Below are 55,502 nucleotides of genomic sequence, written 5' to 3'. Positions count from 1 at the left end.
AGGCTTCACGGCCGAAGAGATCGAGGACAGTATCGAAGACGGCAAGATCAGCGTCACCTGCGAATTCTGCTCGACGCACTACGAGTTCGATCCGGGCGAGTTCCTGCCGAAAAACTGACCGATCCGGCGGTCAGACCCGCATCGAAGCCGTCATTTCATGGATGACGGTGACGGCGATCAGAACAACGACGAACCCGCCGATAATCAGCCATAACGGCCATGGCTTTGGCGATTTCTTGGCAAACAGGCCGACAATCAGTCCGGGGACCAGCGCAAGGCCGAACAATCGGCTGGCGGCGTCGGAGGCGCTGGTGAAACTCGGTAGGGTATAGCCGAGGAAATAGGCGCCGATCGCCAGTACGAAGACGATAGCGGAGCAGGTTAGGGCCTTCAGATAGGGCGCGTTGGTGCGTTCGGTTTCGGCCATCAGTTCAAGGTCCGCAATTGATCGGGAAGGTCGAGCGAGAAGGCCGGAATTTCGATATCGAAGCGCTCGCCTGACGTCGTCTGCATTGAATAGCGCCCGACCATGACCCCTGATGTCGTCGTCAGCGGACAGCCGGATGAATATTGGAAGGAGTCGCCCGGATCGAGAATAGGTTGCTCGCCGATGACGCCCGGTCCGCGGACCTCCTCGACATGGCCGTTGCCATCGGTGATCCTCCAGTAGCGGGCGCGCAATTGCACCGTCAGGTCCGAGTCATTGGCAATGGTTATCCGGTAGCCCCAGACATAGCGATTTTCCTCCGGGTTGGATTGCTCCTCCAGATAGAACGGCTCGACCGTCACTTCGATATCGCGCGTTGTCGCCTTGTACATGCCTGCTCTCGATTTCACTCCTTGATATCGCCACTCACGGCCGATGCGTCAACCATTACTGGTCACGGATCGAACTAAAACCTTCGTTGGTCACGGTTCCTTTGGTAGGATCGGGGATGCAAAAGGAGCCAGTCATGATGACCCTGGAAGCCTTCGCCGCCATGGCGCACTCATTTCCGGAAAGCACGCAGAGCAGCCACTTTGGCACGACCGATTTCCGTGTGAGCAACAAAATCTTCGCCACCTTGCGTCCGGAAAAACAGCGCGGGGTTCTGATGCTGACGCGCGACGACCAAGCCATGATGCGCGAGACCTCTGCAGACATGTTCGAACCGGTGCCGGGCGGCTGGGGCGAGAAAGGTGCGACCTTTGTCATCCTCGCCATGGCCGAGCCCGATGTCGTGCGCCATGCCATGGCGATGGCATGGCGGAAGGCCGCGCCAAAATCAGTGTCGGCGCGCCACCAGCTATAGCCGGCCCTAGCGCGAGGCGTTCAGTGCCGCATCGAGATCATCGATGAGATCATCGACGTCTTCGAGCCCGACGGACAGCCGCAGCAGTCCATCGGATATGCCGAGCTCGGCACGGGCCTCGTCCGTCAGGTTCTTGTGCGTCGTCGTTGTCGGGTGGGTGATAAGGCTCTTCGAATCGCCGAGATTGTTGGAGATCTGGATGATATCGAGTGCATTTTCGACCGCAAACGTAGCCTTCTTGCCGCCCTTGACCTCGAAGGCGATCAGCGTCGAGCCACCGCTCATCTGCTTGGCGACTATATCGGCCTGCGGGTGATCGGCGCGGCCGGGATAAAGCACTTTCGAGACGGCCTGATGTCCGGCAAGGAAGTCGGCAATCTTCGCCGCATTGTTCGTCTGCTGGTGTACGCGCACTGCAAGCGTTTCGAGCCCTTTGAGCATTACCCAGGAATTGAACGGGCTAAGCCCGGGGCCCGTGTGGCGGAAATATTCGTGCAGGTTTTCGTCGATCCACTGCTTGTCGGAAAGGATCATGCCGCCGAGGCAGCGGCCGTGGCCGTCAATATGCTTGGTCGTCGAATAGATGACGATGTGGGCGCCGAGTTCAAGCGGCTTTTGAAAGAGCGGCGTTGCGAAAACATTGTCGACGATCAGCTTGGCGCCAACAGAGTTCGCGACCCTGGCGACGGCGGCAATATCGATGACTTCGAGCGTCGGATTCGTCGGGCTTTCGAGGAACATCACCTTGGTGTTGGGGCGAACTGCCTTTTCCCAATTCTCGATCCTGGAGCCGTCGATCAGCGTGAAGTCAACGCCATAGCGCGGCAGCATGGTCTCGATGATGTAGCGACAGGAGCCGAACATCGCCCGCGCGGCAAGCACGTGGTCACCGGCTCGCACTTGGCAGAGGATTGCGGCAGCAACGGCGGCCATCCCCGAAGCGGTTGCGCGCGCATCTTCCGCGCCTTCGAGGGCGCACATGCGCTTTTCGAACATGTCGGTCGTGGGATTGGCATAGCGTGAATAGATGAATCCGGGCTCTTCGCCCTTGAAACGCGCCTCGGCCGCTTCTGCGGACGGGTAAACGAAACCTTGCGTCAGGAACAAGGCTTCGGAGGTTTCCCCGAAGCCGGAACGCAGGGTGCCGGCATGGACGAGCTGGGTGGCGGGACGCAGTTTGCGGGTGGTATCCTTGGTCATCGCTGTCTCAATCTGCCAGAAAACTGGCCAATAAAAAACCGGCCTTGCGGGAATCGCAAAAAGGCCGGACGAGACCGGGCCTCTTTTAGCAAATTATTTTACGTGGCTGCAAGCCGGCCGGCCAAATCACCACGGGATAAAAGTGCTTTAATCCTCTTGGCCGCTTGCGTCAATCGGGTGAGGCGCTAAAGCTTTTCGTCTCTTTGTATGGATGGTCGACATGGCGAGACGAGAAGCGGGCATATTGGCCGATAGCGGCATCAGGGCGCTATTTGAGGCGCGAGCACTCAAGACCGAGCGCGAATTTGACGTCGACCAGATCCAGCCGGCGAGCCTCGATCTGCGCCTCGGCAAGCGGGCCTACCGCGTACGCGCGAGCTTCATGCCGGGCCCAGGCACGCCGGTCATCGACAAGCTCGACCGCCTGAAACTGCACGAAATCGATCTGACCGAGGGCGCGGTCCTCGAGACCGGCTGCGTCTATATCGTTCCGCTCCTGGAAAGCCTGGCCCTTCCTGCCGAGGTTTCAGCCTCAGCCAATCCGAAGAGTTCGACCGGGCGCCTCGATATCTTCACACGGGTCATCGTCGATGGCGCGCAGGAGTTCGACAAGGTTCCGGCCGGCTATCATGGCCCGCTTTACCTTGAAGTCAGCCCGCGCACCTTCCCGATCGTCGCCCGCACCGGCTCGCGCCTGTCGCAGATCCGCTTCCGGACGGGGCGTGCGCAACTCGAGGAAACAGAGCTTGCGGAACTTCACGCCGCCGAGACGCTCGTCGCCTCCGAGACCCCCAATATTTCCGGCGGCGGCATCGCCCTTTCAATCGACCTCACCGGCGACCAGAATGGCCTTGTCGGCTATCGCGGCAAGCATCATACCAGCGTCGTCGATGTCGACCGACGCGGCGTCCACGATCTTTTCGACTTCTGGGAGCCGATCCATGATCGCGGCGCCCGGGAACTCGTGCTCGATCCCGATGAGTTCTATATCCTCGTCTCGCGCGAAGCGGTCCACGTGCCGCCGCTTTACGCGGCCGAGATGACGCCGTTCGACCCGCTGGTGGGCGAATTCCGCGTGCACTATGCCGGCTTCTTCGATCCGGGCTTCGGCCATACGGCAGCGGGCGGCACCGGCAGCCGCGCCGTGCTCGAAGTGCGCAGCCATGAAGTGCCGTTCATTCTCGAACACGGACAGATCGTCGGACGCCTGATCTACGAGCACATGCTGGAGCGCCCGCGCGCACTCTACGGCACTGATCTCGGCTCCAACTACCAGGCGCAGGGCCTGAAGCTTTCAAAGCACTTCCGCTGACGGCGGAGCCGCTCGCGACCCCTTGACAAAGACCGCTGTCAGCGGTCACTGATAGTGAAATGCGGGTGTAGCTCAATGGTAGAGCAGCAGCTTCCCAAGCTGAATACGAGGGTTCGATTCCCTTCACCCGCTCCATCAATCTTCAATGACTTAACTGATATTTTACGATGCCGTTTTTACGCTGGTAGCCGACCACAAGACACCTCATCGAGGCAGTGAGTAACTGTTCTGAACCCTGTTCAATGATCGGCCTTAAAGGAAATCAAGCGGTCGAAAGGCATTGGACGGGAGATAAGCCAGCCTTGTCCACAACAGTGAGGGCTCGCAGATGCAAAAAAGCTATACTGCGCCTCAGTTTCTATCCCCTCGACGACAACTCCAAGTCCTAGTGAATTTGCCATTCCGAGGATTTGCGGCACGATCGAGACCTTCACAGACTCTGTGCCGACGCTGTTCGTAAAGGCTCGATCCAGCTTTATGACATTGACCTTGAGTTCCTGGAGGTGTGCGAGGCTGGAATAGCCGGTGCCAAAATCATCGAGGTAAACAGGATGACCCAGTTGTTGCAGCCGTGCGATGGCTGGAACGGCGATGTCCAGGTGTGCCGTGGAACGTTCGGTCAATTCCAGTCCGATTTGATTTCGATGAATGCCAAACAGGCTAATGGTCTGGTCGAGTGTCGCGTAGAAGTTGGGATCGCTCAGATCCGACGCGACGATGTTGACTGTGATGACGAAATCCCGATGCTCGCTGAGCAAAAACTTGGCAGTCCTGCCTACCTCCTTGAGCACATAGGTGGTAATCTCGCCGGCCGTTCCATGAGCCTCCGCTTCGGCCACAAAAATGTCGGGTGGAATGTTGTTGCCCTGACGATCTGTCCACCGCACCAGCGCCTCAGCGGAAACCATGCGCCCTGACCGTAGGTCCACAATGGGTTGAAACATCAAAGATAATTCATTCGAGCGCAACGCATCCTTCAATCGCGCTGCCAAGGGCTTTTGCGTTCGGTAGAGCAGGAAACCCACCAGAGTTAAAAATCCACCGAGCAGAAATCCGAGAGCACCAAAGCCAAGAATGAACGTTGATTGCCGCGCTATGGCTTCGCGCTTGTTTAACGCCGCCACACTGCAAAGAAAGTATACCTTCGAACAATCAATATGGATGATATCCGTAGCAGTGTCAGTAGAAGTATCCTTACGCGCCACCAAGATACTCTCATCGACCACGGGCTGGCCCCATGATCGCAATACATGGCCCTTCTCGGGATCGATGATGGCGACGGAGTAGCGATAGGGGTAACGAACCAAGTCCAAAAATGCGGAAGGATCGGTCACCACATTTGCATTGCCGGCCTCGATCACCAAGGCAGTAACCCCATCTGCCAATCGGAGCGATGCGTTCCCCCAAATTTTGTGACCGTCCTCAGTAATGATATCCGGTGGCGGGTTGACGAAGGGCGGCGTTACGACGCCCAGATAGCTCGAGCACATAAGCTTCTGATCGTTCACCCTCCCGACATCCTTAATATAGCGTGCGGTGAAAGCGATTCTTCTCATATTATCGAGGTCAGTTGACCCGCATGGCTCACCTTCAACATGGTTTGCTTCGGCAAGCGCGTTGTTTGTCTCAAGGGCGATCCCCTCAGCCCTCTTGAGCAAATTGCCGGCATATTCGGCGACATCGGATTGGGCGAGGGAAAGCGCGATACTTCGCGCTCCCATCATCGCGAGTGCGGTTGTCGCAGCGCCCGCAAGCAAGCACGCGGTGATGGCTGATTTGTCAAGAAGTCGAACTATGTACTTCATGCCCATCCGATCACAGTGCTGAGCAATCTTGTGAACACTCTACCACGCCAGCCATTTAGCTTGCCGCCGTAGAGAGACATATCTACTCGGTCAGGACCGAGATAGATTAATACGCCTATCACTTCCCAGTAACCAGCAGTTCCCAACGTCTCCTCAGGAGGGGGCTCAACACTTCACTGAGCGTTCTCCTGGATGCCGCCGCCACTGGCCCGCTAATACAAGGGTCCGATTCTCGTCATCCGCTCCAAAAATCCTGAATGGCCGGTCAGTCGCGCGCCGCAGTCGAATTGCGCACCACCAGCGAAGCTTCCAGCAATTCGTCGTCGATGGGAAGCGGGCTGGTGCCGGTCGTGAGCGCCACGGCGCGCGCGGCAATCTGTTCGACAGGCTGGCGGATCGTCGTCAGGCGCGGCGTGATGAGTTCGGCTAGCGGAATGTCGTCGAAGCCGACGACGGAAATATCCTGCGGCACTTTCAGGTCGAGATCGTTGGCGGCGCGCATCAGACCGATCGCCTGCTGGTCGCTGGCCGTTGCAATGGCGGTTGGACGCTCGCCCGGTGCCCGGTCGAGCAGCATGCGGCCCAGTGTTTCGCCGGATGCATAGTCGAAATAGCCTTCGAGAATTTCCGGCGTCACCCCCTCGGCGGCAAGGGCGCCGATGAAGCCGTTGCGCCGCTCGCGTGAAACGGGCGCTTCGGGAGGGCCGGCAATATAGGCAATGCGCCGGTGGCCAAGGGCAAGAAGATGCCGTGCGGCAAGGCCGGCGCCGGCGGCATGATCGACAGAGATCAACGGATAGCCCGCAAAGCGCCGGTCCACCGCAACGGTTGCCACATTGCTCTTCCAGCCCTCGGAAGCGCCAAACTGGGTCGGAACCACGATTAGCCCGGTTGGATAGCTCTTCAACAGGCTTTCGATCTGGTTGAGCTCGATCCTGGGGTCTTCATTGGTGATCGACAGCAGCACCGAAAACCCCGAACGTGACGCGATCGCCTCGACGTGCTTGGCAAGTTCGGCAAAGAACGGGTTGGTGATATCCGGGATGACCAGGCCGATCATATCGGTGCGGCTGCGGCGCAGGCCACGCGCAACGCCGCTCGGCCGAAAGTTGAGTTCGCGAATGGCTTCAGTCACCTTCTCGCGCAGGGCCGTGCCAACGGTCTCGTTATTGGCAAGAACGCGCGATACCGTGCCGACCGAAACATTGGCGCGTGCCGCAACGTCCTTGATGTTCACCACTTTCGCGTGCGTCTTATGTTTGGTCCTGTCGGGCGCGTCGGGTGCACTCATGCTTTGGTCAGTCTTTCGCGGTATTTGTCGAGTATCACAGCGAGGATTATCACAAATCCGGTTATCATCTGTCGCATAAAATCACTGAGGCCAAGCAGAATAAGCCCATTGGCGAGAACGCCGATAATGCAGGCGCCAAGCAGCGTTCCGACGACGCTGCCGCGCCCGCCGCTGAGGCTCGTCCCGCCGATGATGACGGCTGCAATTGCATTGAGTTCGAAGCCGATGCCGATGATCGGGCTCGCGATATTGAGGCGGGCCATATAGATGATCGCGCCGATGCCAACCAGCGCTCCGCAGATCGTGAAAGCGGCAATCTTGTAGAAGAAGATGTTGTGGCCGGCGAGCCGTGCCGCCTCTTCATTGTTGCCGATACCATGACGAGCTTGATATCGGTCTTGACCCAACCCTCGAGCGGCTTGCCGCTCTTGAGCACGCCGAGCGCTTTGTCGACGGCGTTAGCAGCCATTTCCTGGCCGAACCGATCGACGGTGGCGAGCATCTTCTTTTCCTTCAGAAGCGCGTTTCACCGGATTCTCAGCAAAACAATTTCTGTACGGAAATGGGCCATATTGCTTCAAGCTTGTCAATATGAAACGTTTCATTGCTGCAGCGCGTCAATTTTATGAGCCAAGTGAGAGGAGTTGCATAGAAGACGGGTTGCACGACCGCATCGCAATCGCAAAACAGTTTCTACCGTCTTCATCGCTACAGCGCCATGTTTGCGTGACAAGCGGTTGCCGCGACACGCGATGCAGAGCATGGGTTATTCACCACCTTGAACGCTATTCCGTATCGCCGTATGTCATTGCCAGCGCAGACAAGTATGGACCGGAGAAAACATGTCGGATGGAGTGAACCGTTTCCTGGGCGATACGCCCGCCCGTGTTCTCATAAAGCTCATCATCGTTTCGCTTGTCGTGGGTGTGGTCATGAGCGCATTCGACTGGTCTCCGATGGATATTCTCTACGGCATCGAGAATTTCTTCCGCCGCATCTGGAATCTGGGCTTCGGCGCGATCGAACGCTTCGCAGGCTATTTCCTGCTTGGCGCAGTCGTCGTCATTCCGTGCTTCATCCTGTTGCGGCTTTTGAGCTATCGTCGCTAAAACTGCCAAACATTGTGGTTGAGCCTTTCGGGGCGCGAAGGAGCCACATTTCACCGATATCGGCTAAACCCGTCGTGAGGAAAGCTCCATGGACGAAACAAAATCGCTAATGCCGCGTCGTCATTTTCTCGGCCTTACCGCCGCCGGCGCTGCGCTTCTGCCGCTTGCCGCGTGCCAATCGACGTCACCGCAACCCCGGTTGACCGGCAAGCGCGCGGGCGTTTCGGCTTCAGGCAGCGCCAATCTGCGGGCAATAAGGTCGTCAAGGGGGCTCGGGCCCCTCGCTCCGTCTTCGGCATTGGAGCAGGCGGCCTTGCAGCAGGCGGGCTATATGGCGAGCGCCGGACGCATGAGCCATACGACGAGCTGGAACCGGGACTTTGCTTCGCGCATACGCGGCGCGGGCATTCACGGTCCCGCTGCGGAAAATATCGCCAGGGGCCGGATGGATATGGACCAGGTCTTTGCGCAGTGGATGAATTCACCGCCCCACCGCCGCAATATGCTCGACCCGCAATTCAGCCATTTCGGACTTGCCTACGCTGAATCGGGTGCAGAGAGGTATTGGGCGCTGGTCCTCGGGGTGTAGTCCACGGGCGCTGGAATGCATCATCCTTGATATGACTGGTAAACGCAGCGAACCAGTGGCATAGAGCTTGGATAGCCTTTCAGGCTTGCAATCTCGGTGCCCTCATGAATATCGATGTGCCTTCGTCTGCCGGTTCCAAGGTCGTCCGCCCCTTCGAGGTGACGAACCGGTTGATGCTTGCAATCACGATTCCGGTCATGCTCGCGTCGTTGACGACGCCGCTGCTTGGTCTCGTCGATACTGCTGTCATTGGCCAGGTCGGCAATCCGCATCTGCTTGGCGGCCTTGCCATTGGCGCCCTGGTCTTCGACTTCCTGTTCTCGACGATGAACTTCCTGCGCGCTGGCACGACAGGCCTTGTTGCGCAGGCCATGGGCCGCCACGACGATGTCGAGCAGCAGGCGGTATTCTGGCGGGCTCTCGGCATTGCCGTTGTCGCCGGCTTGATCTTCATCGCGGCCACACCGCTGATCCTGCAGGCGACCGTCAGCTTTATGAATCCCGATCCGGCTGTCAGCGAGGCCATGTCGACCTATGTGTCGATCCGTCTCCTGTCGTCGCCCATGGCACTCGGCAACTTCGTCGTATTGGGACTGCTGCTCGGGCAGGGCAAGGCCATGCAGGGCCTTTATCTGCAATTGCTGCTGAATGGCGTCAATGTCGTGATGACCATCTGGCTCGGTCTTATCATGGGTTGGGGCGTCACGGGCATCGCCTGGGGGACGGTTCTTGGCGAGACGTCGGCGTTGATCGTCGGCCTTTCGATGATCTACATGCAGTTCCGAAGCATTGCCAATCCATCGCGCAAACGCGTTCTGGATGCGCATGAAATCCGCCGCATGTTCGCGGTCAATCGCGACATCATGCTGCGCTCGTTCTTCCTGCTGATCGCCTACGCCTATTTCACCCGGGCGGGCACCCAGGCCGGTGCGGTAACGCTGGCGACCAATGCGGTGCTGATGAATTTCCTTCTGATTTCAGGCTATCTGATCGACGGCGTCACCACCGCAGCCGAACAAATCTCCGGTCGTGCCGTCGGCGCGAATTACCGACCCGCCTTCGACCGGGGCGTAAAGCTCTCATTCCTGTGGGGAATGATCCTTGCATCGGTCATGGCACTCTTTTTCCTGATCTTTGGCGACAGTATCGTCGCCTTCCTGATCAAGTCAGAAGAGGTTCAATCGATGGCAGCTATCTATATGCCCTGGGCCGCCCTTGCGCCGGTCACCGGCCTTCTCGCCTTCCACATGGATGGTGTCTTCATCGGGGCGACTTGGTCGCGCGATATGCGCAACATGATGATTCTGTCGCTCGCGGGCTATTTTGGCGCCTACTACGTCTTGCCGATGTACCTCGGCAATCACGGCCTCTGGCTGGCGCTCCACCTCTTCCTTGGCCTGCGCGGCATCTCGCTTCTGTCGATTCTGCCGAGCCGGGCGCGCCTGCAGTTTGCCGAGTAAGATAGAAATAGCGACACGCTCTAGGCCGGCAGAGGTTCGCCTGCCCATTCATTGACGTCGCAATCGCGCAGTGCAGCGATGGTGGTGATGCGGTCACGCTTCAATCTTGCCGAAAGGTCCTTGACGATGTCCCCGGCAAGTCCTGGCCCTGCATAAATCATGCTCGTATAAAGCTGAACGAGATCCGCGCCGGCACGTATTTTCGCAATCGCCGTCGCCGCGCTGTCAACACCGCCAACGCCGATCAACGGCAAATCGGACCCGACGCGCTGGCGCATCTTGGCAAGGACGATCGTCGAGCGATTGAACAGTGGAGCGCCAGAAAGTCCTCCAGTCTCGCGCGCATTTTTCGTCCCTTCGAGGCCGCTTCGCGATAGCGTAGTATTCGAAATTATCAAGCCGTCGAGCGGGTGAAGCGCGATCTCGGCGGCGATATCGTCGAGGCTCGCCTCTGGAAGATCGGGGGCGATCTTCAGAAAGACGGGGCGGTGCACGCCCTTTTGCGCATCGCGCGTTTCGAGCACCTTGCCAAGCAATTCGCGCAAGCTTTCGCGCGCCTGCAGATCGCGCAGTCCCGGCGTGTTCGGCGAGGAGATGTTGACGGTGAAATAGCTGGCGACTGACTGAAACTTGCGGATCCCGGCAACGTAGTCGGCGATCCGGTCCGTCGAATCCTTGTTGGCGCCTATGTTCACGCCGACAATGCCGGCATGCTTGCGCCGTTCGGTAAGCCGCTGGAAAGCCGGGTCGTGGCCCTCATTGTTGAATCCGAGGCGGTTTATCACCGCGCGGTCTTCGATAAGGCGGAAAATCCGCGGCTTGGGATTGCCGGATTGCGGCAATGGCGTCAGCGTTCCAACCTCGGCAAACCCGAATCCGAGCTTCAACAGGGCATCCGGAACTTCGGCATTCTTGTCATAGCCTGCTGCCATACCGAGAGGATTGGGAAAGCTGAGACCTGCCACGGTGACCCGCAGTGCCGGATCGTTCAAAGGCGCGCAACCGGGGACGATGCCGCTTTTCAACGCTTTGATCGAAAGCCCGTGTGCATCTTCCGGATCGAACGAGAACAGGACCTTCCTGCCGATCGCCTGGAACAGCCTGTTCATTGTTGCATCTCCGGAAATTGATGCCCGTCAGGCCCGAGGGGCAGGGGCTTTACCCATTCGACCGCCTCGAGCGGCAGCGATGCATAAAGGTGCGGAAAGAGTTCGCCTCCGCGCGACACCTCGTATTTGAGCGCATCGCCCAGCCGGTCGGTCGCAACCGCAATGAGCACAAGGTCGTCCTGGCCGGCGAAATGCTTTGTCGCGGTCTCCACGGCCTGGGCGGCTGTCGAGAAATGAATGAAACCGTCCGTATGATCGATGGGCGCGCCGTCAAAGACACCCCTTGCTTCGGCGGCCTGCCAAAGGGTGCGCGGCGCAATCTTGTATATCAGGTGAGTCATGGAAATTCTTAGTAGTCGCAAAACCCGTCCGCGCAAAGTGCGGAGTCGAACGTTTGAGCGAATTCTGTGCCTGGTTCAGATTTTCGGCGTATTATTGCGATAGGTTTGCAGGATGCAAACATGGAGGTCCGTCATGGCACCCTTTCGCACAATGCTCATTGTTCTTGCACTCGCTCCGCTGGTTGGCCAGCCGGCACGTGCCGAGGAGAGCCCGGGCTATACGCTGGAGAAGACTGCCGACGGCTTCGTGCGCATGAACAACAAGACGGGTGAGATGTCGATCTGCCAACAGCAAGCCGCACAACTCGTGTGCAAGGTCGCTGCGGAGGAACGTACGGCCTATGAAGAGGACATAGCCGATCTGAAGGGCCGCGTCGCCAAACTCGAGGATACAGTGGCCGCCATGGGCAAGATTCCGCCGATTGTGCGCGACGCGCTGCCTTCCGACGAGCAGTTCGAAAAGAGCCTCGGCTACATGGAAAAATTCATGCGCCGTTTCATGGGTATCGCCAAGGAGTTCGGCTACAGCCCCGAAGACAACAAGCCGGCGCCGGACACCTTGGAAAAAACCTGAATCATCCTGACAACCATCTGTCAGGAGTGGCCGGTTTTTGGCAGGTGCCGTTCTTGATATGTTCAAGCTTTTGTCGGACACTACCCGCTCACAACTATTCTTCCGGGAGCGATGAGATGACTGCAGTGCCAACACTGATTGGAGAGGTATCGATCAGGCTCTTTGTACGTCATGGTGACCAGCAGAAGGCGCTCGATTTCTATGAGAACGTCTTCGGCGCCAAAACTGTCGGACGGCCTTATCTGCACAATGGCGAACTTATCGCTGCGGAAATCCGCATGGGCGCATCGTTCCTCATGATCGTTGGCGCCAACCCGAAGCGCGATGCCGACGCATCCCTCGGCGGTCCGCGCTCGGTCCATGCCATCGGAGCGACGCCGGTCATGCTCGATATTCATGTCGATGATGTGGACCGCGTGCTGCACCATGCCCTCGCCGAGGGTGGCAGGATACGCAACGCCGCCGAAACGCTCGATGGCGGTGATCGGGCTGGCGTGCTCGTTGATCCGTTCGGGCATTTGTGGGTGCTGAAATCGCGGCAGAAGCACCTTGCCGCGTAAAGTGCCGGCCCCATGGCGGGGCCGGCCGTCGTTATCTAGCCAGCAAACCGCTTCGTCGCGTGGATGAGTTCGTGGACGATGCCGGGCTCGCTGACGGCATGGCCTGCATCCTCGACAATACGCAGATCCGCTTCCGGCCAGACCTTTTTCAGGTGCCAGGCGTTGAGCAGCGGCGTGCACATGTCATAGCGCCCATGCACGATGACGCCCGGAATATCGCGGATCAGATGTGCGTTGCGCAGCAAATGGTCGTCCGTTTCGAAAAAGCCGCGATTCTGGAAATAGTGGCATTCGATCCGGGCGAAAGCTATGGCAAAATGATCGTTGGAAAACGCTTCTTCACGCGCAGGATCCGGAAGCAGCGATAGCGCCGATCCCTCCCAGCGCGCCCATAGTTTGGCTGCCTGCAACTGGACGGCCGGGTCGGCATCGGTCAGGCGCCGGTAGTAGGCTGCGATCATGTCGTCGCGCTCGTCTTCCGGTATATGCGCCTGGTAGGCCTCGAAACGATCGGGATAGATTATGCTTGCGCCGTTCGAATAGAACCATTCGATCTCGAAACGGCGGATCATGAAAATACCGCGCAATATCAATTCGCTGACGCGGTCCGGATGTGTCTGCGCATAAGCGAGGCCGAGCGTCGAACCCCACGAACCGCCGAAGACCTGCCATTTGTCGATGTTAAAATGATTGCGGATCTTCTCCATGTCGGCAACGAGATCCCATGTCGTGTTCTCGTTGAGCTCCGCATGCGGCGTCGATTTTCCGCAGCCGCGCTGGTCAAACAGAATGATGCGATATTTTTCCGGATCATGCAGGCGCCGCATCGTCGGATTGATGCCGCCACCGGGTCCGCCGTGTACCATGATCACCGGTTTGCCATTCGGATTCCCGCATTCCTCCACATGAATCGTGTGAAGCTCGGAGACCTGCAGCATTTCCTCCGATGTCGGTTGAAGTTCTGGATAAAGAATGTTTGTGATCATGCGTCCCACTTTCAAGAATTTCATCCCCACAGCAAATAATTGCGCGGGAATGCGGTTTTGCCAAGGCATTTCAACCGGATCGCCTCACCTAGGCGGATAACAAAACTTTGGCGTGTACCGAATTGCTCTTGATATATCAGTCGTTTCAGATTTAGTCGTTAGCATTACGGCTTTTGGATTAAGACTGCTGCAATTTCAGCAACAAGGATTTTTTAAATCATGAACTACCGATTTCTTATTGTGGATGATCACCCTCTCTTCAGGGGAGCCTTGCGTTTGGCGCTTACTTCGCCAAGAAACAATACCGACATTATTGAAGCTGGCGATATCGAGACTGCAAAATCTCTTATCCAGGAAGAAGCCGATCTCGATCTTCTTCTGCTTGACCTTTCGTTGAACGGTGTCGGTGGGCTCACCGGCTTTGTCGCGCTGCGCTCCCTGCAGGCATCGCTTCCGATCGCCATCATCTCGGCAACCGACGATCCGGTTACCATCCGGGCGGCCCTCGAACTCGGCGCATCGGGTTTCATTTCCAAGTCGTCGGGACCGGACGTTATCAAGGAAGCAGTGCAGACGATCCTTGACGGGGGTATCTGGTCGCCGCTGGCCGATGGTGACGACGACGTGCTTGATCCGGAGATGATCGAACTTATTCGCTGCATCCGCAAACTTACGCCGCAGCAGGCACGTGTATTGAGTATGATGGCTGATGGCATGCTCAACAAGCAGATCGCCCATGAACTGAACGTTTCGGAAGCGACGATCAAGGCACACGTCTCCGCCGTTCTATACAAGCTCGGCGTCGAGAGCCGCACGCAAGCCGTGATCCGGCTGGCACGCTTCAAAGAAGAGTCGATGCCCAGCCAGTCTCTTATGTAATCAAGTCGTTATTCCGCTGCGATTGCCTGGCGGAAATGCGAAAGCAACGCCCGCAGCGCTGCGGGTCGGACAGGCTTTTGGATGACGGCGATGTCCTCGGCGTTGGCTTGATCGCGGGTGGCATTCGAGCGATCTGCCGTAACCAGTGCCGCTGGTATATGGCGCTGGAAGTGTTCGCGTGTGTAGGCGACCATTTCTAGTCCGTTTTCATCGCCCAGATTGTAGTCCGCCAAAATGACGTCGGGAACGCCTGGATTGTCCTGGCAATAGGCTTTCAGCGCCCCGCCGCTATCCAGCATGACGACATAACAACCCCATGTTGCCAGCAATTCCTGCATGCCGGCAAGCGAGTGCGGGTTGTCATCGATGCACAGCACGGACAATCCCGACAGGGGTGCCGCAGGCCGAATGGTCCGGACATTTTCCGCAGCCGGAGGCGCGGCCGCCTTCGAGACCGGAATTGTCACCGAGAACATCGATCCCTTGTTCGGCGTCGATTGCACTTGCACTGAAAGGTCGAGGATTTTCGCGATGCGCTCGACGATGGAAAGCCCGAGGCCAAGCCCGTCCGAAATCTTCATGCCTTCGGCGAGGCGGGAAAACTCGCGGAATATGTTTTCGAGTTGCGACTTGGGAATGCCGATGCCGGTGTCGAACACCTGCAGTTCAATCCTGTCGCCGCGCCGACGGGCGCCGACAAGCACCTTGCCGCTGCGACAATATTTGATCGCATTCGAGACAAGGTTCTGAACGAGGCGGCGCAGAAGATTGCGGTCGGTCGCCACGACCACCGAACTCATGACCACGTCCAGCGTCAGGCCCCTTGCATGCGCCGTCGGCGAAAAATCGCGGACGATCTGTTCAAGCAAAGAATCAAGGCGGAAGACGGATACAACCGGTTTGAGCGCGCCCGTATCAAGGCGCGAAATGTCGAGCAGGGCGTTGATGATGACCTCGACAGCCTCAAGCGACGAGTCGACATTGCTGACGAGCTGCTTTTCGCGCGAATTGCCGAGGCGCTCCATCAGCGAGGAGGAGTATAGCCGCGCCGCGTTCAAGGGCTGCAGAATGTCGTGGCCGGCATCGGCAAGGAAACGCGTCTTGCTGATATTGGCTTCTTCGGCCCGCTGCTGTGCCTTGGCGAGTTGCTGGTTGGCGAGCGTGAGCTCGTTGGTGCGGTTGCGTACACGCTGTTCCAGAGACTCATTTGTCTGCCGCAAGAGATGGTCGGCATTTACCGCTTGTGTGACATCAGTCAACGTCGTGACGATGCCACCGTCCGGAATGGAGTTCGAGCGGATTTCGATTATTTGGCCGGTATCCGTCAGCGTGATGCGCCACGGCGCGGTCGATTTTGCAAGATCGTTGAGAAGCGCCGGGTCGGCGCTTCCGAGATCGCCGCGCTCGTAGAGATAATGAACGATGCTGCGAAACGGGGTGCCCATGCGTTGTAGGTCCCTTGGCAGATTGAGCAATACGCGGAACTGCGCGTTCCAGCAGCTCAGCCGATATTGCGGGTCGAACACGCAAATCCCCTGATCCATCTGATCGAGCGCCGTTTGCAGCAGATATCGGTTTTGTGCCAGTGCATCGGTTGCATGCTCGAGGAGGATCTGGGCGCGGCGTTGTGCGGGACCTGTCGGCCCCATGGCGAGCGACAGGATCATGCGGGCCGAGGGCGAGCCGACAATGCCGGAGAGCAGTTGTTCAGCGAAATGTACCGTTTTGAAATCTGCTCCATCCTCGTCGTCGAGCAGAATGCCCTCACGCTTGTGAAAGGACACGAAAGCCAATTCAGCTTGCTCATTGCCGATATATCTTGAGACAGTCGCCTTGAGCTGCCCGACGGTGATGGAGGGCTGAAGTGTTCCGACCGGCGTCGACAGCGGGGCTTTATCCGTGATGAATACCGAAGCCTGAATGCGCTCAAGCGGCGTGGCGCTGCGTGATAGTGAGCCGGCGATATAGCAAACAATATTGGCGGCAAGGCTGAAGAAAAGGCCTTGCACGTAGCTTGCCGCCTCGACGCCGAAAAGCGCCTGCGGCTTGAGCGCTGCAATCCCAAGCGGACCGTCGGTCAAGAGCCCGGAGCCTGGATCGATCAGCGTCGGGATGACCATCGTATAAAGCCAGACGCTGAATCCCGCGATCATGCCCCAGTTTGCGCCGCGCGCCGTCCCCCGGTGCCAAACGAGGGCGCCGACGAATGGCGGCACCAGCTGGATGACCGCGACAGCCGAGATCAGCGCGAGTTCGGAAAAGTCCATCTTCCAGGATACGAAATACTGATAGGCCCAGGCTATCCCGAGAATGGCGACGAGGGACCAGCGCCTGATCCGGGGAATGACCTTGGTATAGTCCTTTGGCTCGGCTGGATTGCCGGCAGCCGGGCGCAACAGCAGCGGCAGCATCAAATCGTTGGTGATCATGATCGACAGTAATATCGATGGCGCAATGATCATCGTCGTTGCAGCCGGAACGCCACCAAGAAACGCAATCCCGGCGAGCATCTTCTGCCCGGCAACGATCGGCACGCAAATGAAGTAAAAGTCCGACGCAGCTTCGGGCGGCAGGGAAATCGTCCCGGCCACGGCAATGGGGATAACAAAGACGCCGCCGATCAGCAAGAGGAGCGGTGTGAACCAGCGCGCAAGACGCATTTCTCCGCCACCCCGGTGCTCGACGATCGTCAGATAGAACTGGTTGGGTAAAAGCAGCACCGTCGATGCGCCGATCAGCATTAGGGCAAAAAGGTTGGCAACGGAAATGCCGGTGGTGAGAAGCGGAATGTCCTGCTTCTGGGCCATCGCCTTTGCGAAGAGTTCCGTGGGTGATCCGAACAGGAACGTCGCGGTAGCAATGCCGACAAGCAGGAAGACACAGAGCTTGATCGTGGTAGCTACGGCAACCGCCTTGATGAAACCATCGTAGCGGTCCTTCTGCTGCGGACCGCGAGCAGCCACGAAAACGGTGTAGACGGCGATCCCAAGCTGGACCAGGGCAATGATCATGTGGTGGTGATCTGCGCCTTCGTTCATATGGTTGGAATAAATATCGATCATCTGGTGGATCGCGGCAAACTGCAACGCAATGTATGGGATGAGCCCGATCGTCGTGATCCCAGTAACCAGCGCTGCGACGGAAAAGCTCTTGCCGTACCGTGCGCCGACAAAATCGGAAATCGATTTGATGCCTTCCGATTTGGCGAGCTGGCTCACTTTGCCGAGAACTGGAAATCCCAACGTGAACATGAGACCAATGCCGAGGAAGAGCCCGACAAATTCGATCCCGTTCTTGGCGGCGTAACTGGCGCTGCCGTAGTAGAGCCAGGACGTGCCGCTTGCAGCAAGGCAGATCGAGTAGACAAAGGGCCGCGGCAGACGAAAACGGCTGGGAAGCCGGTTCGCGCGCCTTACCACAATCGACTGGAACGCGAGGTAAAGCACAATGATAAGGACTGCAATATACAAGCCCGACATGGGCTTCACCTTCCGTTACTTTGCTTCGGCACGCTCCGCGTTCAGGCATTTTCGGCTTGCCCGCCGATTGCCCATGCCGTTAATACTGGTAGAAGAAATCGAACGCTCTATCAATAATTTCAAAACTTCTGTTACAGTTTTCAGGTTATGGCAAATGCGATGACCGTTGGTTTGGATTAACACATAATACTGGAGAGTGGTACATCATGCTGAAAGAATTCAAAGAATTCGCCTTGAAAGGAAACATGGTTGATCTCGCCATAGGTGTGATCATCGGTGCTGCCTTCGGCCGACTGGTCGAGTCGATCGTCGCCGATATTTTCATGCCGATCATAGGTCTGCTCACGCGCGGCACCGACTTTACCAACCTGTATCTCCAGCTTTCGGGCGACGCGCAGCCGACCCTCGCGGCGGCCCGGCAGGCTGGCGCGACCATCGCTTACGGAAATTTCATCACTCTGCTCATCAACTTCCTGATCGTTGCCTGGGTTTTGTTTATGGTGGTCAAGGCAATGAACCGCTTCAAGAAGAAGGAAGCCGCCAAGCCTGCCGAACCGTCGAAGGAAGAAGTGCTTCTCACGGAAATTCGCGACCTTCTCGCCCAGCGCACCTGACAGGTGTCGCCGAAGGGTTGCCCTGAGGGCAGCCCTCCGATCTCGGGCCGTTGTCGCCCGTCATCCCCGGTACCTTTGCCGTCATCCTGCGCCCAACGCCCAAGGCGGTCAGGTTGCGGAGTGTCGAAACCGAAGCCTCTCCCGCCATAACGGTGGCGGGAGCCCATCACTTGCGATGATGGAAACATCACAAATATCCACGTGCGAAACAGAATTCGTTGTTATAGGTCTGCGGCAGGCAGACTGGAGACACGAATAATGAACCTCGTTCAGCAATTGCGGCATGAAGCAGCGGTGGCCCCTGAGAGCGGCATCGTTGCCGTCATGAATCATGGTCGTCGCCAGGAGGGCGTCATCCCGCTCTGGGCCGGCGAGGGCGATCTTCCGACGCCCGATTTCATTCGCGATGCCGCATCGACAGGCCTTGCCAATGGCGAGACCTTTTACACCTGGCAGGCCGGCATACCGGAACTGCGCCAATCTCTCGCGGCGTACTACAAACGCCATTTCAATGCGGATCTGCCGGTCGAGCATTTCTATATTACCGGATCGGGCATGCAGTCGATCCAGCTTGCAATCCAGGCAACGGCCGGCGCGGGCGACGAAGTCATCTATCTCTCTCCGGCCTGGCCTAATTTTGCCGCCGCCGCGGGCATTGCCGGCGCAACCCCTGTGGCGGTGACGCAGGATTTCACGGGCAACGGTTGGGGATTCGATCCCCAGAAAATACGCGATGCCATCACGCCGCGAACCCAGGCGCTATTTATCAATACGCCTTCCAATCCTTCTGGCTGGACCGCCGACATCGATACGCTGAAGGAAATCCTGAGCATTGCCCGTCAGCACGGATTGTGGATCGTTGCCGACGAAATTTACGCGCATTTCTATTACGGCGCCCGCCGCGCGCCCTCCTTCCTTGACATCATGGATCCCGATGAGCGCATCATCTTCGTCAACAGTTTCTCCAAGAACTGGGCGATGACGGGGTGGCGGGTCGGCTGGATGGTAGTTCACCCCTCGCTTGGCAAGACGATCGAAAATCTCATCCAGTATTCGACGTCGGGCGTTGCCCAATTCATGCAGCGCGGCGCCGTTGTCGCGCTCGATCAAGGCGACGACTTCATTCGCATGCAGGTCGAGCGCGCCCACAAGGCACGCGATATTCTCTGTGCCAAGCTCGCGGCGACGGGAAGGGTACGGCTGTCGCCGCCCGCAGGCGCGTTCTACCTGCTTTTCGGTATAGACGGCATCAGCGACTCCTATCGCGCTGCCTTTGATATTGTCGATGAGGCTAAAGTCGGCCTTGCGCCAGGGACCGCTTTTGGCAATGGTGGCGCCGCCTTTCTACGGCTCTGCTTCGCCCGACGGATCGATCAGGTCGAGGAGGCGGCCGACCGCCTCGCAGACTGGATCCGGAAACGTTGACGCCGAACCCCGTTCATCTCGACAAGATCAAAGCCACCCTTCTTTCATTGCTGATAGCCACGGCCGGCGGCTTGACCGCCTGGCTGATCGACCTGCCGATTCCGTTCCTGCTCGGTTCGACCATAGCCGTTACGGCGGCCTCGCTGTCGGGGATAAGAATTTATATTCCGGACCGGCTGCGCGGCTTCGTCTTCTTTTCGCTGGGCATTCAGGCAGGCTCGGGCGTCTCGCCCGGCATCCTCGACCAGATGGTGCTGTGGCCGGTGAGCTTCCTGATGCTTTTCGTGGCGCTCGTTCTCGTGACGTCACTCACTTACCTCATGCTGCGCAAGGGTTTCGGCTGGGACGGTCCGACGGCGCTCTTTTCGGCGCTTCCGGGCGCACTTTCCTTTGTCCTCGTCGCGGCGATGGGCACCTCGGCGAACATGGTGAAAATCACCGTCATCCAGTGCGTGCGCCTGTTGCTTCTCATCGGGTTCCTGGCGCCGCTTCTGGCCGTCATCGCAAGGAACGCCCCGCATGTCGTCGTTGCAGTCAATTATGACTGGACCATTCAGGAGGCTGTCATCCTCCTCGTCTGCGGCGGCGCCGGCGCCTTGCTCGGCTATTACAGCCGCATTCCTGGAGGCATGATGCTCGGCGCCTTGCTTGCCAGCGGTATCCTGCATGCTACGTCCATCGTGACAGCCGTCGTGCCACGCTCGATTGCCGATATCGGTCTTATCGTGCTCGGCGTGCTAATAGGCTCGCGGGTCGGCGCAGAACATAGAACCCAATTGATGCGCTATCTGCCGGCGGCGCTTCTTGCCTTCCTGATTGGAACGGCAGCGTCCTTCGTCGCCGCCCTGGTCGTCTGGCTGCTTCTCGACATTCACCCGGCACAGATAGCGCTTGCCTTTGCGCCGGGTGCGCTCGAGGCGCTCACCGTGATCGCCTTTTCCCTCGGCGTCGATCCATCCTACGTGGCTTCGCATCATGTGGTGCGATTTCTGATGATCGCCTTCTCAGTGCCGTTCCTCGCCCGCTTCGTCGCGCGCTGAACGACAAACAAAAACCGGCGCTCACGCGCCGGTCCACTTGCGTGCACCCAGATGCAATCAGCCGCCGGCCTTTGACACAGCGAGCGTTACGACCCGCTCGCTCGTTTCGATGGCGGGTTCGCTGTCCTTGGAGAAAGGAATGCCAAGCGCGGTCCACACCTCGACCAACGCGTCCTTCAGCTCGACGACGAGTTCGTTGGAATGGAACGGCGTCGGGGTGATGCGCAGGCGTTCGGTGCCGCGCGGGACGGTCGGATAATTGATCGGCTGGATATAGAGGCCGTGCTTCTGCAGCAGCCGGTCGCTGGCCTTCTTGCAGAGTTCAGGATCGCCAACGAGAATCGGAACGATATGCGTTTCCGATTTCATCACGGGCAGATTGGCCTGGGCGAGAACGTCCTTGGTCAGCTTTGCCTGGCACTGGTGCATGCGGCGCTCTTCCTGCGACACTTTGAGGTGCCGGATCGATTGCGTCGCTGCGGCTGCAATTACAGGAGGCAGTGCGGTCGTGAAGATAAAGCCCGGTGCATACGACCGGATAGCGTCGATGACAGTCTTTGGGCCGGCAATATAGCCGCCCAGCGTTCCGAACGCCTTCGCGAGTGTGCCCTCGATGACGTCGATACGGTCCGACAGGTTCTCTCGGTCGGTGATCCCGCCGCCCCGGTTGCCGTACATGCCGACGGCATGAACCTCATCGATATAGGTCATGGCGTTGTATTCGTCGGCAAGGTCGGCGATTGCCTGAACGGGGGCGATGTCGCCGTCCATCGAGTAGATGGATTCGAAGACGATGAGCTTGGCGCGCTCCTTGCCCGCCGCTTTCAACAGCTCTTCCAGATGAGCAAGGTCGTTGTGACGGAAAATCTTCTTTTCCGCGCCCGAGCGCCGCACGCCTTCGATCATCGAGGCGTGGTTCAGCTCGTCGGAAAGTATGAGGCAATTCGGCAGAAGCCGCGCGATCGTCGAGATCGACGCTTCGTTCGACACGAAACCGGAGGTGAATACGAGGGCTGCTTCCTTCTGGTGAAGGTCGGCCAGCTCATGTTCGAGTTCAACCAGCGGATGGTTATTGCCCGAAATGTTGCGGGTGCCGCCAGCGCCGGAGCCCATGCGGCTCGACGCGTCATGGATCGCTGCAATCACGTCCGGATGCTGGCCCATGCCGAGATAATCGTTTGAACACCAGACCGTAATTTCGCGTTGCGTACCTTCGTCGCGCCAGATCGCGCGCGGAAAACGACCCACGATCCGTTCCAGATTGGCAAAGACCCGGTAGCGCTTTTCAGCGTGCAACTGGTCGATCGCGTCTTCAAAAAACCGACGATAGTCCATGAATTGCTCCTGTATCATGAACGTAGTACCGTTTTTGCCTGGCAAAATCTATTGTGAGTTGAGGGTCAATTTGCCACGGTTTAAACGAAACTCTAACCCCTAAATGTTGAAGCCGGCAAAAATTGTCGAAGACATCGCGTGATGTCGGGCGCAAAGTCGCGGCGCCGGGAACGGGCGTTCACCTTACTCACATTTTGTCGGTTCCCTTTGTCCGCATACCACGTAAGTTGCATCACATTGGCTCGATGATTAGCTTTCAACGGCTGACTTGATGCGACAAGATCAACTCTGGGCAACAAAATGGGGACCAAGGGGCTGTGTCAATGACCGTGCTTGTGACCGGCGGCGCCGGATATATCGGCAGCCATATGGTCTGGGAATTGCTCGATGCTGGCGATTCCGTCATCGTGCTGGATCGTCTTTCAACAGGATTTGAGTGGGCTGTGCCGCCCGAGGCGAAACTGATCGTCGGCGATATCGCCGATCAGAGCCTCGTTCGCCAGACGATCGAGCGCAACTATGTCGATGCGGTGATCCACTTTGCCGGATCAGTGGTGGTGCCCGATTCCGTGCGCGACCCGCTCACCTATTACGAGAACAATACCTGCAAGTCGCGGGCCTTGATCGAGGCTGTGGTAAAATCGGACGTGAAGAACTTCATCTTTTCGTCCACCGCGGCCGTCTATGGCGACGCGGGCATGAAGCCGGTCACCGAAGATGCAGCGACCCATCCGGAATCGCCCTATGGCCTATCCAAGTTGATGACCGAATGGATGCTGCGCGATACCGCCGCCGCCCATGATTTCCACTATACGGCGCTGCGCTATTTCAACGTCGCCGGTGCCGATACCAAGGGACGCACCGGTCAATCTACGCGCGGCGCCACCCATCTGATCAAGGTTGCCTGCGAGACTGCGCTCGGCAAGCGCCCGTACATGGAAATCTTCGGACACGATTTTGCAACGCCGGATGGCACTTGTGTGCGCGACTATATTCATGTCAGCGACCTCGTGGCGGCACATCGCCTGGCGCTGGAGCGCCTGCGTTCGGGTGGCAGCAGCATGGTGGCGAATTGCGGCTATGGACGCGGCTTTTCCGTCAAGGAAGTCATCGAGAGTGTCGAGCGTGTGCATGGCAAGCCGATCGACGCAAGGTTGACGGTACGCCGTCCCGGCGACGCGGCCTCCGTGGTCGCGGACAGCAGCAAGGCGCGCCTCGACCTCGGCTGGAAGCCGAAGCTCGACAATCTCGATGCGATCGTCGAGTCGGCAATGAAATGGGAAAAGGCGCTGCAGCACCGCAACAATAAGGGCTGAAGACGACGTATCAATCTTCTTTCTGCTCCTTCTTCAGCGGCAGCATGAGGCGCAGCGTGAGAAGCGTCAGCACGGATATGATAATCGCGACATCGTAGCTTTCGAGCCCCACCGAAACGCCGATGGCGCCAGTCGACCAGATGCTCGCCGCGGTCGCCGTGCCGCGTACCGAGTTCTTGCCCTGCAGGATTGCCCCGCCTCCGATAAATCCGACGCCGGTGATAAGACCCTCAACGATGCGCGCCAGCGCTTCGGGATTGTCCGTCATCAGACGTTCGGCGCCTTGCACGAATCCGCAACTCGCCAGCGCTACCAGCGGGAAGGTCCGCAGGCCGGCGCTTCGCTCCTCCTGTTCGCGCTCCCACCCGATGGGAAAGGCAAGGATATAGGCCACCGCCAAAGCAAAGGCATGTGGGAAAAGCGGCAGGGTATTCAGGTAATGAAACGTTTCGAACAAGCGCTGTCTCCAACCATTATGAACGTTGAGCACAACGCCAGGTAGTGGTCAGCGGTTCCCAGAGATCGTACGACGCGTAGGCCTGCGGCGCCGCGACACATTGCCATTGAAGTCTTAAGGCTTGAAAAGGGGAACCTTCTTCTTGGGGAACGGTTGTTCTTTCAACGAGGCACTAGTTGGAGCTTGATTGATGGACGGCCGAAACCGTACCTACGAAAAAGAACTCTCGCAGATTTTGAGACGGCAGATTTCGCAGTCGTCCTACAGGTCGGCGATACGAGCTGCAGGTATCTACAAGGTTGATGAAACTGTCCCGGAAAGTCTTCTCGACCAGCTTAGGCGTCTTGATGACGCCGAGCGGACCTTGCGAAAGTCCTGACCAAATAAATTTTGTACAAAAAAAGAGGCGGGCCAAAAGCCCGCCTCTTTCGCGATCAGCGCATTACCCTTAGGCGGCAAGCGCCAGGTCGCTGGTAAGGTCGAGAGCCGACGATACGGCCTTGGCTTCTGCATCAGGACCCATCGCGACGCCCTCGATGCGGATGACTTCGACATCGGTCATGCCCAGGAAGCCAAGCGCAGTCTTGAGGTAAGGTACCGCATGATCGAATGCTGCTGCCGGACCGCTCGAATAGACACCGCCCGAAGCGATGACGATATAGACTTTCTTGCCTGTGACCAGGCCCTTGGGGCCTTCAGCGCCATAGCTGAACGTCTTGCCAGCGCGGGCGATATGATCGACCCAGGCCTTCAGCGTCGAAGAAATGTTGAAGTTGATGAGGCCCGTGGCGATAACGATGCTATCGGCGGCAAACAGTTCATCGACGATGGCATCCGATACGCCAACGACGCTCTGCTGACGCTCCGAACGGGATTCGACCGGGGTGTAAATGCCCGACGAATAGTCCGCATCGATATGCGGCAGCGGCTGGCTGGCAAGATCGCGCTTGACGATGGCGCTGCCGGGCGTCTTGGCCTGCAGCTTCTGGGCAAGTTCGGTAGCGACGCGCGTCGAATGCGAAGCGGCACCGCGGGGGCTCGATGTAACGAGAAGAATGGAAGACATAGCCTAAGTTCCTTCAATTGATATTCTCGGGTGAGAACTGATGATTGTAATTTGGTGCTCGACATCCATTTAGAAAACTGGGAAAATATCGATCAATTCCATCTAATAGATCGATAGGTCAGGCAATGCAGGCAAATCCGACGCTCGACCAGCTTCAGGTGTTCGTGACAGTTGCGGAGTCCGGCAGCTTTTCGGCTGCGGCGCGCAAGCTCAATCGCTCGCAGTCGGTGATCAGCTATACGATCGCCAATCTCGAAGCGCAGCTGGAACTGCAATTGTTTGAACGCGGCGGAACGCGCGAGCCCCGCCTGACGGAAACCGGTAAGGCCATGCTCGAGGATGCGCGGCGCATGGTATCCGTGCTGCAGAGCCTGCGTTCACGTGTCGAAGGACTGAAAATGGGCCTCGAAGCCGAGGTTGCCGTCGCCATAGACGTGTCGTTGCCGTCGCCGGTGATGACATGCGTGCTCAAGGCGTTCCAGGAACAGTTTCCGACAGTCAGCCTGCGCGTTCATGTCGGCGCGCTCGGCATGGTTTGGGATCTGGTACTGAAGAAACAGGCGGATTTCGGCATCGCCGGTCCACCTCTCAACGCCCATGACGAACTTGTGCTGGTGCAAATCGGCCAGACGGCCATGACTCCCGTTGCGGCACCGAGCCACCCGCTTGCGCTTTATGAGGGGCCGGTCCCGCTTTCCTTTATTCGCGATCATACGCAACTGGTCATTACCGATCTTAGCGAACAGACCAAGGGGCGTAATTTCGGCGTGTTTGCCTACAAGATCTGGCGCCTGACGGACGTCGGCACCAAATATGATCTCACCGTGGCCGGCCTCGGTTGGGGCGGCCTGCCGAAATGGATGGTGAATGATGATATCGCCGCCGGCCGGCTGGTGCAGCTCGATCTCGAACCCTATCCCGAGACCGAGTATCCGCTCTTGGCTATTTACCCTGTCGACCGGCCGCTCGGACCGGCCTCGAACTGGCTGATCGATCGGTTCAAGCAGGAATTGGGGCGGTTTGGGAGCTGACTGAAACAGTCACCATGCCCCCTCCGGGTCCGCCCAGGCCATCCTCGGGCTTTTGTCCCGAGGATCCATGAAGGGCAGGGCAACGGGAGCGTCAATAGAAGTATCAACGCGATCCGTAGCTCGCCGCAGCGGCCCCCTTCAAGTCAGCTTGTCCATTGTAATCGGCAAATCGCGCACCCTTACGCCCGTAGCGTGATAGACCGCATTGGCGATGGCCGGCGCGACCCCGACGATGCCGAGTTCGCCCACCGCCTTGCCGCCGAGCACCGATGCGTGCGTATCGGGTATGCCGACCGAGATCACCTTGAGGTCCGGAATGTCTGCATTGGTCGGCACGAGATAGTCCCCGAGATTATTGTTGATCACCCGCCCGTTGCGCGCATCGACAATGCCTTCTTCAAGCAGGGCCTGACCGATGCCCATGATGATGCCACCCTTCCATTGGCTTTCGGCGAGCTTCGGATTGTAAAGCCGGCCCGAGTCCAGCGCCGAGACCATCCGCGCCACCCGGACGGTGCCGAAATCGGCATCGACCCGCACCTCGACGAAGTGGACGCACCAGCTGTGCAGCGAGTAGTCGCCATCGGTCGGCGACAGCATCGTCGTGATGGTGGTGAAGTTGCGGAAATGATCTTTCTCGTTGCGCAGGTTCTCCGGCAACGTATCGCGCAGAGCTTCGATCCGCTCGCGGCCCGTCCGCTGCATGATTTCAGCAATGCCGACGCCGGCGCCGGTATCGCGCGGCGACGATATTACGCCGTTCTCAACAATGAGCGTATTCGCCTGGAGGTCGCGGAACGGCGAATTTGGATCGTTGATGGCGAGACCGATCAACTCGTCGCGTGCGGCGAGCGCCGCCTTGTGCACGGCGCCGGTGATCAGGTTGGCGAACTGCGAACCGCCAGCGACGGGCGCCCGGGGCAGCGACGAGTCGCCGAGCTTGACCCGCACTGTCTCGACTGGAACGCCGATTGCCTCGGCAGCCGTTTGCGCCAGGATAGTATAGGTGCCCTGGCCCATGTCGATGCCGCTGCTGGCGACCTCGACGGAACCGTCGCCAAGGATACGCACCAGTGCTTCGCCTGGGGTGCGTCGTACGGGGTACGTGCCGGCTGCGACACCGTAGCCGATGAGCTGATTCCCTTCGCGCATCGAACGCGGTTTTGGCTGGCGCGCGCTCCAGCCGAAGGCCTCCGCTCCGGCCGCATAGGCTTCGCGCAGGCGGCGGGTCGACCACGGCTTCCTGGCATGCGGGTCTTCCTCGGCGTAGTTGAGAAGTCGAATCTGCACCGGGTCGATCCCGACTTCATAGGCAAGTTCATCGATCGCGCATTCAATGCCGAAGGCGCTGGGGTTCTCGCCGGGCGCGCGCAAGGCGCCGGGCTTCACCGTGTTGACGGGAACGACGTTCTGGCGCGAACTGAAATTCGGCGTGGCATACATGATCGACGTCACCGAGCCCAGCGGCTCGACTTGAACGGCTTTCATCGAAGTTTCGTTGGCGCCTGTCTGGACGATGGAAACGAGCTTGCCGTCGCGCGTTGCACCGAGTTCGATCGTCTGGCGTGTCGCCGGCCGGCCGCCATAGGCCGTAAAGGTCTGCGCCCGCGTGACCGCGAGCTTCACCGGACGGCCGAGCATGCGCGCAGCATTGATGGCGATGGCGCCGTGTTCGAGGGCGAGCGCCTTTGATCCGAAGCCACCGCCGATATAGGGCGAGCGCAACTCAACGTTTTCGAAGGGGATGTCGAACCACTCCGCATAGGTCCGCGCCATGCCGTCGATCCACTGGCTGGGCTCCCAGACCGTCAGCCTGTCGCCTTTCCACTCCGCAATGAGCCCATGCGGTTCGATCGGCACATTATACTCGCGCGGGGTCCGGTATTCATGCTTGATGCGGATAGGGGCGTTCGCAAGCGCGCCATGCGCGTCGCCCCATTCGATTGTCATCCGGTCGAGTGGCATTCCGTCCCCGGCCTTGGGATCACCGAGGCCCGCGATCGCCGGCGCCTCTTCGTAGTAAACCTTGACCAGCGCCGCTGCCGCCGTTGCCTGCTCGAAGGTTTCGGCAATGACAGCCGCGATATGTTGGCCGGCAAAGGTGATGCTACGGGCCAGCGGTTCGTAGGGCGCATCGGAAGGCGGCGTGTTGAGCCAGTCGGTTGCCGATTTGATCGGCAGCGCATTATCGGGGGTCATTACCAGCAGTACGCCCGGCGCGCGTTCGGCGGCACTTGCGTCGATGGAAACGACGCGGCCCGACGCGATCGCGCTTTCGACGAGGACGGCGTGTACCATGCCTTGCGGATGGTGCTCGAGGGCATAATCGGCAAGGCCGGTTATCTTTGCCGGGCCGTCGATGCGCGACAGACGTCCGCCCAAGGCGCCGTCGGCGGCGTCCCCACGCTTTGCTCTGGTTTCAACGATGGTCATGCCGCAGCTCCAATCTTGAGGATGGCGCGTTCGACGACGCGCGGGGCAAGTTCGATCTTGTAATGGTTGGCGCCATGGTCGATCGCGCCCTCGACGGCCAAACGGCTCGCCTCCTTGATAGCGTCGTGCTCGAAGGCCGTGCCGCGCAAGGCGTCCTCGACAGCCCGCGCGCGCCAGGGTTTTGTAGCGATTCCGCCAAGGGCGATGCGAATGTCGGTGATAGTCTGCCCATCCCCGCCAAGTTCGATGCCGACGGCGGCGCTCGCCGCGGCAAATTCATAGGATTGCCGGTCCCGCACTTTCAGGAAGGTCGAGCGCCGCGCCGCTGGCGAAGCCGGGATCGAGATCGCGGTTATGATTTCGCCGGGGCGCATGGCGTGTTCCTTGTCCGGCGTTGCGCCCGGCAACAAGAAGAAATCATCGACGGGCACCTGGCGGTCGCCGAGATGCACAAGAGCATCGAATGCCGTCAGTGCCACCGCAAGATCGCCAGGATAGGTGGCGATGCAGGCGTTGCTGCCGCCGAGCACCGCATGCGAGCGGTTGACGCCGGTCAGTGCGGCGCAGCCGCTACCGGGGTTTCGCTTGTTGCAATTGGGAAATGTAGCCGGATCGCGAAAATAGGCGCAGCGCGTGCGCTGCAGGACGTTGCCGCCAATCGTCGCCATATTGCGAATCTGGGCCGAGGCCGCCTGCCAAAGCGCCTCGGAGATTGCCGGGAACTCGCCCTTGATTGCAGGGTCCTCGGCAACGCGGCTCATGCGCGCGAGTGCGCCGATCGTGGCGCCCTCGCCGTCGATGCGCACCACATCGAGGCCTTTGAGATGGCTTATATCGACAACGCGCTCCGGCTCGGCCACGCCGCATTTGGCAAGGTCGATCAGGGTGGTACCGCCGGCAAGCAGCATTGTCGCCGGCATTGCGGCGGCGCTTAGCGCCTCGTCAATCGTAGCGGCGCGAACATAGGAAAAATCCCTCATGACAGCTCCTTTGCAGCTTCGCGCACGGCATCGACTATGTGCGGATAGGCGCCGCAACGGCAGAGGTTGCCGGACATGTATTCCCGGATTTCATCGTCGGAGCCGGCATGACCCTCGCGAATGCAGGCGACTGCGGACATGATCTGTCCGGGCGTGCAATAGCCGCACTGGAAGGCGTCATGCTCGAGAAACGCGGCCTGTACCGGATGCAGCGTGTCGCCGGGCGCGGAAAGGCCCTCGATCGTTTCGATCTTGCTGCCTTCGACCTGTGCGGCGAGCGTAAGGCAGGAGAGGACGCGTTCGCCGTCCACATGCACCGTGCAGGCGCCGCACTGGCCGTGATCGCAGCCTTTCTTGGTGCCGGTCAGTTCCAGATGTTCGCGCAAGGCGTCGAGCAGCGTCACGCGCGCCTCAACTGTCACTTGCCGCGACTTGCCGTTAATGTCGAGATTGAGGCTGATTTGATTTGTCATCGGCGTCTTGACTCCGTTCTGACGACAGTAAGTCCCGAGGGTCGCCGGACGTTCCACGAGCAAAAGCCCAAAAAACATGACACGACGGGTCCAGATAGGGTATTAGTTCAGAGATCACGCTATAATCGGAGGTGCCTCCGTTTTTGAAACATAGCGGTTGGCCGAGGGTGGTTCAAGCCCCAGCTTTGTATTTTTGGAGTTCGACAATTGGGAAAGGGAATATCCCCGCCGGAGAAAGCGATCGAGACAAAGGCACCGAGGCCGCTGCGCGCCGATGCCAGCCGCAATCGCGACAAGCTGGCCGAGATTGCCGGCCATGTCTTTGCCGAGCGCGGCGGCAACGCTTCGCTTGAGGAGATTGCCCGGCAGGCCGGCGTCGGCATCGGCACGCTCTACAGGCATTTCCCGACGCGCGAACATCTGGTGGAGGTCGTCTACAGGCGGGAGGTCGAAGGGTTATGCGCCGCCGCGGACGAACTCGCAATCCATAACGCGCCGGATGCGGCGCTCGGCGAATGGATGCAGCGTTTCGTCGATTACATCGCCGCCAAGCGCGGCATGGCCAATAGCTTGCGCATTCTATTCGACGGCAATTCGCAAGTTTTCGCCAATACGTCCGGAATGGTCGCGGGGGCCTTGCGCAAGCTTGTAGACGCGGCGGTGGCCGATGGCTCGATCCGCAGCGACATCAACAGCGCCGACCTCCTGCAGGCGCTCTCAGGCATATATTCGGCGCCGGACACCCCTGAATGGCGCGAACAATCGCGCCGCCTCGTCTCTTTGCTGATGGACGGATTGCGCTGGGGTTCGAAGAAGGCGCGGTTGTAAGCGCTTGAAATCCTATTTGATCGCATTCGGGCGGTTCCTGCCACACTCGGGCCGCAAACGCACGTTGAGTTGACATAGGGTCGCATATCAGGAGGTGGAATATGAAGCAGCTCAAGTTCGGTCTCGTTGCAACCGCTTGTCTAGGGTTGGTTTTGGCAGGAACGGCCACCGGCCAATACAATTTGGTGGGACAAGCTTTCGCCGACAAGGGTGGCAATGGCAATGGGGGCAACGGCGGCGGTCATGGAAATGGCGGCAAGGGCGGCAACGGCAAGGGCGACAGCGGAAATCACGGCGGCAAATCGTCGGGCCAGTCCAAGGCGTCCAGTCACGCCAAAACAGCCAGCTCCAATGATAAATCGAAGGTTCAACACGACAAGTCCAAGCTGCAGAAGGCTTCGGTCAAGGTTAGCGATGATTTCGTCGTTGACGACGATGACGATAACACGCTTGGCGCGTTGAATGCGGCGCATGCTTCGGCGCGGGCGCGGGAACGGGCGGCGCCGAATTCCTCGGTTGGCAAGATTGCAACTTATGAGCGAAACCGAGAAGCAGCCTTGGCATTGGCAGACCCCGTTATGCGCGATCATGCGCTCGATGACGCCGTATCGCGGCTCGAGTCGGATTTCGGACGGACCCTGACGGACGACCAGATTGGTCAGGTCAATGCATTGCTGGATGCCAGACAGTAGACTTTTTGGTTCACCGAGGGTGACCTTGGACAGCGGCCAAGGTCGCTGTTCGCGCCGAGCCGTCGCTCCGGACATTCTTCGGTCCTTACTCAATATGTTGCATCTGGCTGCGCCCATCCAACGGGCCGAGGGGACCCATTGTGATCAAAGCAGCGTTGTTGTTCGTCCCTAGCTGTTCCAACCCCTCATAATCGACACGCGGTAGCTTTCCAGCGACTGCAATCGTCAACAAGTTTCTAAGCCAATAAAGGAGGGAAGGATGTGGGAGTTGATGAGCGATTCGCTGGTGCTGCGAGAGAGGATTGAACTCTCGACCTCTCCATTACCAATGGAGTGCTCTACCACTGAGCTACCGCAGCCGATTTGCGAACGCGGCGGACTTCTGCCATATCATTGGTGAAATCGCAAGCAAGCAATCGCAATCTTTTTGCACCCGATTATCCATAAGGCGCCTAAGCCACGTCTGCTTGTGGATAAATTGGCACCTTATTCGTCCGGGATATGTGGGACAGGACATGAATTCGTCGTCGAAAAACCCGAATCGCGAACAATTAAGTCGCGAGAAGCGACGCTCGGATGAGCTTCGCGCCAATCTTGCACGGCGCAAGCAACAGGCGCGTTCGCGCCGCGCCGGCGCCGCCGACGACCGGGACGAGGGGATTGTCGCGGCCGCGGAAAAACCTGCCGGTTCCTCCAAAGGGGACCATGATTGACCGGAAACCGGTCATAAGCCTTTCTTGAACCATTCCGTGGGATGGTTTACAGCAACCGGCTCCGCATGGGGCTCAAACGTTAGGACGGGGACTTTCCCGCGAAAGTGATAGATATGGATCGCATCAAGATTGTTGGCGGTAACAAGCTCAACGGCGTCATTCCGATTTCCGGCGCGAAGAATGCGGCCCTGCCGCTGATGATCGCCTCGCTGTTGACCGATGATACGCTGACGCTCGAAAATGTCCCGCATCTCGCCGATGTCGAACAGCTGATCCGCATCCTCGGCAATCATGGCGTTGACTATTCCGTCAACGGCCGGCGCGAGCGCCAGGACGGCGCCTATTCCCGCACCATTCATTTCAGCGCCCGCCATATCGTCGATACGACAGCTCCCTACGAACTCGTCTCGAAAATGCGCGCGAGCTTCTGGGTGATCGGCCCGCTGCTCGCCCGCATGGGCACCGCCACCGTATCGCTGCCGGGTGGATGTGCCATCGGCACGCGTCCGGTCGATCTTTTCATCGATGGCCTGCGGGCGCTCGGCGCCAACATCGAAATCGAGAACGGCTACGTCAAGGCGACTGCGAAAGGCGGCCTCGTCGGCGCGCGCTTTGCCTTCCCCAAGGTTTCCGTCGGCGCGACCCACGTGTTGATGATGGCGGCGACGCTCGCCAAGGGCGACACGATCATCGAAAATGCCGCGCAGGAGCCAGAAGTCGTCAATCTTGCGGACTGCCTCAATGCGATGGGCGCCAAGGTCAGTGGCGCCGGGACGGCGACGATCACCATCGAGGGCGTCACCAGCCTTTCGGGCGCGCGCGTCCGCGTCATCCCTGATCGCATCGAGACCGGCACCTATGCGATGGCCGTTGCCATGACCGGCGGCGACGTCATCCTTGAAGGCGCCGACGCGAACCTCCTGCAGGCGGCCCTGACGACGCTTGGCCAGGCAGGTGCAGAAATCTCCGAGACAAATTCCGGCCTGCGCGTCGTTCGCAATGGCCACGGCATCATGCCCGTCGATGTGACGACGCAGCCGTTCCCAGGTTTCCCCACCGATCTGCAGGCGCAGTTCATGGGTCTGATGACCAAGGCGAAGGGAACGTCGCACATTACCGAGACGATCTTCGAAAACCGCTTCATGCACGTCCAGGAGCTGGCGCGCCTCGGTGCCAGGATTTCCCTTTCAGGCCAGACGGCCAAGATCGAGGGTGTCGACCGGCTGAAGGGCGCACCCGTCATGGCGACCGACTTGCGTGCCTCCGTGTCCTTGGTCATCGCTGGCCTTGCCGCCGAGGGCGAAACGGTCGTCAACCGCGTCTATCACCTCGATCGCGGCTTCGAGCGGCTCGAGGAGAAGCTCACCCGTTGCGGCGCCGAGGTTCAACGCATCAGCGACTAGGCGTCGCGATCAGTGGCGCAGGGTCTCGATCCGAACTCGCTCCGGATTTTGCCAAGTCTGTAATTCCATTTGTCCGCACTTTCCTCTAACAGGAAAGGGTGTGCGGCGCCGGGACGGTGCCGCGCCTCGGTTAAGCTGTGCATAGGGTAGACATGGACACTTTGAAACTCATCGCGCTCGATGAGGAAGATCTGCAGATTCTTTCCGCGCATCTGCAGGATTCCGTGCTCAAGGTGAGCGATATCGATTACCTTACCGCCGAGAAAAAGCTCGTTCTCGCCGTCAATCGCTTCGTCTGGGAACTCGCCGCCGACGGCAAGCGCCATCGCAGCTTCGAGCGTCGCCGGACGGCCGTCCTTTTCGATCGCGTCATGAGCGTCAAGGCCACGGGGATCGATCGCAAGTACAAGGATGACATCCTGTCGCTGCTGGCGATCCGCTTTATCGTCGGCGACGCGCCGTCGGGCGAGGTCGAGCTGACCTTTGCCGCCGGCAAGGCCCTGCGGGTCGAAGTCGAGGCCATCGAGGCGCAACTCACCGACCTTGGCGGCGCCTGGGAGACCCCGTTCAAGCCCGACCATGATGCCTGACCGGCAAAGGAGCAATTGACGTGGCCATTGTCCTCAAGCAGTCGCAACCGGATTTCGAGGCGGCGTTTTCTGCCTTCCTTTCCACCAAGCGCGAGGTCTCGGAAGATGTGGACCGCGCGGCTGCCGAGATCATTCAGCGCGTGCGCGCCGACGGTGACGCGGCGCTGATCGAATATTCCCGGCGTTTCGATCGCATCGATCTCGCAACGCATGGCATTGCAATTTCGCCGGCCGAGATCGATGCCGCGGTTGCCTCGGCGCCGGCAGTGACCGTGGAAGCGCTGACGCTCGCGCGCGACCGTATTCACTCCCACCACGCGCGCCAGTTGCCCAAGGACGATCGCTACACGGATGAGCTCGGGGTCGAACTCGGCTCGCGCTGGACCGCTGTTGAATCGGTTGGGCTCTATGTTCCAGGCGGCACCGCGAGCTACCCGAGCTCGGTGTTGATGAATGCCGTTCCGGCCAAGGTCGCCGGCGTCGAGCGCGTCGTCATGGTCGTGCCGTCCCCGGATGGCAAGCTCAATCCGCTCGTCCTCGTTGCGGCCCGGCTTGCGGGCGTTTCGGAAATATATCGCGTCGGCGGCGCGCAGGCGATCGCAGCGCTCGCCTATGGCACCGAGACGATCGCGGCTGTGGTCAAGATTGTAGGTCCGGGCAACGCCTATGTGGCCGCCGCCAAGCGCCGTGTCTTCGGCACGGTTGGCATCGATATGATTGCTGGTCCATCGGAGGTGCTGATACTTGCCGACAAGGAGAATGATCCGGAATGGATCGCGGCTGACCTTTTGGCCCAGGCCGAACATGACAGCGCCGCGCAGTCGATCCTCATCACCGACGACGCCGCTTTCGGCGAAGCTGTCACTGCAGCGGTCGAGCGGCAACTCCTTGCCCTGCCGCGCCGGGAGACCGCGAGCGCGAGCTGGCGCGATTTCGGCGCGGTGATTCTGGTAGACGATCTCGAAGCCTCGCTCCCCCTCGTCAACCGGATCGCCGCCGAACACCTCGAGATTGCCACGGCCGAGCCGGAAAAGCTTCTCGCAGGCGTGCGCAATGCCGGCGCGATCTTCGTCGGCCGTCATACGCCCGAAGTCATCGGCGATTATGTCGGGGGCTCGAACCATGTGTTGCCAACGGCGCGGTCGGCACGCTTTTCGTCCGGTCTTTCAGTGCTTGACTATATGAAGCGAACCTCCATCCTGAAGCTTGGCGCCGATCAGTTGCGCGTACTGGGCCCGGCCGCAATCGAGCTTGCGCGCGCGGAAGGACTTGATGCGCATGGCAGATCGGTAGCGATCCGGTTGAACCTTTAGGACGATAATGACAGCAACGGGCGATACCGATGCACGGCTGATCGATGTAGAACTGGACGAGACGATCGGCCGTTCGACACCGGATGTCGAGCATGAGCGCGCTGTTGCGATCTTCGATTTGATCGAGGAGAACAGTTTTCGTCCCGTAAACGACGAGGGTCCCGGGCCGTACCGTCTCAAGTTGTCGCTGGTCGAATCGCGGCTGATCTTCGCGATCGCGCGCGAAAACGGCGACGATGTCGTTACGCACATCCTGTCGCTGACGCCGCTCCGCAAGGTGGTCAAGGACTACTTCATGATCTGCGAAAGCTATTACGAAGCCATTCGTTCGGCGAGCCCGAGCAAGATCGAAGCGATCGACATGGGGCGGCGCGGCCTGCATAATGAGGGCTCGCAGACGCTGATGGATCGCCTGAGCGGCAAGATCGAGGTGGATTTTGATACCGCGCGCCGCATCTTCACCCTGGTTTGTGTGCTGCATTGGCGGGGATAGGCGAACCGACGCCCGTCGGTCCGGAGCAGTTGCCGGACGATGAAGGGCCCGCCAAATCCGCGATGCCAGGCGCGGTGCTGTTCATCTGCGGCCAGAATTCGATCCGCTCGCCCATGGCAGAGGCGCTTGCGCGCAGCCTTCTGCCCTCTTCCGTCTATGTTGCCTCTGCGGGCGTCGAGAAGGGCGAGCCCGATCATTTCGTCGATGAAGTTCTGGCGGAGATCGGCCTCAAGCGCATTGCTGTCCAGCCGCGGACCTTCGAGGAACTGGAGGATCATTATTTTGACCTCATCATTACATTGTCGCCCAAGGCGCACCATATGGCACTTGAGTTGACCCGGACGACGTCAGTGCATGTGGAATATTGGCCGACGCCCGATCCGACGCTCGTACGCGGGCGCCGCACCCAGATTCTCGATGCCTATCGCGACGTGCGCAACAACCTGAAACGCCACATCGAGGAACGTTTCAAGGCGGCGAACTGACCCGCCAAACCCTTGCGTGCATTTGCTGAACTCCGTTGTTCACAAATGGCGCGCAATACTATAGGTTCCGCCCAAAATTGCGGTCGAGCACGACCACAAATTGCCCTTTCGGAGATAGAACTACGCATGGCGAAAGAAGAAGTACTAGAATTTCCCGGCCTCGTGACGGAACTGCTGCCCAACGCGATGTTTCGCGTCAAGCTTGAAAACGATCATGAAATCATCGCCCACACGGCAGGCCGCATGCGCAAGAACCGCATCCGCGTTCTTGCCGGCGACAAGGTCCTTGTCGAAATGACCCCCTACGATCTGACCAAGGGTCGCATCACCTACCGCTTCAAGTAATCGGCCCGGATCCCGTCCGCAGGAAATGCCTTGATGAGCGATCAGCCAAAATTCGTTCTTGCGTCCGGTTCGCCGCGTCGTCTTGCCCTGCTGGGCCAGATCGGCATCGAACCTGACCGCCTGCTGCCTGCCGACGTGGACGAGACGCCACTGCGCGCCGAACACCCGCGCTCGCTGGCACGCCGCCTGTCCCGCATCAAGGCGGAGCGGATCGCCGAGGAGTTGAAGGGCGATGCCGAGTTCGGTGAAGCCTATATCGTCGCCGCCGATACGGTGGTCGCCGTAGGACGGCGCGTCCTGCCGAAGGCCGAAATCCTCGATGACGCCACCGCATGCCTTCGCCTTCTCTCCGGCCGCTCCCACCGCGTCTATACCGGGCTTTGCCTGATCACGCCGAAGGGCAAGCAGCGCCAGGACCTCATCGAGACGCGCGTCCGCTTCAAGCGTCTTTCGCGCGAGGAACTGGAGAGTTATCTTGCGTCAGGTGAGTGGCGCGGCAAAGCCGGCGGCTACGCCATCCAGGGCCTCGCCGGAGGTTTCGTCGTCAAGCTGGTCGGCTCCTACAGCAATGTGGTCGGCCTGCCGCTCTATGAGACCGCGAGCCTCTTGCATGGCGAAGGCTACCCCGTCTATGCCAATTGGCAGAATTCAGGTCATTGAGGGGATCGGATCCCGTGACTGACGATAACAAGAGCACAGCCAAGGTCATGCCGCTTCGGCCGACGCGTCCTTGCCCCGAATGCAAGCGCCCGCCGCACCGCGAACATTATCCCTTCTGTTCGGCGCGCTGCCGCAATGTCGACCTCAACCGCTGGTTGACCGGCGCCTATGTGCTGCCGGCGGTCGAAAGCGCCGACGACAGCGACGGCGAGGATTGATCAGAGCTTTATGATGCGCTGTGTTGCCGGCTGCGACAGCACGATGTTGACGGCGCGAAGGGCATTGATGCTGTCGGCAAGCGGCATGAGTTCAGCGCCCGTCTTGCCGGCCCGTATGGCCGCCATGACCGCCATTGTCTGAAATTGCAGACCTGTGCCTGAGAAGGGGTGATCTTCGATCACCCGCCCGGGAATAGGCAGCCGGGCGAGGAGGTTGCCGAGGACGCCGCGCGTTGCCGGCAGGGGCCCGAATGGCGGCGTCAGCGCAAAGCCATGAAAGGTGGTCAGGCTGCGCGCGCCGGTAAATGGCGCGTCGATCCGGATCGCGCCTTTGGCGCCTTCAATGACGAAGTGATTGGCTCCATCCTCATCGAGGCCTGAGGATAGCCTGGCTTCCGCCTCATCGTAGTGCAGAGCAATTTCGCAGCGCATATCCACGCCGTTGGGCGCGGCGTGCCAGAGGCCGGAGACCTTCTGCGGCTGGCCCAGGAAATGCATGGCGAGCGAAACGCAATCGGTGCCGAAGGTGAGCCCGGCGCCGCCGCCGAGCGAGCGGTTGAAGAACCGGCTTTCGGCGTCGAAGGCGTGCAATACCGACAGCTCGGCCGTGATCCGCCGTACCGCACCTATTTCGCCGGCATCGACCTTCTTCTTGGCCGCAATCACAGCGGGCAGGAAGCGCGCCGAGGACGCTTCCATGGCGAGGATATTGCCGCGTGCGGCTTCGCGCTGGATAACGGCGGCTTCCGTGTGCGAAGGGGCAAGGGGTCTATCGATCAGCACCGGCTTGCCCGAACGCAGCGCCTTCAGCGCCTGTGCGAGATGCAGCGAGCTCGGTGTTGCGATGTAGACGGCGTCGATGGCGGGATCTGCGATGAACGAATCAAGGTCGGCATAGGCGGATACGCTGCCGAAAGTCTCGCGGAATTTTTCAGCGCTGGAGAGCATTCTCGAATGATTGGCGATGAGCGCCGCATCGGGAAGCAGCGAAAGATCGGACGCGAAACGGCGGGCGCTCTCCCCGCTGCCAATAATTCCCCAGCCAAAGGCCCCAGCCTTGGCGGACTTCTCCCCCATCTCGACCATGTGTTGCGAATCCCGTCTCCAATGCCATCAACAAACGCATCAATGCATGCCCTTGGCAAGAGGCAGAAAAACGGCAAAAAATTCGCGAGTTGATGCTGGACAGGATGATTTTTAGTGTTATAACCCACGCGCTTCTGACGGAAAGCCAACCCCGTCCACAAGCTTTGCCGGACAACGGAAAAGCCCTGAAGTGCCCAGATAGCTCAGTTGGTAGAGCAGCGGATTGAAAATCCGCGTGTCCGTGGTTCGAATCCGCGTCTGGGCACCACTTTTCTTTTGTGACATCCCCGATTTTCGAACCCATCCGCGCCAATGTCGTGGCAAAACGACTGTCTCCCCGCGAATGACCCTATGACCGGCTGCCCCAGTACTATGCGGTGCCCCGCAAATCCAGCATGAAGCCGCGTTCGACGAGGTCTTCGGAACCGCTAAAGCGCAGTGACCCGGGGTAGGCGAGCGAGAAGTCTTCAGAAAAATGCGGGGAGGCGAGAATGGCGCCGTAATGGGCGCCGCCATCGGCATGGCCGCCAACTTCGACTATCTTGCGAAATTCGTCGATGGAGTCGGATGAAAAGCGGTAGTGCAGCAGGACACCCGTGATCGGCGTGAAATTTCGCATCGATGGCGCCGGTCCATGGATGCTTCCGAGGCGGTAATGCGTTGCGTCATCGACCCACAGCAATGGAAACTTCGACAGGCGCATGTCGCGGCCAAACAGACGTTGCCGCGGGCCGCCACGCAACGCACTGCCGTAGCGCTCGTGCTTGACCGTGTAGCCATCGCCGTCAAAGTGGGATGAGACCTCGAAAGGCCATTTGCTGCCATCATCGACGAAGACGCCGCTGCTCAGCGAGCCCGCCGGATAGATGTCGATCATCGGGCAATGCGCCCGCGACATGCCGGCGCGTTCAAGATCGCCGATAAAATCGCGGATCAAGCGGCTCTCCGAGCCCGGAAAGACTAAAAATTCGTCGGCGTCGAGCGACAGGTACCAGCGATTGCGGCCATATATGTCGAAAAAAGCATCGCGCCAGTCCTTGCCGCGATCGGTATCCTTGTACTCGAACTCCGAACTGTAGAGATCGACGTCCGGCTGGTTGGAAAGCGCCGCGGTCGTGCCATCAACCGAGCGGTCGTCGATGATGATGAAGCGGGTGACGCCGAGCGAGCGGTAATAGCGCAGGAACGAACGGATGTAGTTGTTGGCGTTCCTGACGACGCAGATCGCCGGTATATCGTGTTCTAAGAGCGGATGGTGCGGCCCGGATTGCCGCACAAGCTTCGGGTCGTTCACGCGAACCCCGATTTTGGATTTCGCGTGCCGAAAGTAGGATTTCAGCTTCCGGACGACAGGCACGCTCCCCTGCTTGTGCCAATCGGCAGTGCGTTTGACGGGGTATTTGAAACTCATGCTGGTCCGATCCTCTGTCCCGCCTTCAACTACGCGAAACCAGAAATTGCAAGCGCAATCTTTATCGGTGGAACCTTTGGATAGTTGCAGGGTTTCCCTTTGCGCACGAAAGAGCGCGAAAGCTAACTGCCGGATCCGGTAAAGCTTTCGGTCGTTCTCAAGCGCTTGGATGGGCAAAGTTTTACAATCGCATGAAAGCTTGAGGTTGAAAGAAATCGGTTTCACTTTGGCAAATCAATATTTGCGGTTGCAGTATTATTGTCATATAAACCCGCCATTGTCGGGTAGAGCCGCGCTGCCACTGATTTAGTCCACACGGGGCCTTTAGGGGCGAACATGCTGGGAAATCAGGGCGGTTAGGAGAAATTCATCAAAGAAATTGGGTTGGAATCAGGGAAACCTTAATTCCTATTTATTAGACTTTTGTCGTAGAGACCCTATAGTGAACTACTTCAAGCTATAGTAGAGTTAGCTTATAAGAAGCATGGCAACAACTACGGCGACAGGGCAACGGCATACAGAAAAGCAAATAAAATCTGGGGTTTAGCATAGAATGAAACTGACGGTTTTTGGAGAGGCGACTGTTAGTCTGGGCGGCCAGCCTGTGCCGCGCGTCCCCGCAAATTTCCTTCGCATCGTCGTCTATCTGCTGCTCGTCAATGCCAGCCATTCCGTCTCGCGCGGCAAGCTCTCGCAGGTGCTTTGGTCCGATACGGATCAGGCCCATGCATCGATGAACCTGAGGCAAAGTCTCGCCCGCATCCGCAAGTTCCAGGAACAGTACGGCCTGAACCTTATTCAGGGCGATGCAACCTACGTCTACCTCAACCTGTCGCAGGTGAAGGCGGAGTTGTTGAGCATCGACCTTCTCGAATACATCAACAATGCGCGCCGGGGCGATATCGAATCCGTCCTTGCCCTTTGCGAGCTCTACAAGGGCGATCTGCTTGCGCCCAACGAGCCGCAGAATTCCGATTTCGACGAGTGGCTCGACATCGAGCGCGTGCGCCTGCGCGACGACATGATCACGATGCTGCTCGGCATGGTCAACCAGCCTGTCGGCGTCAGCATCGATGAAAAGCGCCAATGTGCGCGCAAGCTCATCGAGATCGACCCCTACCAGGAAGTCGGCTACCGCACCCTGATGCAGACAGCCTCGCAACTCGGCCTCATCGCCAAGGTGGAGCGCACCTTCCGCGAATGTACCAAGCGCCTGCGCGACGATCTCGACGTCGATCCCGAAGAAGAAACCGTCGAACTTTACCAGCAACTCCTGCCCAAGCTTTCGCCCGCAACGACCCGCAGCCTGATCCTCCCGCTTGCGCAACAGCCCTCCAACGGCAATGGCCTGGAAATCCAGACGCCGCGCGCAATGCAGGCGAAACATCAGATAGAACAGAACAAGCAGGTGGGCCTGCCGCGGCTGATGGTGCTCTATATGCATCACAATGCCGCCGATCCCATGGAGCAGCTTGCCGCCTCGCTGGTCGACGACATCACCATCGGCCTTTGCCGCCTGCGCACAATCTCCGTGCTCGCGCCCTATACCTCGGCGCGGGTGGTCACCGAATCGCCGATCGAGAGTTTCGGTGGGCTGAACGATCAGTTCGGCGTCAACTATGTGGTCGACAGCAAGATCACCCGGCGCGATGGCTTCTGCTTCCTCTCGGTCAAGCTTGTCGATGTGGCGACACAGGAAATCGTCTGGGCCGAGAAGCAGAAGTTCGATTATGTCTTGCCCGAGCAGCAATATCGCCAGCTTTCGATCCGTATCATCCTCTCGGTCGTCTCGGTCATCGAGAAGTCGGAACTCGACCGCTACAACCGCCTGATCCAGGATCCGAACGCCTATTACTGGTATCTGGTCGGCAAGCGCGATATCGACAAGTTCGATCTCTCGAAGCTGCGCCAATCGCGCCAGTCGTTCAAGAACGCGCTGACCGCCTCGGCGGATTTCGTGCCGGCGCTGAGCGGCATTGCCCGCACGATGCAAAAGGAATGGCTGATGCTGGCGCGCAGCGACAAGGACATCCTTATCGAAGGCGAAAAGGTTGCAAAGCGCGCGGCTCCCACTGATCCAGACGATGAACGGCCTCTGCGCGAACTCGGCACCATCAGCATGTATCTGGGCAAATTTGACGATAGTCTTGAGTATTTTGATCAGGGATCAACAATAAATCCCCAGCACGCAGACCTTCTGGCCGACTATGCCGATGCGCTGACGCATTATGGTTGGTTAGAGCAGGCTGTTGAGAAAATCCACCAAGCTATCGCACACAACCCTTTGGCCCCAGACTATTATTATTGGGTGGGAGGTGGTGCCTTGCACAACTTGGAGCGTCACGAGGAAGCATTGGCGCTGTTGCAGCAGATGCAAAATCCGCGTGCGGCAGCAAGGTTGATCGCTGCATGCTGGGCAATGCTTGGTGAGCGCGAGAAAGCCGAGGAATACAAAAACTACGCCCTCGAGGACAGTCCGAACTTCAAAATTGATGACTGGATTGGTGGTTTGGGCGTGAGGTTGCCCGAGCAGCGAAAGAGATACGAAGCTGCACTCCGGGAAGCCGGGTTTCAATAGGTTTTTAGTCCAACAACAGGAGGATCGCTCTGAATGGCCAAATATTTCATTATCGGTGAGACGGGAAGCAACGACCTTTGGCTGGTCGATGTAGATAATCGCAGCGTTGAACCAGTAACGGACGCGGCACTCCAAAAGGCAGGTGCTGCAGACCCTGGGTTTATCGGAGTTGTAGACAAGGCTCGCAGAAATGGAATCACTACCATAAAGGGAGTTAGCATAGCAATCGCAACAAATAGTCGATCCGAAGCAGAAACAGAGTCTTTTTTCGTTGACCCGGATCCCCGTAAAAAATAAGTAAGAATCTTTGCTAAAAACGATCGCTAAGTAACAGTTCTCCTTGATCTGTTTCAGAATCGTCATACCTTTGCCATGTGGGCTCTCCTTCATAGAAAGGTTATTCGCATGGCAAAGTTTTATATCGTGAACGACGTGGATTCCAACAAGCTCTGGCTTGTAAATACGGAAACCCGAACTGCTGAGTGTCTTGATCGTGATTTGATCGGTTCGCTGGGATTGGCCGGTCAGGAGTTTCTTTCTTCAATGGGCGGATTGTTGAACGACCGCATTGCTGCAAGCGACGGCCGTAGCGATGCGTCAGATCGCGCTTTTTCTTTCGACGGGCGGAGTGATCCATCAGATCGTATGCTTTCCTGCGACGGCCGTAGCGATGCGTCCGATCGTGCTTTTTCGTTCGACGGCCGCAGTGACGCGTCAGATCGCGCTTTTTCGTTCGACGGCCGCAGTGACGCGTCCGATCGTGCTTTTTCGTTCGACGGTCGCAGCGATGCGTCTGATCGTGCGTTTTCCTTCGATGGCCTTTCCAATGCGTCCGATCGATCGATCTCTACACATCACGCAGGGTTGAACTGACGAGAACGGCATTCGGAGTTGATTTGTGTTGAATGCGTAATGTGCGGCCAGATGGAGTTGCAATGAAACCATTGGCCGGGGTTCGCGATCGGTTGGCGGCTGACGAAGCAAGGCTTCGCACCGCCTTCCGCGCCGGCGAACCATCCTCCACGCGTCTGATCGATGCGGATGCGACGGTAAATCGTTTGCGTCCGCATTTTTCTGCGCTCGGCATCGTGCGCATGGCAGAGGTCACCGGCCTCGATCGCATCGGCATTCCCGTGTGGATGGCTGTGCGGCCCAACAGCCGCACCCTCGCCGTCAGCCAGGGCAAGGGCGTCACCGCGGCCCACGCCCGCGCCTCGGCGGTCATGGAAGCGGCGGAAATCGCCATAGCCGAAAACATTCCGGTGGCTTCCTTTGCCGCCAGCCGCCGCGCCTTGCGCGATGCTGGCCACGAAGTCTTTGACGGGCGCATGCTGCTGATGCGCGGCGCGGACGAGGCCGGCCCCGACGAGACCGATCATTGGCTCGAAGGCTACGATCTTCTGAAGGACAGGCCGGTTTTCGTGCCGCGCGAACTGGTGACGCTCGATTTCACGGCGGAGCGGCAGTCCTTCCACTATTGCCAGTCGACCGACGGCCTTGCTTCCGGCAATTGCCTGCTCGAGGCGGTGATTCACGGGCTTTGTGAGCGTGTCGAACGTGACGCCACCGAACTGTGGCGCTTCCAGCGCGATGCCGGCGTTCATGCGCGCTGTGTGGATCCCGCGGTTTTTGCCGATGCCGGCATCGACTGGATGGCCGAGCGCATCGCGGCGGCAAATTTCGTCCTGCGGCTCTTCAACACGACATCCGATATCGGCCTGCCGGTATTCATGGCGACGATCAGCCCCGCCACCCAGCACGGAACCTACCTGCATTTCGACCTCGCCGCCGGCTATGGCTGCCATTTGTCGCCGCGCGTTGCCGCCATGCGCGCCATCACCGAGGCGGCGCAGACCCGCATCACCAATATTTCCGGCGCCCGCGACGATTTCGACCCGTCGGAATATCACCAGCGCCTCGCACCCGACCTTGCCGTCTACATACATGCGACGCCTTCGGACCATTGGCGTTTCGAGGAGCCGGAGCCGCATGCGCGCGCCGGCCTCGAAACCTATCTCGAACCGCTGCGTCGGTGCGGCATCGGCAGCGTCATCGCCGTGCCGCTCGGCGGCGAAGCCTATGGCATGTCGGTGTGCCGCGTGCTCGTGAACGAGCTTGAAAGTCCCGCCGGCACGCGCAAGCACCGTTTCGGCGGGCGTGCGCTCAACGCCATGCTGCGGCAGTAGGAGGGGCGATGCAGGTTCTCTTTGCAGGTCCGAGCCTGTCCGGCACCAAATTCGTGCCGCTGAAAAGCGGCGAGGATAGGGTTCTCCCTGAATATGGCCTGACGTGCCGCGGCCCGGCGAAATGCGGCGACATTACCCATGCGGTCGATCAGGGCTTTGACGTCATTGCGCTCGTTGACGGACGCTTCGAGGATGTCGCGGCCGTCTGGCACAAGGAGATTCTGCACGCCCTCTCGGCCGGCGCGACGGTTTACGGCGCGGCGAGCATGGGTGCGCTGCGCGCCGCCGAGTGCCACCCCTTCGGCATGATCGGCATTGGTCATGTTTTCGAGCGCTATGCCCATGGCGGGCTCGAGGACGATGCGGCGGTCGCGCAGGTGCATGCGCCTGCCGAATTCGGCTATCTTGCCTTCAGCGAAGCCATGGTGACCGTCGACGCCACGCTCGACGCCGCACTCGCCGCTGGCTCCATTCATCGGGACGAGCATGAGCTGATCCGCGCCAGGGCGGATGCAGTGTTCTTCAAGGAGCGCAGCTGGCGGCGCATCTTTGACGCTGTCGCTGCGGATATCGAAAATCCGGCTGACCGGCTGAAGCCGCATATGCGCAACATCAAGCGCGAGGATGCGGAAGCCCTGCTCGGCATCCTCTTGGAAGGCCAGCCTTCGGCTCCTGGAGACGTTTCTCCTGAATTCGCCGGATGGCGCTTCAACGCGACGACGCAGTGGCGCAAACTTCGCGGCTGAAGGCTTCTATCTCCTGAAATGATAACTGGCGCAGTTCAAAGTGTTCGGGACGACACCGCCGGAAGCCGATATCACATGAATGAATTCGGTCTAATTGCGCCTAGACCCAATTAATTATCCGAATCTGCGACTTTAGTCGCAAAAACGCGGTTTGAGTCACGCTTGCGTAACGGGAGCATTCATAGTCTCAACCCGTGGTCGCAAGTTTAACGCATGAAAACAAAACAAAAAAGCATTCAAGCGTGTGTGGGAGCAAGCGGGCAGTCAGTGGGGGACCTACGCCGGAATTCTATAGTATGCCAGTCAGAATTTCGGCGTAGCACCCCTGTCCCGGACCATAATCACTTCGATTCCATTCCAATCCCGACAGCGGGAAAATGCCCGTACCTCAGGTGAACGCGGCAAATGTTGTGCGCTGAGCATCGTGATGGAAGATTTCCCTATTTCGACTGTTCGTCCTCATCGCCGGCTGCAAGCCATTGCACGAGAATGGCCACGGACATAGGTCCGAGATTCGGGATGAGCGTCAGGTCGAGCTGGCGCGCCCAGGCGCGTTCCGGCTCCCAGTCGGGAGCCATGTTCCATGGCGTGCCGCCATATTCGATCCACAAGGCATTGACGATCCGTGAATGCACTGTCTTGGATGGGCAGAAGTTTTGCAGGCGGTTACTCATGATACCCTTGGCATAATGTTGCGTGAAATTGCATTTTCTGTTCACTCGGTGGGCTTTAGGCCCGGTCGACATTCGCCGCGGAACGGGAAGTGCAACGACTGAACGCGTTGTCACGCATGGCCGGGTAAATTCCGGTCAGTACCACCAAGGACCCGTCAACGAGTCCGGCAATCGAAGCGATAGCGCGCCGTGTCTCTTCTTGATCCTGGCGTCGTATCGTCGTCTTTTTCCGCCGCTGTTTGTTCAGCGGTTCTGGCATGTGTGTCACGTTGCAGGCCCCCCAAAATGACCCTTTTCATTCTTGCCTGCGTCCTCCCCCACGGCGACGCAGAACGTTGCTTCATTCGTAGCCGCAGATTTAAGCGGCTAGGCGTTTCTTCTTCCACAAAAAGAAGCGCCTCTGGTTTTTTAGTGTACAAATCAGGAGAATTTTCGGATTTATATTTGAATATTAGCGGTTAGTCTTTGTATTTCACGATTTCCTCAATCATTGTACCAAGAATAGAGTATAGTATATTGATATTTCGTCAATAATTAATAATGATTAACGGTGCCGTAAACGCCATAGCAATAACTACTAGAAATGATGCAAAACGAGGTTCCATGCCGCGTCGGCGACATGGGCCGGTGCACCGGGAATCACGATGGATGGAACTGGGGGGCTCCTCATACCGGTATCCTATAGAGCTTGATGAACGCCCATATATCCCGATTTACTTCGATGATGGCATCGATCGTTGCCTGGATGCGCTGAAGCTCCTGGTCGTCCAGGGCTTCGACCTTGCCGTATTTGAGGTTGTCGTCCATGTCGACGATGCGCATCAGTTGCGTCGATGTCAGCACGCCAGCCTCATCGAACGAATAGATGCAATGGTTGTATTTGTTCCGCAGCCGCTGTTCGCGCGACATACGCCCGGTGATCTCGAGCACTGCGGCCTTGGTTTCAGGCGGCGTCGAACTGATCTTCGCCAGCCGTTCGATCAGATCGATGCGGGCACGCGTCGTGTTCAACGTCAGGAAGATGACGGTCGCCGCTTCCTTGTTGGTGTCCAGCAGGTGGGCAATCAGGTAGATGAACAGGCTTTCGGTGTTCGTCCACGTGTAGTTCAGTTTGCCCACCAGCATCAGTACGTCATTGATGCGGGACATTTGCCTTGCCTCGGATTAGCTCAGACGGCCTGGCTCATCACATATGTGCTCTGCGGATGCTGGAGTGGTGCGCTATACCCTCTAAAAGGGGGCCGGGCCTCCTCCTGATCGATACTGTCGCGATAGATCGCGGCAGCCTGGGTCCGGTTATGGACGCGCAGCTTGCGGATGAGATTATGGACGTGCACCTTCACCGTGTGCTCTGACAGGGCCAGCCGATCCGCGATGATCTTGTTCTGCAGTCCTTCAGAAAGCAGTTCGAGGATCTGATGTTCGCGAATGGTCAACGACTTCATCGGTCCGACCGCGCTCTTCGCCTGGCCGTTCGCACCTTGCGACTTGGCAGGCGCTGTCTTTTCCATCGAGCGAACGATGGTCGACGGATAGTATTCACCGCCATTCAGCAGCAGCCATACGACTGCAAGCCAGATGTCGAGCTTCAGGCTGAAGGGAAGCAATCCCTGGACCTGCTTACTGTCGAAGAGTGTATTGTATTCGTGAATGCCGGTGCTGTTTTCATCGATCATCAAAGTGATCGAAGCATGCGGAAAGCGATGCTTGCAACGTTCGACGCTATCTGCGAGATCGAAGGCGAAGCCGGCATGAATAAGGACGAGACCTGTGTTCTCATCCGATTCTTCGGTTTCGTTGAGCTTGCTCGAAAGGCGGATCTTCAGATCAGGGAAGGTGCGTTCCAGTGATTGAACCAATCCCTGGAAAACCACTCCAGCTTCGGCATAGATAAAGATGCCGTTTCTGAATTTAGAGCCGTCTTCATTCTTCGCCCCATGATGTACATGGTCCGACCTGGTATGCGATATTGTTGCGCTCATAATAAGCCCCTACGCCCTTTTAGTGAGGGAAGTATTTTCCCTCCGGATTTGTTTGCTCTTATTGTTTTTTTATTCGGGTGAGTTCGTTTATTTAGTGTCGTTCTGCTCCCTGCGCCTCAACTATCCCTGTTGATTAAGGAAGGATTAATAAATCGTGCGTGACACGGCCGTGACCACCGAAAACTCAATAGTTTGTTGTGCCTAGCAGGATGGGCGCCGGAAGGCGGAACTAGTGCGCGAAGGGCCACCTCGACAATAGGGACTAAGACCCGCCGGACGCCCTAATCCATGGCTCGCTCCACCTCTAAAAAGCTGCTCCGCGACGATGCTGAAAAGATTGCACTTTTTGATGAGCCCGCCAGCACCTTAGGTTGTGTGAAGTGGTAATCCCACCCCTAAACAGAATTGGTAGCTTAACCTTGGATGGCTTTGGGGCTAACCTTACAAGGCTTGCGCGACGTTTGTGTGTGGGGAAAACGCAAGTAAAAACTCTCGTGTAAAAAACAAAATCTATACCATTGGCAATAGCAATCCAGAAACACGCTGGTTTGTTATCATAATAACCGACGTCTGTTAAAATAAAAGACCAATGCGAGCTCGCATAAAAACCTCGTTGGAAATGCATAGAGGTTCTTGCTAGCTCCGAAAACAAAACATCGGAGGGCTTTTTATGAGTAACAGTAAGAACAACACCTACAATTTCCACCCAGGCGGCGATCCGTCAGCGACTGCAGATGCCGATGCGTCCGCTGTGGCCGCCGCGCTGGCCTTACAGTTGCAGGGGCAAGCCCAGGGGCAACTGGAGGCTCAAGGGCAAGGACAGGGACAGGGGCAAAGCCAAAACCAGGATCAACATTCAAGTTCGGACAATTCGAACTGGAATGGCAACGGTAACCTCAACGGCAATGGTAACCTCAATGGCAATGGCAATCTGAATGCCAATGGCAATCTTAATGCCAACCTCAATGAAAGTGACAACCACAACGCAAATACCAACACCAACACGTCGGATACGGCCGTGCATGTGGATGTCGGTGTGAACCTGGATGGATATCTGCCAACCGACAACGACTTTGCAGATCTCGATCTGAGCCACACCAACTTCGACAACATGTTCATAACCGACTCGGGCAGTATCAACTTCGATCCAGGCAACGACGTTCACTTTTCGGACATCTTCAATGGCGCGTTTAACGGTGCGGGAACAAACACCGGATTCGCCATTAATCAGGTGGCGGATCTCGTCGACAACGATCAGCTCTCTCATGTCAGCCAAGACAACTCGGGCAGCGTAACGCTGGATGCAACCGGGGGCGCTGCTACAGCGGGCGATGGTATCGGAAGTGGTGCTGACGGTTGGGACAGCTGGTTCGGCAATCACGGCGGCGGCGCACATGCCGGCGACGATGTGGCTGGCTCCAGTGCGGCAAGTGCCGCAGCCAATCTGACATCAACAGCGTTCACGCAGGATATCGTTCTAGGCGCTAACCTGCAGCAAAACGCATTCGACGCTACCGTTATCAATGGAACCTACACGCATACCACCATCAGTGGTGACAGCGAGTAACGGTAACACGCAGGCAAACTGCCTGACATTGGTCTGCGCGAAATTTGCGCAGACCTCTTTGTCCAAAGGCAGATGCCGTGAATGTGGCGGGGACTGCAATGCTGGGTTTCAGTGATCAGATTTCAGAGTCAATTGCCCATTTCGTAGGTTATTTCCACACATCCATCGAAGCCGCGAGAGCGCGGCTGGAATACCGTGAATTCAAGATCACCCCCGACGCTGATCCGCATTTCAAAGACATTCTGGCAATCGATACACATGCGACTCCGCAATTGCCGCCGGCGTTTTCAGACGCGCATATCGATTATACGCCCATGCCATGGTCGCCGGTCGGCCTGCCATCTATGCCCTGGGTCGACGTCAATTTGGACGAAATCGAAATCGGCATGCACCGACTGCCGCACACGCCGACCCATCCGCACGGATCGGGTTCAGATGTTGCGCATGGGGTCGTGGAGGAGGGACCCTATTTCGGGTCCGGTGCCTCCGAGACATCGATGGTCTTGAAGCAGACCAACCACATGCAGGACAACGACGTCGTCATCATGGGCAACAAGATGCCGGTGAATCTCGATTTCACCGACGATGCTGGCTTCGCGCACCTGTCCTCGCAGGCATTCGCGGTCTCCGAATCCTTCACATCAGCCGCCGTTCCGGGCAACGGCGCCGAGGTTGCGCAGTTCTTCAACGATCAGCTTGGTTTCATCCATGCGGCAGCGACAGGACCGCTTGCGGCGACACCGGGTGTTACGGTCATTACCGGACCGGCCATCGACGGCCTGTTTGTCAACGGGGAGCAGGTGACGAGCGCGCCGGGCATCAGCCAGTCGCTGCCGGATTTCATCAAGGCGACGGACCATGACGCGGCACAACCCACCATCGTGTCGAGCCAATCCATATTGACCGATGGTTCGGACCTTGCGGGTTCGGTGACCGTTCAGGCCGGCGCGAACCTTATGGTCAATCAGGTCGTCCTCACGAGCCTTGATGCGATAAGCGGGCATTTCGCGGTGGCCGGCAATCATTATCGCATCGATGCGATCGTGCAGACCAATGCCTATAGCGACAGCGATACGTTCGAGAACGGTTTCGCGGGACAGCAATCCCTGTGCCAACCTTCCACCAACGCGATGAACATCGCCAACTTCGTGCATCAGGCGGATAGTACCGGCGGAACGCCAGCATCGTCCGGCGATACGACGCACCTTCCGCAGAACTGGCAAATCACCGTCATCAATGGCGATCTCCTGCAGATGAACTGGATCTCCCAGTACAGCTTCATCTCCGACAATGACATGCATGTGCTCAACGCGACCGGTTCCTATACGACGATCACCACCGGTGCGAACATGTCGATGAACACTGCGACCTTCGCCGAACTGTGCAACACTTACGATCTCGTCATGATCGGCGGCCACTATTACGACGGCAATTTCATCTTCCAGACGAATATACTGTTCGACAACGACACCCTAACCACGGGCGGCGCAGCTGGCGCATATAACGGCAAGCTTTCAACCAGTGACAATCTCTTGTGGAATGCCGCCAGTATTCAGAGTGGCGACGCGACCAACTGGGTTACGGGGATACCGCAGCATTATCAGGACGCACTCACAGGACTTGCCAGCGGCAACTACAAAATGCCGGATGGTTTTGGCAGCGACCCGAACTTTCACGGCATCGAGGGTCTCCGCGCGCTCTATATCACCGGGAGCGTCTACGATCTCAATTATGTCGAGCAGGTGAATATTCTCGGCGATTCCGACTATGTCGCGCATTACGAGGATTCACTTCTTGCCGCAACATCGAACACGCAATGGGACATCAGCACGGGTTCCAATGCATTGGTGAATATCGCGGCCATCGTCGACCACGACACCCACGGCACCGGGCTGTCCTATGTCGGCGGCGCGCTCTATTCCGATGCCATTCTGATCCAGGCTGAAATCATCGGATCACAGCCGCCAAGCACAGGGCCGGGTCAGGGACAGCCTTTGGCCAACGAGGTCGTAGCATTCCTCGATCACGACGCAGACGCTTCGGCGCCGGCAGACCATTCGACATCCATTCACGTACCCGACACCAGCCACTCAGTCGATGTCATGCAGACGGTCCTCTCGTAAGAACAAGAAGACGTGCGCCAGGGGGGCGCGAAATAGATGAAACATGAAGAGCAGGCAAATTTGCGGGTCGCCATGGAAAATGGGCGGCAGGCAGCGCGCGGAAATGAGCAAAACCGCTTCGACAATCTTCTCGCCGAGATGGAGGAAACGATTCTCAAGCTCTACCGCCGTGAGCCGGAAGAAAGCGCCACCGCTATGCCCGCTGCCGAAAAAACGTCGGTCGAGGAAATGCCGATCGCGGCACCGGTTGATCCTGAAACGCTCGACAACGCTGCCGCGATCCCCTTGAGCGAAACGCCCGATATGAAAACGGAGACCTCCGCCGCTGGCAATCCCCTGGCACGCGAAGTCGGGAAAGTTATCGAAGGCGATCGTGGGCCAGTCATGAAGCGCGAGGCCGATCGCGGCGCGGCCGCCAGCTTTCACAAGCGCGTTGCCACCGCCAGTTTCAGCGACAGTTTCAACAACGGTGTCACGGCGGTTCGCAAGAATCTCGTAATCGTCATGGGCTTCACCCTGTTCTTGAACATCCTCGTTCTCGCCATACCGATCTATCTCTTTCAGATCTCAGACCGCGTCCTGACGAGCCGCTCGACCGATACGCTAATAATGCTGACGCTGGTGATTGTCGGTGCCGTCGTTATCCAGGTGGTGCTCGATGCGATACGCCGCTTCATCCTGATGCGCACCGCGGTCGAGGTCGCAGTCCAGCTTGGCGCCCCGATCCTCAGCGCAGCCGCGCGCGCCTCGCTGAACGGCAATGGCAAGGATTATCAGGTGCTTGGCGACCTGCAGCAGCTGCGCTCCTTCTTGACGTCGGGGACCCTCCTCTCATTCTTCGATGCGCCGATCGCCCCGATTTTTCTCGTTGCGGTATTCTTCGTCCATCCGCACCTCGGTTACATCGTTGTCGTGTCGTCGCTGATCCTGATCTGCATCGCCTTCATCAACCAGCGCGCAACCGCCGCCTCGTTCGCCGAGGCGACCAACTTCCAGAGCCGCGCCATGCTGCATCTCGATTCCATGTCGCGCAATTCGCAGATCATCAATGCCCTTGCCATGATCCCCGAAGCTGTTCGCATCTGGGGCCGCGATATGGCCGGTTCGCTGCGTGCGCAGGTCAAGGCGCAGGATCGTAACATCGTTTTCGCGACCATCTCCAAATGCTCGCGCCTGTTGACGCAAGTGACCATGCTCGGCTGGGGTGCCCACCTTGCCATCGACGGTCAGATGACCGGCGGCATGGTGATCGCGGCTTCGATCATCGCCGGCCGTGCGCTCGCGCCGATCGAGGGCGCCATTGAAGGATGGAACAGCTTCATCCAGTTCCGCTCCGCCTTTGGCCGCATCAAGAACCTCCTGCAGACCTCGCCGCTGAATTTCGAGCGGCTTCGCCTGCCGACCCCGGAGGGCAGGCTGGACGTCGATCGTATTCTCTACGTGCCGCCACCGAACAAGAAGGTCATTCTCAACGGCATTTCCTTTACGCTGATGCCGGGCGAATCCCTTGCGATTATCGGCAATTCCGGCGCGGGCAAGACGACACTCGGCAAGATGCTGGTCGGCTCGATCCTGCCAACTTCGGGCAGCGTCCGTCTCGATCTCATGGATCTACGCAATTGGGACCAACGGCAGTTCGGCGAAAACATCGGCTACCTGCCGCAGGATGTGCAGCTCTTCCCGGGAACGATCAAGGCCAACATCGCCCGCATGCGCGAGGACGTGACCGACGAGGCGATTTACGACGCGGCTATCCTTGCCGATGTGCACGAATTGATCGCGAGCTTCCCGCAAGGCTACGAAACCGTTGTGGCAGGTGACGGTGCGCCGCTCTCGGGCGGGCAGAAACAGCGCATCGCACTTGCGCGTGCCTTCTTCGGCAGCCCGACACTGGTCGTCCTCGATGAGCCTAATTCGAACCTCGACTCGCAGGGCGATGCGGCGCTGACCAAGGCGCTGTCGCACGCCAAGAAGCACAAGATCACGGTTGTCACGATCACGCAGCGCCCGGCGCTGCTCAGCTGCGTCGACAAGATCATGGTGCTCAGCAACGGTACGGTGACGATGTTTGGCTCGCGCGCGACCGTGCTTGAAGCGATAGCGCGCAAGAATAAGGAAGCCGGGATCATGCCGAGCATCGAAGCGGCGGAATAGGTGGGATAAAAGATGGCCACGCACGTCGTTAACGATCTTCAATGGTACGATGGGGTTCCGCGCTCCATCAAGCCCTACACCAGGTTCGGCATCATGCTGATCATCGTCTGTTTCGGTGGTTTCGGCACTTGGGCGGCTACGGCGCCGCTTGCCGCAGCGGTGATTGCACCAGGCACATTCGTCGCCACCGGCAAGAACAAGATCGTGCAGCATCTCGAAGGCGGCATTATCAAGGACCTGCTGGTCCGCGAAGGCGACCGCGTCAAGGAGGGCGACGACCTGCTGACGCTCGATGAAACCGCACCGCGCGCCAATGCGCAGCAACTTTACTTGCGTCAGGCCCGCCTTGAGGCAATTCTTGCCCGGCTGCACGCGATCGTACGCGGGGAAGACCGGTATCAGCCGCCGGCAATCATCCTCGATAATATCGCCAATCCCGAAATAAAGGCGGTCAATGACAGCCAGAGCGACAACTTCAATGCCGCTCACTCCAAATATGCCAATGAATACCAGATGATGCAGCGTAATATCTCGGCGCTCGAATTTCGCCGCATTGGCCGTAACGCGCAGATCATCTCCACCAAAAAACAGTTGGCCCTCTTGAAGGACGAGTACGTAGCAAAGGATTCTCTCTTCCGTCAGGGGCTTATGGCTCGCTCTGAGGTCAATGTGCTGGAGCGCGCCATTGCCGATGGCGAGGGCACCATCGCCCGGCTCGATGCCGAGATCGAGGAAGTCAACGCGCAGATCGAGAAGCTGCAGAAGGAAATGATTCAGACAAAGGATACTGAAAAGCAGGCAGCCCTTGACGAGATACAAAGCGCCGAAGCCGAACTCGACACTGTACGCGAGCAATCGCGCCAGGCAGAAAACATCCTCGAGCGCACCGTTGTAAAGGCGCCGGTCGCCGGCACGATCATACGGCTTTACTATCACACGCCGGGCGGCGTTATCGAGACCGGCAAGCCGATCATCGAGATCCTGCCAGCCGGCGTGCCGCTCATCATCGAGGCGCAAATTCCGCGCATGCAGATCGATGAGGTCAAGGAAGGGCAGGTTGCCCATGTACGCCTCAGCGCGCTCAATCAGCGTACCACGC

Annotated in this window: 55 protein-coding genes, 3 tRNA genes, 1 pseudogene and 1 riboswitch (2 of these 60 cut by a window edge); of the genes and pseudogenes, 37 read left to right on the top strand and 22 right to left on the bottom strand. The window is 58.6% G+C overall.

Going from position 1 to position 55,502, the window contains the following annotated elements; genetic code table 11:
- Positions 1–118: the 3' end of an Hsp33 family molecular chaperone gene (locus BR48_RS0105265; RefSeq protein ID WP_081815764.1), read on the top strand. Its footprint begins 947 nt before the window's first position; 118 of the gene's 1,065 nt are visible here — the last part of the coding sequence; the start codon falls outside the window, past its left edge; its stop codon occupies positions 116–118.
- Between the two features lie 12 nt (positions 119–130).
- On the opposite strand, the gene BR48_RS0105260 is transcribed toward BR48_RS0105265, so the two are convergent.
- Positions 131–427: a hypothetical protein gene (locus BR48_RS0105260; RefSeq protein ID WP_027230343.1), complete on the bottom strand. Its 297-nt coding sequence runs from the start codon at positions 425–427 to the stop codon at positions 131–133.
- Entirely contained in the window at positions 427–819 is a 393-nt protein-coding gene (gene apaG, locus BR48_RS0105255) for a Co2+/Mg2+ efflux protein ApaG (protein ID WP_027230342.1), read from the bottom strand. The genes BR48_RS0105260 and apaG overlap by 1 nt, the downstream gene beginning before the upstream one ends.
- 137 nt (positions 820–956) lie before the next feature.
- Between apaG and BR48_RS0105250 the strand changes: the two genes are divergently transcribed.
- The gene (locus BR48_RS0105250; protein WP_027230341.1) at positions 957–1,292 is read left to right on the top strand and encodes an MmcQ/YjbR family DNA-binding protein; all 336 of its coding nucleotides are present in this window, start codon (positions 957–959) and stop codon (positions 1,290–1,292) included.
- A gap of 6 nt (positions 1,293–1,298) precedes the next feature.
- On the opposite strand, the gene BR48_RS0105245 is transcribed toward BR48_RS0105250, so the two are convergent.
- Positions 1,299–2,492 carry an O-succinylhomoserine sulfhydrylase gene (locus BR48_RS0105245; RefSeq protein ID WP_027230340.1) on the bottom strand — a complete coding sequence of 398 codons (1,194 nt, stop codon included), beginning with the start codon at positions 2,490–2,492 and terminating at the stop codon, positions 1,299–1,301.
- A 63-nt stretch (positions 2,493–2,555) separates the two neighbouring features.
- Positions 2,556–2,635, bottom strand: a riboswitch (SAM riboswitch).
- Between the two features lie 77 nt (positions 2,636–2,712).
- Between BR48_RS0105245 and BR48_RS0105240 the strand changes: the two genes are divergently transcribed.
- Positions 2,713–3,804: a 2'-deoxycytidine 5'-triphosphate deaminase gene (locus tag BR48_RS0105240; RefSeq protein WP_027230339.1), complete on the top strand. Its 1,092-nt coding sequence runs from the start codon at positions 2,713–2,715 to the stop codon at positions 3,802–3,804.
- Between the two features lie 61 nt (positions 3,805–3,865).
- Positions 3,866–3,939: transfer RNA gene (locus BR48_RS0105235), tRNA-Gly, on the top strand.
- A gap of 104 nt (positions 3,940–4,043) precedes the next feature.
- Here BR48_RS0105235 and BR48_RS0105230 read toward each other — a convergent pair.
- The 3 genes and pseudogenes from BR48_RS0105230 to BR48_RS0105220 form a co-directional block, all read right to left on the bottom strand.
- Positions 4,044–5,609, bottom strand: a complete 1,566-nt coding sequence (locus BR48_RS0105230; protein WP_175498879.1) for an EAL domain-containing protein — start codon at positions 5,607–5,609, stop codon at positions 4,044–4,046.
- Between the two features lie 265 nt (positions 5,610–5,874).
- Complete coding sequence (locus BR48_RS0105225) at positions 5,875–6,900, bottom strand: LacI family DNA-binding transcriptional regulator (RefSeq protein WP_051614563.1); 1,026 nt, start codon at positions 6,898–6,900, stop codon at positions 5,875–5,877.
- Positions 6,897–7,280: pseudogene (locus BR48_RS0105220) on the bottom strand (ABC transporter permease); the annotation flags it as partial. The pseudogene BR48_RS0105220 and the gene BR48_RS0105225, both read right to left, overlap by 4 nt.
- A 462-nt stretch (positions 7,281–7,742) precedes the next feature.
- On the opposite strand from BR48_RS0105220, the gene BR48_RS0105215 reads away from it, so the two are divergent.
- From BR48_RS0105215 to BR48_RS0105205, 3 genes are all read left to right on the top strand, one after another.
- Positions 7,743–8,009, top strand: coding sequence for a DUF6460 domain-containing protein (locus tag BR48_RS0105215; RefSeq protein WP_027230335.1), 267 nt, complete (start codon positions 7,743–7,745; stop codon positions 8,007–8,009).
- 88 nt (positions 8,010–8,097) lie between these two features.
- The gene (locus BR48_RS0105210; RefSeq protein ID WP_036813365.1) at positions 8,098–8,598 is read left to right on the top strand and encodes a CAP domain-containing protein; all 501 of its coding nucleotides are present in this window, start codon (positions 8,098–8,100) and stop codon (positions 8,596–8,598) included.
- 104 nt (positions 8,599–8,702) lie between these two features.
- The gene (locus BR48_RS0105205; RefSeq protein WP_051614561.1) at positions 8,703–10,058 is read left to right on the top strand and encodes an MATE family efflux transporter; all 1,356 of its coding nucleotides are present in this window, start codon (positions 8,703–8,705) and stop codon (positions 10,056–10,058) included.
- A 20-nt stretch (positions 10,059–10,078) separates the two neighbouring features.
- Here BR48_RS0105205 and BR48_RS0105200 read toward each other — a convergent pair whose 3' ends face one another.
- Both BR48_RS0105200 and BR48_RS0105195 read right to left on the bottom strand, forming a co-directional pair.
- Positions 10,079–11,167, bottom strand: coding sequence for a quinone-dependent dihydroorotate dehydrogenase (locus BR48_RS0105200; RefSeq protein WP_027230332.1), 1,089 nt, complete (start codon positions 11,165–11,167; stop codon positions 10,079–10,081).
- Positions 11,164–11,508, bottom strand: a complete 345-nt coding sequence (locus tag BR48_RS0105195; RefSeq protein WP_027230331.1) for a DUF952 domain-containing protein — start codon at positions 11,506–11,508, stop codon at positions 11,164–11,166. Before BR48_RS0105195 ends, BR48_RS0105200 begins: the two co-directional genes overlap by 4 nt.
- A 133-nt stretch (positions 11,509–11,641) precedes the next feature.
- Here BR48_RS0105195 and BR48_RS0105190 point away from each other — a divergent pair, with 133 nt between their 5' ends.
- Together BR48_RS0105190 and BR48_RS0105185 are read left to right on the top strand one after the other, a co-directional pair.
- Positions 11,642–12,082, top strand: a complete 441-nt coding sequence (locus BR48_RS0105190; protein ID WP_027230330.1) for a hypothetical protein — start codon at positions 11,642–11,644, stop codon at positions 12,080–12,082.
- Between the two features lie 116 nt (positions 12,083–12,198).
- Positions 12,199–12,642: a VOC family protein gene (locus BR48_RS0105185; RefSeq protein ID WP_027230329.1), complete on the top strand. Its 444-nt coding sequence runs from the start codon at positions 12,199–12,201 to the stop codon at positions 12,640–12,642.
- 35 nt (positions 12,643–12,677) lie between these two features.
- Here the strand turns inward: BR48_RS0105185 and pip are convergent, their stop codons facing one another.
- Positions 12,678–13,628 carry a prolyl aminopeptidase gene (gene pip, locus BR48_RS0105180; protein ID WP_027230328.1) on the bottom strand — a complete coding sequence of 317 codons (951 nt, stop codon included), beginning with the start codon at positions 13,626–13,628 and terminating at the stop codon, positions 12,678–12,680.
- Between the two features lie 219 nt (positions 13,629–13,847).
- Here pip and BR48_RS0105175 point away from each other — a divergent pair, with 219 nt between their 5' ends.
- Positions 13,848–14,507: a response regulator transcription factor gene (locus BR48_RS0105175; protein ID WP_027230327.1), complete on the top strand. Its 660-nt coding sequence runs from the start codon at positions 13,848–13,850 to the stop codon at positions 14,505–14,507.
- Between the two features lie 8 nt (positions 14,508–14,515).
- Here BR48_RS0105175 and BR48_RS0105170 read toward each other — a convergent pair whose 3' ends face one another.
- Entirely contained in the window at positions 14,516–17,986 is a 3,471-nt protein-coding gene (locus tag BR48_RS0105170) for a NahK/ErcS family hybrid sensor histidine kinase/response regulator (RefSeq protein ID WP_027230326.1), read from the bottom strand.
- A gap of 206 nt (positions 17,987–18,192) precedes the next feature.
- On the opposite strand from BR48_RS0105170, the gene mscL reads away from it, so the two are divergent.
- The 3 genes from mscL (at position 18,193) to BR48_RS23850 (ending at position 21,065) form a co-directional block, all read left to right on the top strand.
- The gene (gene mscL, locus BR48_RS0105165) at positions 18,193–18,600 is read left to right on the top strand and encodes a large conductance mechanosensitive channel protein MscL (RefSeq protein ID WP_027230325.1); all 408 of its coding nucleotides are present in this window, start codon (positions 18,193–18,195) and stop codon (positions 18,598–18,600) included.
- A gap of 258 nt (positions 18,601–18,858) precedes the next feature.
- Positions 18,859–20,025, top strand: coding sequence for a pyridoxal phosphate-dependent aminotransferase (locus tag BR48_RS0105160; protein WP_027230324.1), 1,167 nt, complete (start codon positions 18,859–18,861; stop codon positions 20,023–20,025).
- Positions 20,022–21,065 (top strand): AbrB family transcriptional regulator, encoded by a 1,044-nt coding sequence (locus BR48_RS23850; protein ID WP_051614559.1) that lies wholly within the window; start codon positions 20,022–20,024, stop codon positions 21,063–21,065. Before BR48_RS0105160 ends, BR48_RS23850 begins: the two co-directional genes overlap by 4 nt.
- 57 nt (positions 21,066–21,122) lie before the next feature.
- Here BR48_RS23850 and hemA read toward each other — a convergent pair whose 3' ends face one another.
- Entirely contained in the window at positions 21,123–22,400 is a 1,278-nt protein-coding gene (hemA, locus tag BR48_RS0105150) for a 5-aminolevulinate synthase (protein WP_027230323.1), read from the bottom strand.
- Positions 22,401–22,723: 323 nt separating this feature from the next.
- On the opposite strand from hemA, the gene galE reads away from it, so the two are divergent.
- Positions 22,724–23,716: a UDP-glucose 4-epimerase GalE gene (gene galE, locus BR48_RS0105145; RefSeq protein WP_027230322.1), complete on the top strand. Its 993-nt coding sequence runs from the start codon at positions 22,724–22,726 to the stop codon at positions 23,714–23,716.
- 10 nt (positions 23,717–23,726) lie between these two features.
- On the opposite strand, the gene BR48_RS0105140 is transcribed toward galE, so the two are convergent.
- A complete protein-coding gene (locus BR48_RS0105140; protein WP_051614557.1) occupies positions 23,727–24,173 on the bottom strand; it encodes an MgtC/SapB family protein in 447 nt (148 codons plus the stop codon).
- A gap of 190 nt (positions 24,174–24,363) precedes the next feature.
- On the opposite strand from BR48_RS0105140, the gene BR48_RS0105135 reads away from it, so the two are divergent.
- Positions 24,364–24,552 (top strand): hypothetical protein, encoded by a 189-nt coding sequence (locus BR48_RS0105135; protein WP_027230320.1) that lies wholly within the window; start codon positions 24,364–24,366, stop codon positions 24,550–24,552.
- A 69-nt stretch (positions 24,553–24,621) separates the two neighbouring features.
- On the opposite strand, the gene BR48_RS0105130 is transcribed toward BR48_RS0105135, so the two are convergent.
- On the bottom strand, positions 24,622–25,239 hold the full coding sequence (locus tag BR48_RS0105130) for an FMN-dependent NADH-azoreductase (RefSeq protein ID WP_027230319.1): 618 nt from the start codon (positions 25,237–25,239) through the stop codon (positions 24,622–24,624).
- A gap of 125 nt (positions 25,240–25,364) precedes the next feature.
- On the opposite strand from BR48_RS0105130, the gene BR48_RS0105125 reads away from it, so the two are divergent.
- Complete coding sequence (locus tag BR48_RS0105125; RefSeq protein WP_027230318.1) at positions 25,365–26,270, top strand: LysR family transcriptional regulator; 906 nt, start codon at positions 25,365–25,367, stop codon at positions 26,268–26,270.
- 138 nt (positions 26,271–26,408) lie between these two features.
- On the opposite strand, the gene BR48_RS0105120 is transcribed toward BR48_RS0105125, so the two are convergent.
- Genes BR48_RS0105120 through BR48_RS0105110 form a run of 3 tightly spaced genes read right to left on the bottom strand, consistent with a single transcriptional unit; the run spans position 26,409 to position 30,156 of the window.
- Complete coding sequence (locus BR48_RS0105120; protein WP_027230317.1) at positions 26,409–28,703, bottom strand: xanthine dehydrogenase family protein molybdopterin-binding subunit; 2,295 nt, start codon at positions 28,701–28,703, stop codon at positions 26,409–26,411.
- Positions 28,700–29,683 carry a xanthine dehydrogenase family protein subunit M gene (locus BR48_RS0105115; protein WP_027230316.1) on the bottom strand — a complete coding sequence of 328 codons (984 nt, stop codon included), beginning with the start codon at positions 29,681–29,683 and terminating at the stop codon, positions 28,700–28,702. The genes BR48_RS0105120 and BR48_RS0105115 overlap by 4 nt, the downstream gene beginning before the upstream one ends.
- Complete coding sequence (locus BR48_RS0105110) at positions 29,680–30,156, bottom strand: (2Fe-2S)-binding protein (protein ID WP_027230315.1); 477 nt, start codon at positions 30,154–30,156, stop codon at positions 29,680–29,682. The genes BR48_RS0105115 and BR48_RS0105110 overlap by 4 nt, the downstream gene beginning before the upstream one ends.
- Positions 30,157–30,363: 207 nt before the next feature.
- Between BR48_RS0105110 and BR48_RS0105105 the strand changes: the two genes are divergently transcribed.
- Together BR48_RS0105105 and BR48_RS23845 are read left to right on the top strand one after the other, a co-directional pair.
- Positions 30,364–30,984 (top strand): TetR/AcrR family transcriptional regulator, encoded by a 621-nt coding sequence (locus BR48_RS0105105; RefSeq protein ID WP_051614554.1) that lies wholly within the window; start codon positions 30,364–30,366, stop codon positions 30,982–30,984.
- A 101-nt stretch (positions 30,985–31,085) separates the two neighbouring features.
- Positions 31,086–31,676: a hypothetical protein gene (locus BR48_RS23845; RefSeq protein ID WP_051614552.1), complete on the top strand. Its 591-nt coding sequence runs from the start codon at positions 31,086–31,088 to the stop codon at positions 31,674–31,676.
- A gap of 284 nt (positions 31,677–31,960) precedes the next feature.
- Here the strand turns inward: BR48_RS23845 and BR48_RS0105095 are convergent.
- Positions 31,961–32,035, bottom strand: a tRNA-Thr gene (locus BR48_RS0105095).
- Between the two features lie 156 nt (positions 32,036–32,191).
- Here BR48_RS0105095 and BR48_RS25750 point away from each other — a divergent pair.
- From BR48_RS25750 to yacG, 9 genes are all read left to right on the top strand, one after another.
- Positions 32,192–32,389: a hypothetical protein gene (locus BR48_RS25750; RefSeq protein ID WP_081815761.1), complete on the top strand. Its 198-nt coding sequence runs from the start codon at positions 32,192–32,194 to the stop codon at positions 32,387–32,389.
- A gap of 113 nt (positions 32,390–32,502) precedes the next feature.
- Complete coding sequence (gene murA, locus BR48_RS0105085) at positions 32,503–33,792, top strand: UDP-N-acetylglucosamine 1-carboxyvinyltransferase (protein WP_027230313.1); 1,290 nt, start codon at positions 32,503–32,505, stop codon at positions 33,790–33,792.
- 152 nt (positions 33,793–33,944) lie between these two features.
- A complete protein-coding gene (locus BR48_RS0105080; RefSeq protein WP_027230312.1) occupies positions 33,945–34,382 on the top strand; it encodes a DUF2948 family protein in 438 nt (145 codons plus the stop codon).
- 20 nt (positions 34,383–34,402) lie between these two features.
- Positions 34,403–35,695, top strand: coding sequence for a histidinol dehydrogenase (gene hisD, locus BR48_RS0105075; protein ID WP_027230311.1), 1,293 nt, complete (start codon positions 34,403–34,405; stop codon positions 35,693–35,695).
- Between the two features lie 7 nt (positions 35,696–35,702).
- Entirely contained in the window at positions 35,703–36,188 is a 486-nt protein-coding gene (locus tag BR48_RS0105070; RefSeq protein ID WP_027230310.1) for a UPF0262 family protein, read from the top strand.
- A 62-nt stretch (positions 36,189–36,250) separates the two neighbouring features.
- Positions 36,251–36,673, top strand: a complete 423-nt coding sequence (locus BR48_RS0105065) for a low molecular weight phosphatase family protein (protein ID WP_051614812.1) — start codon at positions 36,251–36,253, stop codon at positions 36,671–36,673.
- Positions 36,674–36,799: 126 nt separating this feature from the next.
- Positions 36,800–37,018, top strand: a complete 219-nt coding sequence (gene infA / locus BR48_RS0105060) for a translation initiation factor IF-1 (RefSeq protein ID WP_008122731.1) — start codon at positions 36,800–36,802, stop codon at positions 37,016–37,018.
- A gap of 33 nt (positions 37,019–37,051) precedes the next feature.
- A complete protein-coding gene (locus BR48_RS0105055) occupies positions 37,052–37,678 on the top strand; it encodes a Maf-like protein (RefSeq protein WP_027230308.1) in 627 nt (208 codons plus the stop codon).
- Between the two features lie 14 nt (positions 37,679–37,692).
- Positions 37,693–37,896 (top strand): DNA gyrase inhibitor YacG, encoded by a 204-nt coding sequence (gene yacG / locus BR48_RS0105050; protein WP_027230307.1) that lies wholly within the window; start codon positions 37,693–37,695, stop codon positions 37,894–37,896.
- Here the strand turns inward: yacG and BR48_RS23840 are convergent, their stop codons facing one another.
- Positions 37,897–38,982, bottom strand: coding sequence for a Gfo/Idh/MocA family oxidoreductase (locus BR48_RS23840; protein ID WP_051614550.1), 1,086 nt, complete (start codon positions 38,980–38,982; stop codon positions 37,897–37,899).
- 192 nt (positions 38,983–39,174) lie between these two features.
- On the opposite strand from BR48_RS23840, the gene BR48_RS0105040 reads away from it, so the two are divergent.
- Positions 39,175–39,250: transfer RNA gene (locus BR48_RS0105040), tRNA-Phe, on the top strand.
- 102 nt (positions 39,251–39,352) lie between these two features.
- On the opposite strand, the gene BR48_RS0105035 is transcribed toward BR48_RS0105040, so the two are convergent.
- Positions 39,353–40,393 carry a glycosyltransferase family 2 protein gene (locus BR48_RS0105035; protein ID WP_051614548.1) on the bottom strand — a complete coding sequence of 347 codons (1,041 nt, stop codon included), beginning with the start codon at positions 40,391–40,393 and terminating at the stop codon, positions 39,353–39,355.
- 553 nt (positions 40,394–40,946) lie between these two features.
- Between BR48_RS0105035 and BR48_RS0105030 the strand changes: the two genes are divergently transcribed.
- The 5 genes from BR48_RS0105030 (at position 40,947) to BR48_RS0105010 (ending at position 45,903) form a co-directional block, all read left to right on the top strand.
- Positions 40,947–42,971 carry a BTAD domain-containing putative transcriptional regulator gene (locus tag BR48_RS0105030; RefSeq protein WP_027230305.1) on the top strand — a complete coding sequence of 675 codons (2,025 nt, stop codon included), beginning with the start codon at positions 40,947–40,949 and terminating at the stop codon, positions 42,969–42,971.
- Positions 42,972–43,004: 33 nt separating this feature from the next.
- On the top strand, positions 43,005–43,268 hold the full coding sequence (locus BR48_RS0105025) for a hypothetical protein (RefSeq protein ID WP_027230304.1): 264 nt from the start codon (positions 43,005–43,007) through the stop codon (positions 43,266–43,268).
- A gap of 108 nt (positions 43,269–43,376) precedes the next feature.
- The gene (locus BR48_RS26125; RefSeq protein WP_155810809.1) at positions 43,377–43,844 is read left to right on the top strand and encodes a hypothetical protein; all 468 of its coding nucleotides are present in this window, start codon (positions 43,377–43,379) and stop codon (positions 43,842–43,844) included.
- Between the two features lie 62 nt (positions 43,845–43,906).
- Entirely contained in the window at positions 43,907–45,157 is a 1,251-nt protein-coding gene (locus BR48_RS23835) for a YcaO-like family protein (protein ID WP_051614546.1), read from the top strand.
- Positions 45,158–45,165: 8 nt separating this feature from the next.
- Positions 45,166–45,903, top strand: coding sequence for a TfuA-like protein (locus BR48_RS0105010; RefSeq protein WP_027230302.1), 738 nt, complete (start codon positions 45,166–45,168; stop codon positions 45,901–45,903).
- Between the two features lie 440 nt (positions 45,904–46,343).
- Here the strand turns inward: BR48_RS0105010 and BR48_RS0105005 are convergent, their stop codons facing one another.
- From BR48_RS0105005 to BR48_RS25410, 3 genes are all read right to left on the bottom strand, one after another.
- Positions 46,344–46,577 carry a hypothetical protein gene (locus BR48_RS0105005; RefSeq protein ID WP_139202545.1) on the bottom strand — a complete coding sequence of 78 codons (234 nt, stop codon included), beginning with the start codon at positions 46,575–46,577 and terminating at the stop codon, positions 46,344–46,346.
- Between the two features lie 666 nt (positions 46,578–47,243).
- The gene (locus tag BR48_RS0104995) at positions 47,244–47,726 is read right to left on the bottom strand and encodes a hypothetical protein (RefSeq protein ID WP_027230299.1); all 483 of its coding nucleotides are present in this window, start codon (positions 47,724–47,726) and stop codon (positions 47,244–47,246) included.
- Positions 47,727–47,746: 20 nt separating this feature from the next.
- Positions 47,747–48,559, bottom strand: a complete 813-nt coding sequence (locus tag BR48_RS25410) for a response regulator transcription factor (protein ID WP_051614544.1) — start codon at positions 48,557–48,559, stop codon at positions 47,747–47,749.
- Positions 48,560–49,229: 670 nt separating this feature from the next.
- On the opposite strand from BR48_RS25410, the gene BR48_RS23825 reads away from it, so the two are divergent.
- The 4 genes from BR48_RS23825 to BR48_RS0104970 form a co-directional block, all read left to right on the top strand.
- Positions 49,230–50,126 carry a hypothetical protein gene (locus BR48_RS23825; RefSeq protein ID WP_027230298.1) on the top strand — a complete coding sequence of 299 codons (897 nt, stop codon included), beginning with the start codon at positions 49,230–49,232 and terminating at the stop codon, positions 50,124–50,126.
- A gap of 98 nt (positions 50,127–50,224) precedes the next feature.
- Positions 50,225–52,249, top strand: a complete 2,025-nt coding sequence (locus tag BR48_RS0104980; RefSeq protein WP_027230297.1) for a hypothetical protein — start codon at positions 50,225–50,227, stop codon at positions 52,247–52,249.
- Positions 52,250–52,285: 36 nt separating this feature from the next.
- Entirely contained in the window at positions 52,286–54,403 is a 2,118-nt protein-coding gene (locus BR48_RS0104975) for a type I secretion system permease/ATPase (RefSeq protein WP_027230296.1), read from the top strand.
- A gap of 12 nt (positions 54,404–54,415) precedes the next feature.
- Positions 54,416–55,502: the 5' portion of an HlyD family type I secretion periplasmic adaptor subunit gene (locus BR48_RS0104970; protein WP_027230295.1), read on the top strand. It continues 242 nt past the right edge of the window; only the first 1,087 of its 1,329 coding nucleotides appear in the window; it begins with the start codon at positions 54,416–54,418; its stop codon lies beyond the right edge, outside the window.

The organism is Phyllobacterium sp. UNC302MFCol5.2, from assembly GCF_000686005.1.
In the GTDB taxonomy this organism is placed as follows: domain Bacteria; phylum Pseudomonadota; class Alphaproteobacteria; order Rhizobiales; family Rhizobiaceae; genus Phyllobacterium; species Phyllobacterium pellucidum.
The sequence above is the reverse complement of the archived record's forward strand: the minus strand, read 5'-3'. Positions and strand labels throughout refer to the sequence as shown.

What these genes read in the sequence shown, in the direction of transcription:
- BR48_RS0105260 (WP_027230343.1), bottom strand. Translation starts at nt 427, where the DNA reads ATGGCCGAAACCGAACGCACCAACGCGCCCTATCTGAAGGCCCTAACC.
- apaG (WP_027230342.1), bottom strand. Translation starts at nt 819, where the DNA reads ATGTACAAGGCGACAACGCGCGATATCGAAGTGACGGTCGAGCCGTTC.
- BR48_RS0105250 (WP_027230341.1), top strand. Translation starts at nt 957, where the DNA reads ATGACCCTGGAAGCCTTCGCCGCCATGGCGCACTCATTTCCGGAAAGC.
- BR48_RS0105245 (WP_027230340.1), bottom strand. Translation starts at nt 2,492, where the DNA reads ATGACCAAGGATACCACCCGCAAACTGCGTCCCGCCACCCAGCTCGTC.
- BR48_RS0105240 (WP_027230339.1), top strand. Translation starts at nt 2,713, where the DNA reads ATGGCGAGACGAGAAGCGGGCATATTGGCCGATAGCGGCATCAGGGCG.
- BR48_RS0105230 (WP_175498879.1), bottom strand. Translation starts at nt 5,609, where the DNA reads ATGAAGTACATAGTTCGACTTCTTGACAAATCAGCCATCACCGCGTGC.
- BR48_RS0105225 (WP_051614563.1), bottom strand. Translation starts at nt 6,900, where the DNA reads ATGAGTGCACCCGACGCGCCCGACAGGACCAAACATAAGACGCACGCG.
- BR48_RS0105215 (WP_027230335.1), top strand. Translation starts at nt 7,743, where the DNA reads ATGTCGGATGGAGTGAACCGTTTCCTGGGCGATACGCCCGCCCGTGTT.
- BR48_RS0105210 (WP_036813365.1), top strand. Translation starts at nt 8,098, where the DNA reads ATGGACGAAACAAAATCGCTAATGCCGCGTCGTCATTTTCTCGGCCTT.
- BR48_RS0105205 (WP_051614561.1), top strand. Translation starts at nt 8,703, where the DNA reads ATGAATATCGATGTGCCTTCGTCTGCCGGTTCCAAGGTCGTCCGCCCC.
- BR48_RS0105200 (WP_027230332.1), bottom strand. Translation starts at nt 11,167, where the DNA reads ATGAACAGGCTGTTCCAGGCGATCGGCAGGAAGGTCCTGTTCTCGTTC.
- BR48_RS0105195 (WP_027230331.1), bottom strand. Translation starts at nt 11,508, where the DNA reads ATGACTCACCTGATATACAAGATTGCGCCGCGCACCCTTTGGCAGGCC.
- BR48_RS0105190 (WP_027230330.1), top strand. Translation starts at nt 11,642, where the DNA reads ATGGCACCCTTTCGCACAATGCTCATTGTTCTTGCACTCGCTCCGCTG.
- BR48_RS0105185 (WP_027230329.1), top strand. Translation starts at nt 12,199, where the DNA reads ATGACTGCAGTGCCAACACTGATTGGAGAGGTATCGATCAGGCTCTTT.
- pip (WP_027230328.1), bottom strand. Translation starts at nt 13,628, where the DNA reads ATGATCACAAACATTCTTTATCCAGAACTTCAACCGACATCGGAGGAA.
- BR48_RS0105175 (WP_027230327.1), top strand. Translation starts at nt 13,848, where the DNA reads ATGAACTACCGATTTCTTATTGTGGATGATCACCCTCTCTTCAGGGGA.
- BR48_RS0105170 (WP_027230326.1), bottom strand. Translation starts at nt 17,986, where the DNA reads ATGTCGGGCTTGTATATTGCAGTCCTTATCATTGTGCTTTACCTCGCG.
- mscL (WP_027230325.1), top strand. Translation starts at nt 18,193, where the DNA reads ATGCTGAAAGAATTCAAAGAATTCGCCTTGAAAGGAAACATGGTTGAT.
- BR48_RS0105160 (WP_027230324.1), top strand. Translation starts at nt 18,859, where the DNA reads ATGAACCTCGTTCAGCAATTGCGGCATGAAGCAGCGGTGGCCCCTGAG.
- hemA (WP_027230323.1), bottom strand. Translation starts at nt 22,400, where the DNA reads ATGGACTATCGTCGGTTTTTTGAAGACGCGATCGACCAGTTGCACGCT.
- galE (WP_027230322.1), top strand. Translation starts at nt 22,724, where the DNA reads ATGACCGTGCTTGTGACCGGCGGCGCCGGATATATCGGCAGCCATATG.
- BR48_RS0105135 (WP_027230320.1), top strand. Translation starts at nt 24,364, where the DNA reads ATGGACGGCCGAAACCGTACCTACGAAAAAGAACTCTCGCAGATTTTG.
- BR48_RS0105130 (WP_027230319.1), bottom strand. Translation starts at nt 25,239, where the DNA reads ATGTCTTCCATTCTTCTCGTTACATCGAGCCCCCGCGGTGCCGCTTCG.
- BR48_RS0105125 (WP_027230318.1), top strand. Translation starts at nt 25,365, where the DNA reads ATGCAGGCAAATCCGACGCTCGACCAGCTTCAGGTGTTCGTGACAGTT.
- BR48_RS0105120 (WP_027230317.1), bottom strand. Translation starts at nt 28,703, where the DNA reads ATGACCATCGTTGAAACCAGAGCAAAGCGTGGGGACGCCGCCGACGGC.
- BR48_RS0105115 (WP_027230316.1), bottom strand. Translation starts at nt 29,683, where the DNA reads ATGAGGGATTTTTCCTATGTTCGCGCCGCTACGATTGACGAGGCGCTA.
- BR48_RS0105110 (WP_027230315.1), bottom strand. Translation starts at nt 30,156, where the DNA reads ATGACAAATCAAATCAGCCTCAATCTCGACATTAACGGCAAGTCGCGG.
- BR48_RS23845 (WP_051614552.1), top strand. Translation starts at nt 31,086, where the DNA reads ATGAAGCAGCTCAAGTTCGGTCTCGTTGCAACCGCTTGTCTAGGGTTG.
- BR48_RS25750 (WP_081815761.1), top strand. Translation starts at nt 32,192, where the DNA reads ATGAATTCGTCGTCGAAAAACCCGAATCGCGAACAATTAAGTCGCGAG.
- murA (WP_027230313.1), top strand. Translation starts at nt 32,503, where the DNA reads ATGGATCGCATCAAGATTGTTGGCGGTAACAAGCTCAACGGCGTCATT.
- BR48_RS0105080 (WP_027230312.1), top strand. Translation starts at nt 33,945, where the DNA reads ATGGACACTTTGAAACTCATCGCGCTCGATGAGGAAGATCTGCAGATT.
- BR48_RS0105070 (WP_027230310.1), top strand. Translation starts at nt 35,703, where the DNA reads ATGACAGCAACGGGCGATACCGATGCACGGCTGATCGATGTAGAACTG.
- BR48_RS0105065 (WP_051614812.1), top strand. Translation starts at nt 36,251, where the DNA reads ATGCCAGGCGCGGTGCTGTTCATCTGCGGCCAGAATTCGATCCGCTCG.
- infA (WP_008122731.1), top strand. Translation starts at nt 36,800, where the DNA reads ATGGCGAAAGAAGAAGTACTAGAATTTCCCGGCCTCGTGACGGAACTG.
- BR48_RS0105055 (WP_027230308.1), top strand. Translation starts at nt 37,052, where the DNA reads ATGAGCGATCAGCCAAAATTCGTTCTTGCGTCCGGTTCGCCGCGTCGT.
- BR48_RS23840 (WP_051614550.1), bottom strand. Translation starts at nt 38,982, where the DNA reads ATGGTCGAGATGGGGGAGAAGTCCGCCAAGGCTGGGGCCTTTGGCTGG.
- BR48_RS0105035 (WP_051614548.1), bottom strand. Translation starts at nt 40,393, where the DNA reads ATGAGTTTCAAATACCCCGTCAAACGCACTGCCGATTGGCACAAGCAG.
- BR48_RS0105030 (WP_027230305.1), top strand. Translation starts at nt 40,947, where the DNA reads ATGAAACTGACGGTTTTTGGAGAGGCGACTGTTAGTCTGGGCGGCCAG.
- BR48_RS0105025 (WP_027230304.1), top strand. Translation starts at nt 43,005, where the DNA reads ATGGCCAAATATTTCATTATCGGTGAGACGGGAAGCAACGACCTTTGG.
- BR48_RS26125 (WP_155810809.1), top strand. Translation starts at nt 43,377, where the DNA reads ATGGCAAAGTTTTATATCGTGAACGACGTGGATTCCAACAAGCTCTGG.
- BR48_RS23835 (WP_051614546.1), top strand. Translation starts at nt 43,907, where the DNA reads ATGAAACCATTGGCCGGGGTTCGCGATCGGTTGGCGGCTGACGAAGCA.
- BR48_RS0105010 (WP_027230302.1), top strand. Translation starts at nt 45,166, where the DNA reads ATGCAGGTTCTCTTTGCAGGTCCGAGCCTGTCCGGCACCAAATTCGTG.
- BR48_RS0105005 (WP_139202545.1), bottom strand. Translation starts at nt 46,577, where the DNA reads ATGAGTAACCGCCTGCAAAACTTCTGCCCATCCAAGACAGTGCATTCA.
- BR48_RS0104995 (WP_027230299.1), bottom strand. Translation starts at nt 47,726, where the DNA reads ATGTCCCGCATCAATGACGTACTGATGCTGGTGGGCAAACTGAACTAC.
- BR48_RS25410 (WP_051614544.1), bottom strand. Translation starts at nt 48,559, where the DNA reads ATGAGCGCAACAATATCGCATACCAGGTCGGACCATGTACATCATGGG.
- BR48_RS23825 (WP_027230298.1), top strand. Translation starts at nt 49,230, where the DNA reads ATGAGTAACAGTAAGAACAACACCTACAATTTCCACCCAGGCGGCGAT.
- BR48_RS0104980 (WP_027230297.1), top strand. Translation starts at nt 50,225, where the DNA reads ATGCTGGGTTTCAGTGATCAGATTTCAGAGTCAATTGCCCATTTCGTA.
- BR48_RS0104975 (WP_027230296.1), top strand. Translation starts at nt 52,286, where the DNA reads ATGAAACATGAAGAGCAGGCAAATTTGCGGGTCGCCATGGAAAATGGG.